This is a genomic window from Acidovorax sp. GW821-FHT09B03 (genome assembly GCF_059418305.1).
Map to the genome: position 1 here is coordinate 1 of NZ_JBWKPP010000012.1, position 56,318 is coordinate 56,318.

54 protein-coding genes (1 of these 54 running past the window's edge) are annotated in these 56,318 nt (G+C 68.9%); 22 read left to right on the forward strand and 32 right to left on the reverse strand.

From position 1 onward, the window contains the following. The first annotated feature begins 293 nt into the window (after positions 1–293). Positions 294–953, forward strand: a complete 660-nt coding sequence (pth, locus tag AC07PA_RS20155; RefSeq protein ID WP_007855882.1) for an aminoacyl-tRNA hydrolase — start codon at positions 294–296, stop codon at positions 951–953. Positions 954–1,019: 66 nt separating this feature from the next. On the opposite strand, the gene AC07PA_RS20160 is transcribed toward pth, so the two are convergent. Beyond that, on the reverse strand, positions 1,020–1,280 hold the full coding sequence (locus tag AC07PA_RS20160; RefSeq protein WP_007855881.1) for a YfhL family 4Fe-4S dicluster ferredoxin: 261 nt from the start codon (positions 1,278–1,280) through the stop codon (positions 1,020–1,022). A 231-nt stretch (positions 1,281–1,511) separates the two neighbouring features. On the opposite strand from AC07PA_RS20160, the gene AC07PA_RS20165 reads away from it, so the two are divergent. From AC07PA_RS20165 to AC07PA_RS20220, 12 genes are all read left to right on the forward strand, one after another. Then, complete coding sequence (locus AC07PA_RS20165; RefSeq protein ID WP_494608665.1) at positions 1,512–2,474, forward strand: ABC transporter permease; 963 nt, start codon at positions 1,512–1,514, stop codon at positions 2,472–2,474. A 30-nt stretch (positions 2,475–2,504) separates the two neighbouring features. Then, positions 2,505–3,389, forward strand: a complete 885-nt coding sequence (locus AC07PA_RS20170) for an ABC transporter permease (RefSeq protein WP_007855879.1) — start codon at positions 2,505–2,507, stop codon at positions 3,387–3,389. A 57-nt stretch (positions 3,390–3,446) separates the two neighbouring features. Next, positions 3,447–4,487 (forward strand): ABC transporter ATP-binding protein, encoded by a 1,041-nt coding sequence (locus AC07PA_RS20175; protein ID WP_494608666.1) that lies wholly within the window; start codon positions 3,447–3,449, stop codon positions 4,485–4,487. Beyond that, entirely contained in the window at positions 4,484–5,356 is an 873-nt protein-coding gene (locus tag AC07PA_RS20180) for an ATP-binding cassette domain-containing protein (RefSeq protein WP_007855877.1), read from the forward strand. The genes AC07PA_RS20175 and AC07PA_RS20180 overlap by 4 nt, the downstream gene beginning before the upstream one ends. 96 nt (positions 5,357–5,452) lie before the next feature. Continuing rightward, on the forward strand, positions 5,453–6,943 hold the full coding sequence (locus AC07PA_RS20185; RefSeq protein ID WP_007855876.1) for an ABC transporter substrate-binding protein: 1,491 nt from the start codon (positions 5,453–5,455) through the stop codon (positions 6,941–6,943). A gap of 108 nt (positions 6,944–7,051) precedes the next feature. Continuing rightward, entirely contained in the window at positions 7,052–8,455 is a 1,404-nt protein-coding gene (locus tag AC07PA_RS20190; protein ID WP_494608667.1) for an amidase, read from the forward strand. Positions 8,456–8,460: 5 nt separating this feature from the next. Next, positions 8,461–9,069 carry a hypothetical protein gene (locus tag AC07PA_RS20195; RefSeq protein WP_494608668.1) on the forward strand — a complete coding sequence of 203 codons (609 nt, stop codon included), beginning with the start codon at positions 8,461–8,463 and terminating at the stop codon, positions 9,067–9,069. A gap of 44 nt (positions 9,070–9,113) precedes the next feature. Then, positions 9,114–10,460, forward strand: a complete 1,347-nt coding sequence (locus AC07PA_RS20200) for a tetratricopeptide repeat protein (protein ID WP_494608669.1) — start codon at positions 9,114–9,116, stop codon at positions 10,458–10,460. Positions 10,461–10,633: 173 nt separating this feature from the next. Next, complete coding sequence (locus AC07PA_RS20205; protein ID WP_494608670.1) at positions 10,634–11,269, forward strand: biliverdin-producing heme oxygenase; 636 nt, start codon at positions 10,634–10,636, stop codon at positions 11,267–11,269. Continuing rightward, positions 11,266–13,494: an ATP-binding protein gene (locus tag AC07PA_RS20210; protein WP_007855868.1), complete on the forward strand. Its 2,229-nt coding sequence runs from the start codon at positions 11,266–11,268 to the stop codon at positions 13,492–13,494. The genes AC07PA_RS20205 and AC07PA_RS20210 overlap by 4 nt, the downstream gene beginning before the upstream one ends. A 5-nt stretch (positions 13,495–13,499) precedes the next feature. Continuing rightward, positions 13,500–13,901 carry a response regulator gene (locus AC07PA_RS20215; protein ID WP_007855867.1) on the forward strand — a complete coding sequence of 134 codons (402 nt, stop codon included), beginning with the start codon at positions 13,500–13,502 and terminating at the stop codon, positions 13,899–13,901. Between the two features lie 25 nt (positions 13,902–13,926). Beyond that, positions 13,927–14,622 carry a sensor histidine kinase gene (locus AC07PA_RS20220; RefSeq protein ID WP_007855865.1) on the forward strand — a complete coding sequence of 232 codons (696 nt, stop codon included), beginning with the start codon at positions 13,927–13,929 and terminating at the stop codon, positions 14,620–14,622. 6 nt (positions 14,623–14,628) lie between these two features. Here the strand turns inward: AC07PA_RS20220 and AC07PA_RS20225 are convergent, their stop codons facing one another. The 3 genes from AC07PA_RS20225 to AC07PA_RS20235 all read right to left on the reverse strand — a co-directional run bounded on the left by AC07PA_RS20225 (position 14,629) and on the right by AC07PA_RS20235 (position 16,825). Continuing rightward, on the reverse strand, positions 14,629–15,312 hold the full coding sequence (locus AC07PA_RS20225) for a histidine phosphatase family protein (RefSeq protein WP_494608671.1): 684 nt from the start codon (positions 15,310–15,312) through the stop codon (positions 14,629–14,631). 113 nt (positions 15,313–15,425) lie between these two features. Next, the gene (locus tag AC07PA_RS20230) at positions 15,426–16,223 is read right to left on the reverse strand and encodes a VOC family protein (protein WP_035204012.1); all 798 of its coding nucleotides are present in this window, start codon (positions 16,221–16,223) and stop codon (positions 15,426–15,428) included. Between the two features lie 23 nt (positions 16,224–16,246). Next, positions 16,247–16,825, reverse strand: a complete 579-nt coding sequence (locus AC07PA_RS20235; RefSeq protein WP_007855859.1) for an OsmC family protein — start codon at positions 16,823–16,825, stop codon at positions 16,247–16,249. A gap of 298 nt (positions 16,826–17,123) precedes the next feature. On the opposite strand from AC07PA_RS20235, the gene AC07PA_RS20240 reads away from it, so the two are divergent. The 7 genes from AC07PA_RS20240 to AC07PA_RS20270 are packed head-to-tail and all read left to right on the forward strand — an operon-like array spanning position 17,124 to position 24,758. Beyond that, entirely contained in the window at positions 17,124–18,800 is a 1,677-nt protein-coding gene (locus AC07PA_RS20240; protein WP_494608672.1) for a TIGR04028 family ABC transporter substrate-binding protein, read from the forward strand. 29 nt (positions 18,801–18,829) lie between these two features. Beyond that, positions 18,830–19,771, forward strand: a complete 942-nt coding sequence (locus tag AC07PA_RS20245; RefSeq protein WP_145699532.1) for an ABC transporter permease — start codon at positions 18,830–18,832, stop codon at positions 19,769–19,771. 3 nt (positions 19,772–19,774) lie between these two features. Next, on the forward strand, positions 19,775–20,728 hold the full coding sequence (locus tag AC07PA_RS20250) for an ABC transporter permease (protein ID WP_494608673.1): 954 nt from the start codon (positions 19,775–19,777) through the stop codon (positions 20,726–20,728). Further along, entirely contained in the window at positions 20,725–22,446 is a 1,722-nt protein-coding gene (locus AC07PA_RS20255) for a dipeptide ABC transporter ATP-binding protein (protein WP_494608674.1), read from the forward strand. Before AC07PA_RS20250 ends, AC07PA_RS20255 begins: the two co-directional genes overlap by 4 nt. Further along, on the forward strand, positions 22,370–23,482 hold the full coding sequence (locus AC07PA_RS20260; protein ID WP_494608675.1) for a putative FMN-dependent luciferase-like monooxygenase: 1,113 nt from the start codon (positions 22,370–22,372) through the stop codon (positions 23,480–23,482). Before AC07PA_RS20255 ends, AC07PA_RS20260 begins: the two co-directional genes overlap by 77 nt. Next, complete coding sequence (locus tag AC07PA_RS20265; protein WP_494608676.1) at positions 23,479–24,150, forward strand: CMD domain protein; 672 nt, start codon at positions 23,479–23,481, stop codon at positions 24,148–24,150. The genes AC07PA_RS20260 and AC07PA_RS20265 overlap by 4 nt, the downstream gene beginning before the upstream one ends. Further along, complete coding sequence (locus AC07PA_RS20270; RefSeq protein WP_007855850.1) at positions 24,147–24,758, forward strand: alkylhydroperoxidase domain protein; 612 nt, start codon at positions 24,147–24,149, stop codon at positions 24,756–24,758. Before AC07PA_RS20265 ends, AC07PA_RS20270 begins: the two co-directional genes overlap by 4 nt. Here the strand turns inward: AC07PA_RS20270 and AC07PA_RS20275 are convergent, their stop codons facing one another. The 7 genes from AC07PA_RS20275 to AC07PA_RS20305 all read right to left on the reverse strand — a co-directional run bounded on the left by AC07PA_RS20275 (position 24,759) and on the right by AC07PA_RS20305 (position 30,043). Beyond that, a complete protein-coding gene (locus AC07PA_RS20275; protein ID WP_145699528.1) occupies positions 24,759–25,001 on the reverse strand; it encodes a hypothetical protein in 243 nt (80 codons plus the stop codon). Beyond that, positions 24,998–25,843, reverse strand: coding sequence for a DUF429 domain-containing protein (locus AC07PA_RS20280; protein ID WP_494608677.1), 846 nt, complete (start codon positions 25,841–25,843; stop codon positions 24,998–25,000). The genes AC07PA_RS20275 and AC07PA_RS20280 overlap by 4 nt, the downstream gene beginning before the upstream one ends. A 3-nt stretch (positions 25,844–25,846) precedes the next feature. After that, on the reverse strand, positions 25,847–26,728 hold the full coding sequence (locus tag AC07PA_RS20285; protein ID WP_494608678.1) for a DMT family transporter: 882 nt from the start codon (positions 26,726–26,728) through the stop codon (positions 25,847–25,849). 104 nt (positions 26,729–26,832) lie between these two features. Then, on the reverse strand, positions 26,833–27,255 hold the full coding sequence (locus tag AC07PA_RS20290; protein WP_494608679.1) for a BLUF domain-containing protein: 423 nt from the start codon (positions 27,253–27,255) through the stop codon (positions 26,833–26,835). A gap of 2 nt (positions 27,256–27,257) precedes the next feature. Further along, positions 27,258–27,986: a GTP cyclohydrolase I gene (folE, locus tag AC07PA_RS20295; RefSeq protein WP_035204001.1), complete on the reverse strand. Its 729-nt coding sequence runs from the start codon at positions 27,984–27,986 to the stop codon at positions 27,258–27,260. A gap of 117 nt (positions 27,987–28,103) precedes the next feature. Further along, positions 28,104–29,309: a cardiolipin synthase ClsB gene (clsB, locus tag AC07PA_RS20300; RefSeq protein ID WP_007855840.1), complete on the reverse strand. Its 1,206-nt coding sequence runs from the start codon at positions 29,307–29,309 to the stop codon at positions 28,104–28,106. Then, positions 29,306–30,043 (reverse strand): endonuclease/exonuclease/phosphatase family protein, encoded by a 738-nt coding sequence (locus AC07PA_RS20305; protein WP_494608680.1) that lies wholly within the window; start codon positions 30,041–30,043, stop codon positions 29,306–29,308. Before AC07PA_RS20305 ends, clsB begins: the two co-directional genes overlap by 4 nt. A gap of 134 nt (positions 30,044–30,177) precedes the next feature. On the opposite strand from AC07PA_RS20305, the gene AC07PA_RS20310 reads away from it, so the two are divergent. Beyond that, entirely contained in the window at positions 30,178–31,989 is a 1,812-nt protein-coding gene (locus tag AC07PA_RS20310) for a response regulator (protein ID WP_145699523.1), read from the forward strand. Positions 31,990–31,998: 9 nt separating this feature from the next. Here the strand turns inward: AC07PA_RS20310 and AC07PA_RS20315 are convergent, their stop codons facing one another. From AC07PA_RS20315 to AC07PA_RS20345, 7 genes are read right to left on the reverse strand one after another with little or no spacing between them, the layout of a single operon-like run. Then, a complete protein-coding gene (locus tag AC07PA_RS20315; RefSeq protein WP_494608681.1) occupies positions 31,999–32,850 on the reverse strand; it encodes an aldolase/citrate lyase family protein in 852 nt (283 codons plus the stop codon). A gap of 10 nt (positions 32,851–32,860) precedes the next feature. Beyond that, positions 32,861–33,676 carry a 2-oxo-hept-4-ene-1,7-dioate hydratase gene (gene hpaH, locus AC07PA_RS20320; protein WP_494608682.1) on the reverse strand — a complete coding sequence of 272 codons (816 nt, stop codon included), beginning with the start codon at positions 33,674–33,676 and terminating at the stop codon, positions 32,861–32,863. Between the two features lie 10 nt (positions 33,677–33,686). Continuing rightward, on the reverse strand, positions 33,687–34,685 hold the full coding sequence (locus AC07PA_RS20325; RefSeq protein ID WP_494608683.1) for a Bug family tripartite tricarboxylate transporter substrate binding protein: 999 nt from the start codon (positions 34,683–34,685) through the stop codon (positions 33,687–33,689). A gap of 25 nt (positions 34,686–34,710) precedes the next feature. Continuing rightward, positions 34,711–35,655: a fumarylacetoacetate hydrolase family protein gene (locus tag AC07PA_RS20330; protein ID WP_494608684.1), complete on the reverse strand. Its 945-nt coding sequence runs from the start codon at positions 35,653–35,655 to the stop codon at positions 34,711–34,713. Beyond that, entirely contained in the window at positions 35,652–36,551 is a 900-nt protein-coding gene (locus AC07PA_RS20335) for a DODA-type extradiol aromatic ring-opening family dioxygenase (RefSeq protein ID WP_145694479.1), read from the reverse strand. The genes AC07PA_RS20330 and AC07PA_RS20335 overlap by 4 nt, the downstream gene beginning before the upstream one ends. Before the next feature lie 25 nt (positions 36,552–36,576). Then, positions 36,577–38,052 (reverse strand): aldehyde dehydrogenase family protein, encoded by a 1,476-nt coding sequence (locus tag AC07PA_RS20340; RefSeq protein ID WP_494608685.1) that lies wholly within the window; start codon positions 38,050–38,052, stop codon positions 36,577–36,579. Positions 38,053–38,079: 27 nt separating this feature from the next. Continuing rightward, entirely contained in the window at positions 38,080–39,555 is a 1,476-nt protein-coding gene (locus AC07PA_RS20345) for an FAD-binding oxidoreductase (RefSeq protein ID WP_494608686.1), read from the reverse strand. A 133-nt stretch (positions 39,556–39,688) separates the two neighbouring features. On the opposite strand from AC07PA_RS20345, the gene AC07PA_RS20350 reads away from it, so the two are divergent. Continuing rightward, positions 39,689–40,594 (forward strand): LysR family transcriptional regulator, encoded by a 906-nt coding sequence (locus tag AC07PA_RS20350; protein WP_494608687.1) that lies wholly within the window; start codon positions 39,689–39,691, stop codon positions 40,592–40,594. Here AC07PA_RS20350 and nudB read toward each other — a convergent pair. The 14 genes from nudB to AC07PA_RS20420 form a co-directional block, all read right to left on the reverse strand. Continuing rightward, complete coding sequence (gene nudB / locus AC07PA_RS20355) at positions 40,569–41,066, reverse strand: dihydroneopterin triphosphate diphosphatase (RefSeq protein WP_007857779.1); 498 nt, start codon at positions 41,064–41,066, stop codon at positions 40,569–40,571. The two genes, AC07PA_RS20350 and nudB, sit on opposite strands and share 26 nt — an antisense overlap. After that, positions 41,063–43,738 carry a chemotaxis protein CheW gene (locus AC07PA_RS20360; RefSeq protein ID WP_494608688.1) on the reverse strand — a complete coding sequence of 892 codons (2,676 nt, stop codon included), beginning with the start codon at positions 43,736–43,738 and terminating at the stop codon, positions 41,063–41,065. The genes nudB and AC07PA_RS20360 overlap by 4 nt, the downstream gene beginning before the upstream one ends. 162 nt (positions 43,739–43,900) lie before the next feature. Then, complete coding sequence (locus AC07PA_RS20365) at positions 43,901–44,710, reverse strand: curli production assembly/transport component CsgG (RefSeq protein WP_494608689.1); 810 nt, start codon at positions 44,708–44,710, stop codon at positions 43,901–43,903. Positions 44,711–44,852: 142 nt separating this feature from the next. After that, entirely contained in the window at positions 44,853–46,673 is a 1,821-nt protein-coding gene (gene aspS, locus AC07PA_RS20370) for an aspartate--tRNA ligase (RefSeq protein WP_007857776.1), read from the reverse strand. 45 nt (positions 46,674–46,718) lie between these two features. Then, positions 46,719–47,339 carry a DUF502 domain-containing protein gene (locus tag AC07PA_RS20375; RefSeq protein ID WP_007857775.1) on the reverse strand — a complete coding sequence of 207 codons (621 nt, stop codon included), beginning with the start codon at positions 47,337–47,339 and terminating at the stop codon, positions 46,719–46,721. Positions 47,340–47,349: 10 nt separating this feature from the next. Next, positions 47,350–47,697 (reverse strand): FmdB family zinc ribbon protein, encoded by a 348-nt coding sequence (locus tag AC07PA_RS20380; protein WP_007857774.1) that lies wholly within the window; start codon positions 47,695–47,697, stop codon positions 47,350–47,352. 96 nt (positions 47,698–47,793) lie between these two features. Continuing rightward, positions 47,794–49,242, reverse strand: coding sequence for a high affinity choline transporter 1 (locus tag AC07PA_RS20385; protein ID WP_007857773.1), 1,449 nt, complete (start codon positions 49,240–49,242; stop codon positions 47,794–47,796). Between the two features lie 42 nt (positions 49,243–49,284). After that, positions 49,285–50,868: a ubiquinone biosynthesis regulatory protein kinase UbiB gene (ubiB, locus tag AC07PA_RS20390; RefSeq protein ID WP_145694488.1), complete on the reverse strand. Its 1,584-nt coding sequence runs from the start codon at positions 50,866–50,868 to the stop codon at positions 49,285–49,287. Continuing rightward, the gene (locus AC07PA_RS20395) at positions 50,865–51,509 is read right to left on the reverse strand and encodes a hypothetical protein (RefSeq protein ID WP_145694489.1); all 645 of its coding nucleotides are present in this window, start codon (positions 51,507–51,509) and stop codon (positions 50,865–50,867) included. Before AC07PA_RS20395 ends, ubiB begins: the two co-directional genes overlap by 4 nt. A gap of 76 nt (positions 51,510–51,585) precedes the next feature. Further along, a complete protein-coding gene (locus tag AC07PA_RS20400; RefSeq protein ID WP_145694490.1) occupies positions 51,586–52,632 on the reverse strand; it encodes a Tim44 domain-containing protein in 1,047 nt (348 codons plus the stop codon). A gap of 36 nt (positions 52,633–52,668) precedes the next feature. Continuing rightward, positions 52,669–53,400: a bifunctional demethylmenaquinone methyltransferase/2-methoxy-6-polyprenyl-1,4-benzoquinol methylase UbiE gene (gene ubiE / locus AC07PA_RS20405; protein WP_494608690.1), complete on the reverse strand. Its 732-nt coding sequence runs from the start codon at positions 53,398–53,400 to the stop codon at positions 52,669–52,671. A gap of 215 nt (positions 53,401–53,615) precedes the next feature. Beyond that, entirely contained in the window at positions 53,616–54,047 is a 432-nt protein-coding gene (locus tag AC07PA_RS20410) for a gamma-butyrobetaine hydroxylase family protein (RefSeq protein ID WP_007854600.1), read from the reverse strand. Between the two features lie 72 nt (positions 54,048–54,119). Continuing rightward, positions 54,120–54,560, reverse strand: coding sequence for an HIT family protein (locus AC07PA_RS20415; protein ID WP_494608691.1), 441 nt, complete (start codon positions 54,558–54,560; stop codon positions 54,120–54,122). Further along, a protein-coding gene (locus AC07PA_RS20420) for a DUF3683 domain-containing protein (protein WP_494608692.1) crosses the window boundary here: on the reverse strand, positions 54,557–56,318 show its end. 2,153 nt of this gene lie beyond the right edge of the window; 1,762 of the gene's 3,915 nt are visible here — the last part of the coding sequence; its start codon lies beyond the right edge, outside the window; it ends in the stop codon at positions 54,557–54,559. Before AC07PA_RS20420 ends, AC07PA_RS20415 begins: the two co-directional genes overlap by 4 nt.

Sequence of the window (56,318 nt, forward strand, 5' to 3'; positions counted from 1 at the left end):
GGTCAATGGTCGTTGCCGATGCATCGCAGAGTCCCTCCACCCCGACGCCTCAACCATACAAGCATCGCAGGCTGCCCGTAGCAAAGCGAAGGGACACGGGCAGCGGGGTCGCCTTTTCTTGGCCTACCTTCTTTTGGCGACGCAAAAGAAGGTAGGTGCGCCGCCGGGCGCACATCCCGGCCTCCGCCCTCAACACAGGCATGCGACAACCACAACCAACCGCACGACGACGGCTACCGCCTACAACGCCTGCAAACCCATTCCACCAGCAACCCCACCGATAATCCCCACCCATGATCAAGCTGTTTGTCGGCCTGGGCAACCCAGGCCCCGATTACGAAGCCACCCGCCACAACGCCGGCTTCTGGTGGATCGACGCCCTCGCGCGCGAACTGAAGGTGCACCTCGTCCCCGAACGCAGCTACCACGGCCTGGCAGCCCGCGCCACCGTGCATGGCCAGAGCGTGTGGCTGCTGCAGCCGCAGACCTTCATGAACCTCTCGGGCAAGTCCGTGGCGTCGCTCGCGCGTTTCTTCAAGATCACGCCCGAGGAAGTCCTCGTGGTGCACGACGAACTCGACATTCCCCCGGGCCAGGTCAAGCTCAAGCGCGGCGGCAGCCATGCGGGGCACAACGGACTGCGCGACATCCATGCGCAACTGGGTTCGCCCGACTACTGGCGCCTGCGCATCGGCATCGGCCACCCGGGCGTGAAGTCGGAAGTCGCCAACTGGGTGCTCAAGAAGCCCGCCCCCGACCAGCGCACGCTGATCGAGGACAGCATCATCCACTCGGTCAAGGCCTACCCGGCGATGCTGGCCGGCGAGATGGACAAGGCCACGCTGTTGATCCATACCGTCAAGCCGCCCCGCCCCAAGCCACCGCGGCCGCCCGAGCTGGCAGGCGCCAAGGCACAACCGCCAGGGCCCTCCCAGCCGCCGATCCCGGAGTGAATGCGCCGGCCCACAACAGAACAGCCCGCCAATTGGCGGGCTGTTCTGTTCCTGGAACCCTACCTGTCAGGCTGGTGCCGAGGGCGCCTGCAAGCGCTGGAACTTCTGCCACAGCGTCTCGCGGCTTTCCACGTGCTGGGGATTCACGGGAATGCAGGCCACCGGGCAGAGCTGCACGCACTGGGGCTCGTCGAAATGGCCCACGCACTCGGTGCATTTGTGCGGGTCGATCTCGTAGATTTCTTCGCCCAGGAAGATCGCGTCGTTCGGGCACTCCGGCTCGCAGACATCGCAATTGATGCACTCGTCGGTGATCATCAACGCCATGGCGTACCCCCCTGCACACGGGGCGCGATGGACAACGGGGGAGACAGTGCACACTTCATGGTGCACATTATCGCGTGGTAACCGGATGTACCTTGTGAACCACACCGGAACACAACACCGCCGATGGGGTGTTTTTACCGTTATGCTGTGTATACACATTAATTGTGACGCCGGGAATTTCCACGCTTCTGGCGCCACGTACAACCCACACCACCCACACGACACCCCACCATGGGACTGTTCTTCCTCAAGCGGTTCATCACCCTCCTGGCAACGCTGATCGGCGCCTCCATCGTCGTCTTCCTGGTGCTGGAGATCCTGCCGGGCAATGCGGCGCAGATGCTCATGGGCCCCGACGCCTCGCCCGATGCCGTGGCCGCCCTGGCCACCAAGCTGGGCCTGGACCAGCCGGCCATGCAGCGCTACTGGGAGTGGATCAGCGGCCTGGTCGTGGGCGACATGGGCAACAGCTATGCCTACAGCACCCCCGTGCTGGAACTGGTGCTCGAACGCCTGGCGCTCACGGTGCCCCTGGCCCTGATGGCCATGGTGATCACCACGGTGCTGGCGCTGATCGCAGGCGTGTACGCCGCCTCGCGCCACAACAGGCTGGGCGACGTGGGCGTGATGGGCCTGGCGCAGATCGGCATCGCCATCCCCAATTTCTGGTTCGCCATCCTGTTGATACTGCTGTTCTCGGTCAAGCTGCAATGGTTCTCGGCGGGCGGTTTCCCGGGCTGGACCGAGGACGCCGGCGGCAGCCCGCTCGAAGCGCTCAAGGCGCTGCTGCTGCCCGCCATCGCACTGGCCGTGGTGCAGGCCGCCATCCTGGCGCGCATCACGCGCTCGGCCGTGCTCGAGGTGCTGCGCGAGGACTTCGTGCGCACGGCACGCGCCAAGGGCCTGTCGCAGCGCGCGGCGCTCTGGGGCCATGTGCTGCGCAACGCCATGATCCCGGTGATCACGGTGATGGGGCTGCAGTTCGCCAACCTGCTGGCGGGCACCATCGTGGTCGAGAACGTGTTCTACCTGCCGGGCCTGGGGCGGCTGATCTTCCAGTCCATCTCCAACCGCGACCTGATCGTGGTGCGCAACTGCGTGATGCTGCTCGCGGCCATGGTGGTCACCGTGAACTTCGTGGTGGACATCCTCTACGCGGTGATCGATCCCCGCGTCAAAGCCAGCGATATCTAAGCCGAGTCCTTTACCAGACAGCCCGATCCCATGAGCGCCGTTCCCTCCACCCCTTCCATCCGCCCCGCGGGCACGCCGCCGCCCGGCTGGTGGCACCGCGCACTGCGCCACCGCAGCTTCGTCATCGGTGCCGTGCTGTCGCTGCTGCTGCTCGTCGCGGCCAGCCTGTCCCTGGTCTGGACGCCCTGGTCGCCCTACGAGATGGACCTGGCCGTGAAGCTGCAGCCGCCGTCGCTGTCCCACTGGCTGGGCACCGATGCCTTCGGGCGCGACGTGTCCTCGCTGCTGCTGGTGGGCGCGCGCAACTCCATTCTGGTGGGCGTGATCGCTGTCGGCATCGGCCTGTCCATCGGCACGGCGCTGGGCCTGCTGGCGGCCGCCAGGCGCGGCTGGGTTGAAGAGCTCATCATGCGGCTGGCGGACTTCACCTTCGCCTTCCCGGCCATCCTCTCGGCGATCATGATGACGGCGGTGTTCGGCGCGGGCATCGTCAACTCCATCATCGCCATCGGCATCTTCAACATACCGACCTTCGCACGCGTCACGCGCGCCTCGGCCAACGCCGTGTGGTCACGCGAATACATCCTGGCCGCACGCGCCTGCGGCAAGGGCAGCTGGCGCATCACCATCGAGCATGTGCTGCCCAACATCCTCTCGGTGCTGATCGTGCAGGCCACCATCCAATTCGCCATCGCCATCCTGGCCGAGGCCGCGCTGTCCTACCTGGGCCTGGGCACGCAGCCGCCCCAGCCCTCGTGGGGCCGCATGCTCAGCGAGGCACAGACACTGATGTTCCAGGCACCGCTGCTGGCCGTGTGGCCCGGCGTGGCGATCGCCTTCGCCGTGCTGGGACTGAACCTGCTGGGCGACGGCCTGCGCGACCTGCTGGACCCCCGCCTGTCGCGCAAGCGCTGAGTGGCACTGCAAGCAAGAACGACAAGACGACGATGATGAAGACAAAGACCCGCTGCCATGCCTTTGCTTGAAGTCTCCAACCTGCAGATCCGCCTGCAAACCCACCGGGGCCCAGCGGACGCCGTGCGCGGCGTGAGCTTTGCCCTGGAGCGCGGCGAAACCCTGGGCCTGATCGGTGAATCGGGCTGCGGCAAGTCCATCACCGCCATGTCGCTCATGGGCCTCTTGCCCGACAGCGCCCAGGTCAGCGGCAGCATCCGCTTCGACGGCGAGGAACTCGTGGGCCGCACCGACGCGCAGATGTGCCGCATGCGCGGCAACCGCATCGGCATGGTGTTCCAGGAGCCCATGACCGCGTTGAACCCGGTGCACAGCATCGGCCGCCAGGTGGCCGAGCCGCTGCGCCTGCACCGCGGCATGGGTGCGGCGCAGGCACGCAAGGAAGCCATCTCCCTGCTCGACCGCGTGGGCATCCCCAACGCCGCGCAGCGTTTCGACGCCTATCCGCACCAGTTCTCGGGCGGGCAGCGCCAGCGCATCACCATCGCCATGGCCCTGGCCTGCGGGCCCGACCTGCTGATCGCCGATGAGCCCACCACCGCGCTCGATGTGACCATCCAGCAGCAGATCCTGGACCTCATCAGCGACCTGGTGGCCGAGCGCAACATGGCCCTGATCCTGATCTCGCACGACCTCGGCGTGATCTCGCAGAACGTGGACCGCATGATGGTCATGTACGGCGGCAGTGTGGTCGAGAGCGGCTCCACCGCCTCGGTCTTCTCGGCCATGGCGCACCCCTACACACGCGGGCTGTTCGCCGCCCGCCCGCACCTGGGCGCGGTGCATGCACCGGGCCAGCGCCCCCGCCTGTCCACCATCGCCGGCACCGTGCCCGAACTGGTGGACCTGCCCGCCGGCTGCCCCTTCGCCGGCCGCTGCAGCTACACGGTGGACGCCTGCCACCACGAACTCCCCGCCGCCACACTGGTGGCACGCGATGAAGACGGTGACCACGAGGTACGCTGCCTGCGCCGCGATGCCATCGACCAGGCCCTGAGCGCGCAGCAGGCGGTTGAAGTCGTCGAGGTGTCCGCATGAGCAGCACCCAGCCCCCAACTCCGGCCAGCGCCGGCACCGCCCTGCTCCAGGTCACCGACCTGGTGCGCGAGTACACGCTGCCGCGCGAGCACCTGTTCCGCCCCCCAGGCAAGGTGCATGCGGTCAACGGCGTGAGCTTCTCCATCGCCTCGGGCCGCAGCCTGGGCATCGTCGGCGAATCGGGTTCGGGCAAGTCCACCCTGGCGCGCACGGTGATGGCGCTCGATGCACCCACCGCCGGCACGGTGCACCTGCTCGGGCGCAACCTGCATGCGCTGCCCCCGGCCGAGCTGCGCCAAGCGCGGCGCGATTTCCAGATGGTGTTCCAGGACCCCTATGGCTCGCTCGACCCGCGCCAGACCGTGGAGCGCATCGTCACCGAGCCGCTGCAGGCCCAGGGCGAGACCAGCCGCGCAGCCCAGCGCGAGCAGGCCGGCCAGGTGCTTGCGCAGGTGGGCCTGCGCACCAACGACCTGGACAAATACCCGCACGAGTTCTCGGGCGGGCAACGCCAGCGCATCGCCATCGCGCGTGCCCTCATCACGCGCCCGCGCCTGATCGTGGCCGACGAGCCCGTGAGTGCGCTCGACGTCTCGGTGCAGGCGCAGGTGCTCAATCTGATGCAGGACCTGCAGCAGCAGTTCGGCATCACCTACATGCTCATCAGCCACGACCTGGCCGTGGTCAACCACCTGTGCGATGAAGTGGTGGTGCTCTACCAGGGACGCATCGTGGAGCGCGGCTCGCCGGCCGAGCTGTTCCGCAACGCGCAGCATCCCTACACCCGCTCGCTGGTGGGCGCCGTGCCCCAGGTGCAACCTGGCCGGGCACGGGCACGCCGCGCAGCGGCGGCAGCCAAAAACGCATAACCACAAGTGTTGCCGATGGTGTAAAAAGCTTCCGTGCTCCCCGGTAACAATTTGCACCGGGGCTTTCGTCTGGTTTTTTGTCTGGAGAGTCCGAACATGCTGAACCGCCGTACCGTTCTTGCCACTGGCGCCATTGCCACCGTCCCCCTGGCCACCCCCTTCGGCGCCCTCGCCCAGGGACGCAAGGATGCCGTGGTGCTGGCTATGACGCTGGAGCCACCAGGCCTGGACCCGACGGCCGGCGCCGCCTCGGCCATCGCCGAGATCGTGCAGTACAACATCTTCGAGACGCTCACCAAGATCAATGCCGACGGCAGCGTCTCGCCGCTGCTGGCCGAGAGCTGGGAAGTCTCGCCCGACCTCAAGACCTACACCTTCAAGCTGCGCCGCGGCGTGACCTTCCAGAACGGCGAACCCTTCAACGCCGCCGCCGTGAAGTTCTCCTACGACCGCGCCGGCGGCGAAAAGAGCACCAACAAGGACAAGCGCACCTTCGCCAACCTCACCACGCAGGTAGTGGACGACTACACCGTGGTGGTGCTCAACAAGGACATCGACCCCGACCTGCTGTTCATCCTGGGCCAGGCCACGTCCATCATCGTCGAGCCCAAGAGTGCCGAGGGCAACGCCACCAAGCCCGTGGGCACCGGCCCCTACCAGCTCAATGCGTGGAACAAGGGCTCGTCCGTGGTGCTGGCGGCCTGGAGCGGCTTCCGCGCCCCGGCCAGCATCAAGATCAAGCGCGCCACCTTCCGCTTCATCTCCGACCCGGCGGCCCAGGTCGCCGCGCTGCTGGCCGGCGACGTGGACGCCTTCCCACGCGTCACGCCGCGCAGCGTCGCGCAGTTCAAGGCCAACCCGCGCTTCCAGGTGGTGGTGAGCGGCTCGCGCGCCAAGACCATCCTGGCCATCAACAACGCCAAGAAGCCGCTCGACGACGTGCGCGTGCGCCGCGCCATCGCCGCCGCGGTGGACCGCAAGGCCGTGATCGAAGGTGCGGCCGACGGCTACGGCGCACCCATCGGCAGCCACTACGTGCCTGGCGCCTTCGGCTATGTGGACACCACCGGCGTGAACCCCTACGACGTGGAAAAGGCCAAGAAGCTCTTGGCCGAGGCCGGCGTGAAGACGCCGCTGGAGCTGACCGTGACCCTGCCGCCAACGCCCTATGCGCGCCAGGGTGGCGAGGTGATTGCGGCCCAGCTGGCCAAGATCGGCATCACCGCCAAGCTGCAGAACGTCGAATGGGCGCAGTGGCTCAGCGGCACCTACGGCAACAAGAACTACGACCTGACCATCATCTCGCACGTGGAGCCGTTCGACCTGGGCAACTTCGCCAAGCCCGACTACTACTGGGGCTACAACTCGCCCAAGTTCAACGAGATCTTCAACCAGATCAAGAACGCCGCCCGCCCGGCCGATCGCTCGCGCCTGCTCGGCGATGCCCAGCGCCTGCTGGCCGAGGACGCGGTGCACGCCTTCCTCTACCAGAACCAGTGGATCACAGTGGCCAACAAGAACCTCAAGGGCCTGTGGAAAGACATGCCCGTGTTCGTGAACGACATCTCGGCCCTGTCCTGGTCCTGATGCCAACTGGCAGGGGCTGCACAAGGCCCCTGCCAATGTGACGCCTTGCCCCCGTGCGCTGCCGGCCCCTGCCGGCAGCCGCCCCGCCTTCCCTCCCCAGCCCCTGCCATGAGTGATCTCCACGACCTGCCCGCCCACGCACTGACCGCTGCCTACCGCCAGCGCACGCTGTCCCCCGTCGAGGTCACCCAGGCCGTCCTCCAGCACATCCAGGCCTGGGAGCCCCATATCCAGGCCACCTACCTGCTGCGCCCCGAAGCGGCGCTTGCGCAGGCGCGCGCCTCCGAGGCCCGCTGGGCCCGCGGCGAACCCCTGGGCTTGCTGGACGGCGTGCCCGCCACCATCAAGGAAAACATCGCCACCGAAGGCGATCCGCTGCCCCTGGGGACCGCCGCCGTGGACCTGGTACCGGCCCCGGCCGATGCGCCGCCCGCTGCGCGCATGCGCGAGGCCGGCGCGGTGATCGTGGCCAAGACCACCATGCCCGACTACGGCATGCTGTCGTCGGGGCTGTCGAGCTTCCACCCGCTGTCGCGCAACCCCTGGGACACCAGCAAGGGCCCCGGCGGCTCCAGCGCCGGTGGCGGCGCAGCCGCGGCGGCCGGCTACGGCCCGCTGCACATCGGCACCGACATCGGTGGCTCGCTGCGCCTGCCAGCCAGCTGGTGCGGCATCTTCAGCCTGAAGCCCAGCCTGGGCCGCATCCCGATCGATCCGCCCTACACCGGCCGCGCCGCCGGCCCCATGACGCGCACCGTGGCCGATGCCGCGCTCATGATGCAGGTGCTCAGCCGCCCCGATGCACGCGACAGCATGAGCCTGCCCGCGCAGGACATCGCGTGGGACCGCTTCGACCAGGGCACCGAGCGCCTGCGTGGCCTGCGCATCGGCCTGCTGCTGGACGCCGGCTGCGGCCTGCCCGTGGACCCCGAGGTGCGCGCCGCGGTGGAGAACGCCGCACGCCTCATGGAGGCGGCCGGCGCCACCATCGTGCCCATGCGCCCCTTCATGACGCAGGCCCTGCTCGATGGCATGGACCACTTCTGGCGCATGCGCTCCTTCACCGACATGCAGGCCCTGCCTGCGGCCAAGCGCGAGAAGGTGCTGCCCTACATCCGCGCCTGGGCCGACAGTGCCGAAGGCATGTCGGGCACCGCGGTGTTCAACGCCAGCCAGCAGTTCCACCTGACGCGCGTGGCCGCGGTCAAGGCCTGCAGCGCCTTCGATTACGTGATCTCGCCCGTGGCGCCCAACGTCGCCTTCCAGGCCGAGCTGCCATCGCCCACCAACGACCCGCTGCGCCCGCTGGAGCACATCGGCTTCACGGTGCCGTTCAACATGTCCGAGCAGCCGGCCGCCTCGGTCAACTGCGGCTATACCAAGGCCGGTCTGCCCATCGGCCTGCAGATCGCGGGCGTGCGCTTCGACGACCTCGGCGTGCTGCAGGTCTCGCGCGCCTTCGAGCTGGTCCGGGGCCCGCAGCGCCCCTGGCCGCAGCCGCCCAAGGGCTGATCGCCATGGACGTCCTGATCCTGTCGATCCTGATCGCCAGCGGCATCTACATGCTCAATGCCAAGGAGCAGCGCAAGCGCATTGCGCTGCTCGGCGCCCACCTGGCCAACTACCAGATCGAAAAGCTCATGGAGGCGCTGACCGAGGGCTACCTGCGTGCCCTGGGCGAAGGCACCGACGAGCGGCGCAGCCAGATCTGGTCCCTGCTGGAGACCACCGAATCGCAGCTGGCCGAGCAGTTCACGCGCTTTGCCGCCGACTTTTCCAAGGTGGACGAGGCCCAGTCCCGCGTGAGCCGCCTGGCCCTGGCCATCCCCTTCGCGCAGGCCATCCTGCCCTCGGCCACCTTCGACATGCGCCGCGCCCTGGCCGTCCACGCACGCGGCATCGCCAGCGTGGCCGAGAACGGCGAGCACCGCGCGCCCAAGGACAAGGCCTTCGTGATGACGGCCGAGCTCTTGCTCATGCAGCACAGCTGCCACTGGTTCTGCAAGTCCAAGACCATCGCCACGGCGCGCATGCTGGCGCGCCACAAGACGCCGCACGAGCAGCTCGTGGCCTCGGCGTCGCCCGCCACCCGCACCGCATACCTCGCCCTCATCGAGGGCAAATGAGTTGCCTCAGGACGGGGGGACTGCCTGCCCCGCACAATGCACCGATGCACACCGCCACCGACAGCCTGGGCAACCCCGTCACCCTGCACGACCAGGGCAGCCTGGCGGCGCTGAACGACTTCGTCGAAGGCTTCATCGCCTGCGAGGCACGCGCAGTGAATGTGCTCGCAGCCGAGCAGGACCACAGCGCCATCGTGCAGGCCTGCTGCGCGGCGCTGCACATGTTCGCCGAATCCGCCGATGCACCGCGCAATGCGCTTCCCTACCTCGCGCGCGCACAGGCAGCCGCTGGCCAGGCCACGCAGCGCGAGCAGCGCTTCGTCGCCGCCGTGGCCGCCTGGGTCGCGGGCGACCTGCCACGCGCCATTGCGCTGCATGAAGAGCAGGCCCGCCTGCACCCGCGCGACCTGGCCTCGCTCAAGCTCGGCCAGTACCACCTGTTCAACCGCGGCGACTCGCCGGGCATGCTGCGCATCGCGCTGGCCGCGCTGCCTGCGGCAGCCGAAGTGCCCTACCTGCACGGCATGCTGGCCTTCGGCTGGGAGCAGTGCCATCTGCTCGACCGGGCCGAAGCCTCGGCCCGCCATGCGGTGGCCTTGTGCCGCAAGGAGCCCTGGGCCCACCATGCCCTGGCGCACGTGATGCTGACCCAGGGCCGCATTGCCGAGGGCACGGAGTTCATGGCCGGCGTGAGCGACACCTGGACAGGTTTGAACTCCTTCATGGTCACGCACAACTGGTGGCACCAGGCCCTGTTCCTGCTGGAGCAGGAGCGGCATGCCGAAGTGCTCGCGCTGTACGACCAGCAGGTCTGGGGCGTGGTCAAGGAATACACGCAGGACCAGATCAACGCCGTCTCGCTGCTGGCGCGGCTGGAGCTGGCCGGCGTGGACGTGGGACGCGCGCGCTGGGACGACCTGGCCGGCCACCTGGCGTTGCGCCTGTCCGACCAGGTGCTGCCCTTCCTGGACCTGCAGTACCTCTACGGCCTGGCGCGCGCCGGCCGCGTGGATGCAGCGCGCACATTGCTGCACCACATCGAGGCCCACGCCGCCAGCCGCACCGAGGCGCACGAGCGCCGGGTGTGGCAGCAGGTCTGCGTGCCCGCGGCGCATGGCCTGCTCGCGCATGCGACCGGGGACTGGGCCATGGCGGCATCGCAGCTGGGCCTGGCCCTGCCGCAGCTGGTGGCCGTGGGCGGCAGCCATGCCCAGCGCGACCTGTTCCACCAGGTCTATCTCGACGCCCTGGCCCGAAGCGGCCAGTGGGCCACGCTGCAGAACCTGCTGCAGCCCCAGGCCAACGCCCAGCCCGAGTCCCTGCGCCTGGCACGCCAGCTCCAGGCGGTGTACGCCGCCCTGGCCCTCGACGGCGCCCTGCGCCGCACGTAGGACAACGCCGCATGGTGCCGTAGCCGCGCAGCCCGCCACCACGGCGGCAGGCCGCGGACCGGTGCAAACCCCTGTCGCCACGGGGCCTGCAAAGGGCAATCCGGTTCTAGAATGGGAGCGCACAGTACCCTGGAGTGCGGTGCCCCCTCCCCCCTCCACAGGTCGCCCGTACCTTGCCGCACACCGCCCTCGCCCCCACGCCACCCCAACCCGCCGCAGCGGTCGATGTCCTGCAAGCGCTGCGGCTTGCCACGGCTGCGCGGCATGCGCAGCTCGACTCCGGCCTGCCCATCGCCCGCGCCGACGCCGGCCTGGCCGACTACCAGGAGCATGTCCAGGCACTGTCTGCCTGGCTGCAGGCGCTCTGGCCTGCGCTGCAGGACCTGCAGGCGCACACACCCGGCTTTGGCTTCGCGCCTGCAGGGCGGCTGTCTGCGCTGCGCGAGGACCTGGCCAGCCGGCCCTGGCCAAAGCCCAGTAAAACCACCGCACAGTGCCTGGAGCAGGCCCTGGCGCGCCACCCCGGCCAGGCCGATGCCCTGCGCTGGGGCCTGGCCTATGTGGTCGAAGGTTCGCAGCTCGGCGGGCAGGTGCTCTACCGCAGCCTCGCGCCCCGGCTGGCACCGCACCCGCTGCGCTATCTGCAGGGCGATGGGGCGGGCACGGGTGCGCGCTGGAAGGCATTCATGGCGCTGTTGCGCACCCACGTGGCATCGCCCGAGGCCATTGCGGCCGCATGCGATGGCGCGCTGGCCGCCTTCCAGGGCCTGCAGGCGCATTTCGACGCCACGCAAGGAACACCCGCATGACCTCCGGCACGGCCCCCGTGCAGCCCACCACGCTGGACAACTGCGACCGCGAGCCCATCCACATCCCGGGCTCCATCCAGTCCCACGGCGTGCTCGTGGCCGTGGATGCGACCGGTCAGGTGCGCCATGCGAGCAGCAATGCCCAGCCGCTGCTCGGCCATGCGGCACAGCCCGGCGAGCTGCTGCGCGACAGCCCCCTGGTGGCCAACCATCCCCTGCTGCAGGACTTGTTCGCCGAGGGCCTGGCGGCCCTGAGCGCCTCCACCGATCTGCCCATGCCCACCGAACTGGAGACGGCAGGCCGCAGCTTCGATGTGGTGCTGCACCAGTCGCACGACCTGCTGGTGATCGAGTTCGAGGCGCGCCAGGCATCGAGCGATGAGCTCGCGGGCTTTGCCGTGCAGGCGCACCGCGCGATGGAAAAGCTGCGCCGCCCGCGCGCTTCCATCGACGACCTGTTGCAACTGGCCACGCAGGAAGTGCGCGCACTCACCGGCTTTGACCGGGTGATGGCCTACCGGTTTCGGCCGGACAGCAGCGGCGACGTGGTGGCCGAATCGCGCGCGGACTTCCTCGATCCCTACCTCGGCCGGCGCTACCCGGCCAGCGACATCCCCGCGCAGGCACGGGCCCTGTATGTGGCCAACACGCTGCGCCTGATCGCCGACGTGCGCGCCGCGCCGGTGCCCCTGCAGCAGACCGACGAAAAGCCGCTGGACCTGAGCGCCGCCATCCTGCGCAGCGTCTCGCCGATCCACATCGAATACCTCAGCAACATGGGCGTGGGCGCGTCCATGAGCATCTCCATCGTCATCAACAACCGGCTCTGGGGCCTGCTGGCCTGCCACCACATGGGGCCGCGGCAGGTGCCCTACAGCGTGCGCATGGCCTGCGACGTGATGGCGCAGATGCTGGGCGCCACCATCCAGGCGGTCCTCGCGCGCAAGCAGGCCGAACGCCAGCAGCAGGTGGCCGAGCTGCGCACGCGCGTGATGGAGAGCGTGCTGCACTCCGACGACGAGTTCGCCGCGCTGTGTACCCACGCGGCAGCCTTAGCCACCTCGATGCACGCAGGGGCCATCATCGTCTCCGAACACAGCAAGCTGTGCATCGAAGGAGAGATCAGCGATACGGCCGCCCGGGCCCTGCTGCATTGGCTCGATGCCACGCACGCCGGTGGCACTCTCTACGCTACCCATGCCCTGCCGCTGGAGGCGCCCGAGGTCGGCGTGCAGCTGGCGCCCTGGTGTGGCGTGCTGGCCCTGCCGCTGGACATGCACCGCGGCAGCTGGCTGGTGTTCCTGCGCAAGGAGCAGATCGAGACCATCCACTGGGGCGGCAAGCCCGAGAAGGAAGTGCGCCCTGGCCCGCTGGGGCCGCGCCTCACGCCGCGCGGTTCGTTCGACCTGTGGAAGGAGATCGTGCGTTCCACCGCCGAACAATGGGCCGGTGACGACCTGGACATCGCCCGCCAGTTGCTCGCCGAACTGGTGCGCGCCCAGAGCGCGCGCCATGCCGAACTGAACAACGCCCGCGCCCACCTGATGGCCGTGCTCGGCCACGACCTGCGCGACCCATTGCACTCCATCAGCATGGCGGCCCGGGTGCTCGAGAAGAACAACGGCACCGACGGCAGCACCGGCAAGCTGGGCCGGCGCATCCAGTCCAGCAGCAGCCGCATGCAGCGCCTGGTGAGCCAGGTGATGGACATGTCGCGCCTGCAAAGCCGACTGGGCCTGGACCTGCAGCCCGCCACCATCGACCTGGTGCAGCTGTTGGCCGACTTGATGGACGAGGCGCGCATGGCCCACCCGGGCATGCAGCTGGTGGGGCACCTGCCGGACAGCCTGCGCGCCGAGGCCGATCCCGACCGCATCGCCCAGGTGTTTGCCAACCTCATCAGCAACGCGCGCCACCATGGCGATGCCGGCCACCCGGTCGAAGTGCATGCGCATGGCTCGCCGGCTGGCCCGGTGGTCCAGGTGCGCAACGTGGCACCGCCCATCGCGCCCGAGGTGGCGGCCGATCTCTTCACCCCGTTCAAGTCCTCCTCCGTGGGCAAGGCACGCAACCGCTCCGGCCTGGGCCTGGGCCTGTACATCGCGCACCAGATCGTGCAGGGCCACGGCGGCCGCATCGGCTACGCTCACGCAGCACCGCATGTGGTGTTCACCGTGCACCTGCCGCTGCGCCCGCCGGGCGCCGCCGACCACCCCTCTTCCTGACCACCATGCCGCTAGAGATCCTTGTCATCGACGACAACCAGGACGCCACCGAACTCCTGGAAGAACTGCTGTCCATGGAAGGCCATGCCGTGCGCACGGCCGCCACCGCGGCGCGCGCGCTGGAGCTGGCCCGCGAGAAGCCCGTGCAGATCTTCCTGGTGGACCAGAACCTGCCGGACATGAGCGGCTCGGACCTGGTGCCCCTGCTGCGCGCGAGCGTGGCCGCGCACGGCGCAGGTCCCTGCTTTGCGATTGCCATCACCGGCATGGCCTCGGGCAACGCCCGCACGGCCGCCGGGCAGATGGGCGTTTTTGACTACATCCTGGGCAAGCCGCTCGACTTCGACGCCTTCGACGCCCTGCTGGCGCGCTGCACCGCCGCGCTGCAGTCGCCCCCCACCCCCTGAGATTCCTCCAAGGACCACCCCGCCCATGCCTGCCAAGAAGCCCGCCCCCCCTGTGCCCGACACTGCCCGGGAGCTGACGGATGCCGGGCTGCAGCATGCCGTGCTGATGCGTGCCATGCCCGTGCTGCGGCACGACGTGGCCAGCCCCCTGTCGGTGATGCGCATGGGCACCATGCTGCTCAAGCGCCGCCTGGGCCAGGGCGACATGGCACCCGAGCAGGCCGTGGAACGCGTGGAGCAGATCGAGGAGCAGCTCTCCGAGATCTCGCGCCACATCCGCCGGCTGCGGCTGTGGGACCTGCAGATCAACGACCGCCACACCGTGCTGGAACTGGCGCGCGAAGCGGTGGAACTGGCGCGCCCGATGCTGATGGTGCGCGGCACCGAGATGGAGCCTCTGGCCGAGGATGCCCCCGGCTGGGAGGGCGACGCCAAGGTGCCGCACACGCTGCTGTACCTGGTGCTGGCCGCCATCTACCACCTGGCCGAACAACCCGGCCCGGCGCCTGCCCAGGTCACGGTGGAGCCGGTGGGCGCGCTCGGCGTGCGGGTGCGCGCCCATGGCACGTCGACCGCGTCGCCGGACTTCCTGCCGCCGCCCGAGGCCGGCGGCCCTGCACGGCCACCGGCACTGGACCTGGCGGCCCTGCTGCGGCTGGCCGAGCCGCTCAAGGTAGAGGTTCAGGCGCAGCAGCACCAGGTCGACATCACCCTGCCCTGAAGCCTCTTACTCGGCCGCGCTCTCCACGAGCAGTTTCTTCTGGTCGTAGACCGGCTGTGGCGGCAGGTCCGCCAGGTGGCGCACATCGGCCCAGTGCAAGAGCTCGATGGCGTCGCCGGTCAGGCGCACGCGGTTGAAGCCGGCATTCGGGATGTCGCTCTGGCGCGGGCCGTGCAGGCCCACGCCGCGGGCCGTGCGCCAGACCATGTCGAGAACGCCGCCGTGCGTCACCACCATCAGCGTCTTGCCCGCATGCTCCTGCGCCAGGCGGCGCACGGCATCCATCACGCGGGTATGGAACTGGCGCGTGGTCTCGCCACCGGGCATGCCGCCGTCGGCGTCGAAGCGCAGCCAGTTCTCCCAGGCCCCGGCGTGCTGCAGCTTGATGTCGTCCACGCGCATGCCATCGACCAGACCGAAGCTCTGCTCGCGCAGGCTGGCGTCCACCACATTGTCGATGTGCAGCTGCGGCAAGAGGGTACCCAGCACGGGCTGCGCCGTCTGGCGCGTGCGAATGAGGTCACTGCAGACCAGGTGGTCCACCACCAGCCGCTCTGCGCCCAGGCGCTCGGCCAGGCGGCGTGCCTGCTCGTGGCCGGTGGCGTTCAGGGGCACGTCCACCTGGCCCTGGAAGCGCAGTTCACGGTTCCAGTCGGTTTCGCCGTGGCGTATCAAGATCAGTTCAGTCATCCCACCCATTATCGAATGCATGCACAGTATTGCAAGCAAGTCACCTGCCAGTGCTTTCCCTGAAAACGCTGGCAACGGGTCATGGCAGCGCGCTCCGGGGCTGCCGGCTCGGCTCAGAACCGGATCGGGGCGCCGTGCGTGAGTGCCGGATCGAGCACTTGCGTGGCACCTTGGGCCCCTGCAAGCACGAGCGCATAGGGCCCCTCCCCGCGTGTGGCCAGGTGCCGGGCCAGCGGACCGGCCTCGGTGCGTGGCGCGCTCAGCACCAGGGTGGCGGCTCCGGCGCGCACCAGCGCCACCTGCACGTCGCTGTGCGGCAGGTCCACCGCCGCACTGGCATGGCTGGCCGGAGCCCCCTGCGGTGGTTCGCCCAGCAAGGCCCGGTAGCGCGCCAGGCTGGCGGGCAGGTCGTGCACGGCAATGGACAGGCTGGCCACACCGAGCGCGCCATTGGGATGCACGCGGGCATCGCCCTCGGGCACGCGCAGCGCGCGCGGCGTGAGGTCGCCGCACAAGAAGGGCAGGTCGGGCGAGGGCGGGCGTGCCGTCTGCCAGCGCAGCTGTTCGCCGTCGGGCCGCACGCGGCCGCCGTCGTGCGGGCCGCTCAGCGCCAGGCCGCGTGCCTGGGCGGCGGCCACGGTGGTGGCGGTGCCCGGTGGCAGCAAGGCAAAGTCGATGATGCCCTCGCCATGCTGCTGCAGCAGCTGCCACCAGCGGTCGGCGGGTGCCGGCTCGCGCCAGGCGATGAGCTCGAAGTAGCTGCCGTCGGCAAACACCACCAGGGCGTTGTGCGTGGGCCGGCCGGGGTGATCGCCACCGCGCAACACGTTGAAGCCCAGCGCCTGGTAGTCGGCGATAGTCTTGTCAAGGTCGTTGACCGCGATGACCACATGGTCCAGCGGCAAGCTCAGGACTTGGGCGGGAGTACCTGCGCTCATGCGGCCACCGCCTCTTCGCTTTGCAGTGCGGCGGCAGATGCCGCAGCCTTGGAGTTGGTGAGCTTCACCTCGGCGCGGATGGTCTGCGGGTTGCGCAACAGGTTCAGGATCGGGCAGTTGCGCTCCACCGCCTCGAACAGGGCATCGATGTCGGCGCGGCTCGCGGGCGAGTCGATGTGCACGGTGTAGGCGATCTCGTGCGGCCAGATCGGCGTGGACTCGTGGCCGGGCTTGCCGCCGCGCGGGTCGATGATGCCGGTGACCTCGACCTCCAGGCTTTCCAGCGGCACCTGGCGCTCGGCCGCGTGGATCAGGAAGATGTGGGTCACGCAGGTACCCAGCACGCCCAGCTGCAGCTCGGGCGAGCTCGGCCCCAGGTTGTAGCCCGCGAAGTCGGGCGGGCTGTCGCTGATGACCTGGTGGTCGCGGATGCGCAGGCGGCGCACGCCGCTGCGGCCCTCGGCGCTCACGCGCGCCTTCAATGCGGCGGGCTGGGCGGTGCCCGCGTCGATGGCGGTCTGGCGCGCCAGCACGGCGGCGCGCTTCTCGGCCAGATAGTCGTTCAGATGGGTCATGGCTCGGCGGTTCTCCAATGCGTGCGCGCCGCCGCTGACATCGGGCGGATCACGGACGGTCAGGCCATTGTTCGGGCCACCGCACGCGCTTGGGAAGCCAGAAAACCGAGCGCGCTTATGCGCATTTCAGATATGCCGCCCCGCGGCGCCAACCCTCGTTTTTCAGATAACGATCCTACTTTATATACCGATGCGTTTATGTAGCGTCGCTACCATGAAATGCGTGGACCGGGTCCGCGCCATGGGGCGGGCCGCGGTGTTTTCCAGGCCATTTTGACTGCCGTTGCGGCGACGAGGTATGAACGTGTTTCCCCTGAAAAAATCGTTGGGCTGGGCTGCCGTGGGCATCCCGGTGTTGGTGCTCGGCGCGCTGCTGGCCGGCTGCTCCAAGAAGGAAGCGGAGTCCACCGCGGCGACCGGGGGCGGCCCCGTGCAGGGCGGCACGCTCGTGTACCTGGAGCAGCAGGCGCACACCACCCTGTACCCGCCAGCCGGGGGCTTTTACCCCAACGGCGGTGTGCTCAACCAGATCACCGACAAGCTCACCTACCAGGACCCCAAGACGCTGGAGATCCAACCCTGGATCGCCGAATCCTGGGAGGTGAACGCCACGGCCACCGAGTACACCTTCAAGCTGCGCAAGGGCGTGAGCTTCTCGGACGGCACGCCGCTCGACGCCACCGCGGTGGCCAGGAATTTCGACACCTACGGCCTGGGCAACAAGGAGCTCAAGCTGCCGGTCTCGGAGGTCATCAACAACTACGACAAGAGCGAGGTGGTGGACCCGCTCACGGTGAAGTTCTACTTCAAGAAGCCCTCGCCAGGCTTCCTGCAGGGCACCTCGGTGATCGGCTCGGGCCTGGTGTCGCTGGCCACGCTGGCGCGGCCCTTCGAAGAGCTGGGCGACGCCACCAAGATCATCGGCTCCGGTCCGTTCGTGGTGACCAGCGAAACCCTGGGCAAGGAGCTCACGCTTTCGGCGCGCAAGGAATACGCCTGGGGCCCGGCCAAGCTGGCCCACCAGGGCCGCGCACGGCTCGACGAGGTCAAGTTCATCGTCACGCCCGAGGACAGCGTGCGCATCGGTGCACTGCTGGCCGGCCAGGCCGGCTTCATCCGCCAGGTGCAGGCCTATGACGAAAAGCGCGTGCAGGAGCAGAAGTTCCAGGTCTACGCACCCTCCACGCGCGGTGTGAACAACAGCGTGGTCTTCCGCCCCGACAACGCCCTGGTGGCCGACGTCAAGGTGCGCAAGGCCCTGCTGCATGCCACCAACACCCAGGAGATCGTGCAGACCCTGTTCTCGGCCAACTACCCACAGGCCAAGTCGGTCATCGCCTCCACGGCGGCCGGCTATGTGGACCTGTCGGCCAAGCTGGCGTACGACGAGGCCGCTGCGAAGAAGCTGCTGGACGAGGCCGGCTGGACCCTGGGCGCCAACGGCCTGCGCCAGAAGGACGGCAAGGAGCTGGTGCTCGCGGCCTACGAATCCCTGCCCCAGCCGCAGAACAAGGAGACCCTGCAGCTCATCGCCCAGCAATGGGCCAAGGTGGGCGTCAAGCTCAACGTGCTGGCCGGCGACAGCGGCAGCCGCACGGTGGACAACCTCGACCCCGAGAAGACCCCGGTATCGCCCGGCATGGTCGGCCGCGCCGACCCCGACGTGATCAAGAGCAACTACTACCCCACCAACCGCAACGTGCTGCTGCAGAAAGGCGGGGTGAGCAGCAAGGTCAAGGGCTTCGTCGACGACAAGCTCAACGGCCTGCTCGACGCCATCGCCGCCGAGACCGACCCGGCCAAGCGCCTGGCGCTGGCGGGCGAGGTGCAGAACTACCTGATCGACCAGGCCTATGTGATCCCGGTGTTCGAGGAACCCCAGGCCTTTGCGGGCGCGCCCTGGGTGCGTGACGTGGGCTTCGAGGCCGTGGGCCGCCCCAGCTTCTACGGCACCTGGGTCAGCAAGCAGCCCTGAACACAAGCTGCAATGCCAGGGACACGAGCATGAACCTGCCCTACCTCGCGCGCCGCATCGGCCAGGCACTGCTGGTGCTCTGGGCGGCCTTCACGGCCTCCTTCGTGCTGCTGCAGCTGCTGCCGGCTGATGCGATCCTGATCAAGTTCCTGAGTCCCGAGTTCGCCCTGGGCCCGCAGGAGATCGCGGACATCCGCGCCTCCTATGGGGCCGACACGCCCGTGTGGCGCCAGTACCTGCACAGCCTCACCGGCTTCCTCACGGGCAACTTCGGCTATTCGGTGCAAGCCGGCGTCCCGGTCAGCCAGGGCCTGGCCACCAACCTGCCACCCACCCTGCGGCTGGCCAGTTTCGGCTTTGCCACGGCCCTGCTGCTGGCCGTGGCGCTGGCCTTCGCGGCACAACTGGCGCCGCTGCGCTGGCTGCGCTCGGCCCTGCAGTCGCTGCCCTCGCTGTTCGTCTCGGTGCCGGTGTTCTGGCTGGGCATCATGCTGATCCAGGTCGTGTCCTTCCGCCTGGGCTGGGTCCCGGTGATCAACCCCGGCCGCTGGGAAGGGCTGGTGCTGCCCACGCTGACCCTTGCTGTCCCGATTTCGGCGCCGCTGGCGCAGATCCTCTTGCGCAACATCGACGAGGTGCTGACCCAGCCCTTCGTGGCGGTGGCGCGTGCCAAGGGCGCCACGCGCCACTGGGTGCTGTGGAAGCACGTGGCGCGCAATGCACTGCTGCCCACGCTGACCATCGCCGGCGTGCTCTTCGGCGAGCTGCTGGCCGGTGCCGTGGTGACCGAGGCGGTCTTCGGCCTGAACGGCCTGGGCAGCCTGACCCAGCAGGCGGTGGGCAACCAGGACACGGCCGTGCTGCAGGCCGTGGTGGTGTTCTCGGCCACCGCCTTCGTGCTCATCAACCTGGCCGTGGACCTGCTCTACCCGGTGCTCGACCCACGGTTGCGCCACGCCCCCGGAACCTGACCCATGACCACCCACGCACACACCACAGGCGATGGCCTGCTGGCAGCGCCCGCCCCCTCCTCGGCCGCACCGGCCCTCCAGCGCGTGGCTGCGGTATCGCACGCATCCTCGGCGCCCCACGCAGCACCTGCGTCGCTCCTGGCACGCAGTACCCGCGCGCGGCGCGCCGCGCCGCCCACGCTGCTGCTCGCCTGGGCGGTGATCGCCCTGGTGGCACTGTGGGCGCTGGTGCCGGGCCTGTTCACGGGCCACAACCCCATCCAGGGCACGGCCGGCCACCAGCTGCAGGGCCCGAGCGCCGCGCACTGGCTGGGCACCGACGCCCTGGGCCGCGACGTCTACGCCCGCGTGGTGCATGGAGCCGTGCACTCGCTCTCGGGTGCCTTCGTGGCGGTGGCCGTGGGCCTGGTGCTGGGCACGCTGCTGGGCCTGGTCGCGGGCTCGGTGGGCCGATGGGTGGACGACGCCCTCATGCGCACGGTGGACGTGCTGCTCTCCGTGCCCCCGCTGCTGCTGTCGCTGTCCATCATCATCATCCTGGGCTTTGGCACCATCAACGCGGCCATCGCCGTGGGCGTGGCCTCGGTCGCGACCTTCGCGCGGCTGGTGCGCTCGGAGGTGGTGCGCGTGCGCCGCACCGAGTATGTGGAGGCGGCTTTCGGCAGCGGCGGGCGCTTCAGTGCCGTGCTGTGGCGCCATGTGCTGCCCAATTCGCTGACTTCGGTGATCGCCATGGCGGCGCTGCAGTTCGGCTCGGCCATCCTGTCCATCTCCACGCTGGGTTTCCTGGGCTATGGCGCGCCGCCTCCCACGCCTGAATGGGGCCTCTTGATCGCCGAGGGGCGCAATTACATCTCCACCGCCTGGTGGCTCACCACCGTGCCCGGCGTGGTCGTGGTGGCCGTGGTGCTCTCGGCCAATCGCATCAGCGCGGCCATCGCGAAAGGCCGACCATGAGCACCAGCCCTCCCCTCCCCACGCCGGTCCTCGAGGTCGAGGACCTGGCCATTGCCTACCACGACGGGCAGCAGCACGCGCAGCGCGTGGTGCACGGCGTCTCGTTCTCCATCGCGCCCGGCGAGGTCGTGGCGCTGGTCGGCGAATCGGGCTCGGGCAAGACCACCACGGCCCAGGCCGTGATCGGCCTCCTGGCCGACAACGGCCGGCTCGAACACGGCGCCATCCGCCTGAACGGCACCGACATCGCCGGCTGGCCGCAAAAGCGCCTGGACGGCATCCGCGGCAGCGTGGTGAGCCTGATCCCGCAGGACCCGACCAGCTCGCTGAACCCCGTGCGCACCGTGGGCGAACAGGTGGGCGAGATCCTCCAAATCCACCGCCGTGGCGACCGCCGCGCCATCGCGGCACGCGTGCTGGAGCTGCTCAAGCGCGTGGGCCTGTCCCAGCCCGCGCTGCGCGCGCGCCAGTACCCGCACGAGCTCTCGGGCGGCATGAAGCAGCGTGTGCTGATCGCCATCGCCATCGCGCTGCGCCCGGCACTCATCATTGCCGACGAGCCCACCAGCGCGCTGGACGTGACCGTGCAGCGGCGCATCCTGGACCTGATCGACGGGCTGCGCCGCGAGGACGGCACAGCCGTGCTGCTGGTCACCCACGACCTGGGCGTGGCGGCCGACCGGGCGGACCGGCTGGTGGTGATGCAGGGCGGCCGCATCCAGGAGCAGGGCCCCACCCAGGCGCTGCTGCGCGCGCCGCAAAGCGCCTACACGCGCCAGCTGCTGGCCGATGCGCCCTCGCTCTCGGCAGGCAGCTTTCGCCGCGCGCCTGCAGGCTCGGCCGACGGGCCGCAGGACATCGCCATTGCCGTCGAAGGGCTGGTGCACGAGTTCCCGGTGGCGGGGCAGCGGCAGCCGTTCTGCGCGGTCAACGGCGTGTCGTTCCAGGTGCGCCGCGGCACCACGCATGCGCTGGTGGGCGAATCGGGCTCGGGCAAGACCACCACCATCCGCGACGTGGTGGGCTTTGCGCGCCCCACGGCGGGCCGCATCCTCGTCGAGGGGGTGGACCTGACCACGCTGCGCGGCGAGGCGTTGCGCCAGGTGCGTCGGCGCATCCAGCTGGTGCACCAGAACCCTTTCAGCTCGCTGGACCCGCGCCAGACGGTCTACCAGATCATCGAAGAGCCGCTGCTCAACTTCGAGCCCATCGCGCGGGCCGAGCGCGAGCGCCGCGTGCACGACATCCTGGCGCGCGTGGGCCTGCCGCCGGCCGTGCTGCAGCGCCCGCCGCGCGCCCTCTCGGGCGGGCAGCGCCAGCGCGTGGCGATTGCGCGCGCCCTGGTGCTGGGCCCGCAGGTGCTGGTGCTCGACGAAGCCGTCTCGGCCCTGGACGTGACGGTGCAGGCGCAGATCCTGGCGCTGCTCGACCAGCTGCAGCGCGACTTGGCGCTGACCTACCTCTTCATCTCGCACGACCTGGCCGTGGTGCGCCAGATCGCGGACACCGTCTCGGTGCTGCAGGCCGGCCGCCAGGTGGACGCGGGGCGCGTGCAGGACGTGTTCCTCTCGCCCGGCAGCGACTACACGCGCGAATTCATCAACGCCATCCCCGGCCATGCCGCCCCAAGGAACAACGACCGTGCCCTCCACCCCATCCACGACACCCACCACCACGCCTGGGCCGAAGCGCCTGGGCTTCTTCAGCAGGCTGCTTGACGACGCCCCGGCGGGCGAGCGCTACCGCCTGGTGGCCGAGCAGATCGCCCATGCCGAGGCCCTGGGCTTCGACGCGGCCTGGGTCGCGCAGCACCACTTCCACGAGCATGAGGGCGGCTTGCCCTCGCCCCTGGTCTTCCTGGCCCACGTGGCGGCGCGCACCCACCGCATCCGACTGGGCACGGGCATCATCACCCTGCCGCTGGAAAACGCCGTGCGCGTGGCCGAGGACGCCATCGTGCTCGACCTGCTCGCGGGCGGCCGGCTCGAAGTGGGCGTGGGCACGGGCGGCACACCCGAGTCGTTCGCGGCCTTCGGCCTCCACAGCGAGGACCGCTCGGCGATCTTTGACCGGCAGCTGGCCGTGCTGCGCACAGCCTGGGCCGGCCAGCCCCTGCCGGGCGGCGACACGCTCTACCCCGCGGGCCGGCAACTGCTGGGCCGCATCTGGCAGGCCACCTTCTCCGTGGCGGGGGGCACACGGGCCGGGCTGGCGGGCGACGGGCTCATGCTCTCGCGCACCCAGCCGCGCACCGACGAAGCGCCCCATGCCACGCTGGCCGAGATCCAGAACCCCATCGTCGACGCCTACCTGGCCGCCCTGCCCGCGGGCAGCACGCCGCGCATCGTGGGCTCGCGCAGCCTGTTCGTGGCCGACAGCCGGCAGGAGGCGCTGCGCCTGGCCGATACCGGCCTGCGCCGCGCGGCCGCGCGCTTCGCAGCGCAGGCCACCAAGTCGGGCACCGCGCCCCGGCTGGGCCCCGATGCACCGCTGGAACAGCTGATCGCCGCCTACGACGTGCACCTGGGCACGCCCGAGGACGTGATCGCCTCGCTGCGCGCCGACACCACGCTCGAGCGCGTGACCGATCTCGTGTTCCAGGTGCATTCCATCGATCCGCCGCACGCGGCCATCCTGCGCTCCATCGAGCTCACGGCCACCGCGGTGGCGCCCGCCCTGGGCTGGGTGCCGCGGCACCCGCCCGCGGCCACGCCCCGCGCCCCCCACCTCCAACCCATCACGGAGCCCGCATGACCCAAGCTGCCAACACCGCACCCGACGTGATCGACCTGCTCGCCGGCATCCAGCCGGGCGACCGGCTCGACACCATCCGCCGCCACCGCCTGCAGGCGCGCACCCACGCCCAGCAAAGCCACCTGGCCCTGTTCGAGCCGGCGCAGTTGCTCCCGGGAAGCCGTTTCACCCTGGCCGACCGCCAGGCCGTGGCGGCCTTCGTGGCCGGCCTGCACCAGCAGCCCGATGCCACGGCCTTCTACAACGCCTCGCTGGCCTCCGAAGGAGCGCGCCAGGCCCGCCCCGGCGTGCCCCAGGCCATCGCGGCCGAGGTGGTGCGCGGCGCGGCCAACGGCCCCTATGGCAGCTACCCGCCCGGCCCGCTGAGCGAAGAAGACCAGGCCGGCCCGGCCTACACCGTGGGCGAGGTACAGCGCGCCGTGCTGGGCAAGCCGCTGTCGGCTGCGCTCGAACACGCGCACCTGCTCACCTTCCACCCACGCGACGCCAGCCCGGCCGCGCTGCAGGCGCTGCTCGACGCGGGCTGGGGCACGACCGACATCGTGACCCTGTCGCAGCTGGTCGCCTTCCTGGCGTTCCAGATCCGCGTGGTGGCCGGGCTGCGCGCCCTGGCCGCCGCGCCGGTCCCACGCACCACCACCCCATCCAGTGAGGAGACCCAGGCATGAGCGATACCACCCTTTCGCACCCAGGCAGCCAGGAACCGGTGGCCTTCACGCAGGCCCAGCTCAACTGGCTGCCCTGGCTTGCACCCCTGCCCGAGGCCGAGCTGACCGACCGCCACCTGGCCGGCCTGGTGGACGCAGCGCGCGCCAAGTCGCCCTACTTCATGCTGCTGGCGCGCGACCCCGACATCCTGGGCGCCCGCACCCGCACCGACAAGGACATCTTCTACAACCCCGACGCCGGCCTGCCGCGCGCCGAGCGCGAGCTGTCGGCCACTGCCACCTCGCGCCACAACGGCTGCATCTACTGCGCCTCGGTGCATGCGCGCTTCGCCGCGCATTTCTCGGGCCGCGCGGACGATGTGCAGCGCCTGCTCGACGAAGGCACGGACACCGACCTGGGCCCGCGCTGGAACGCCATCACCCAGGCATCGGTGGCGCTCACGGACACCCCCCTGGACTTCGGCACCGAACACATCACGGCGCTGCGCGACCAGGGGCTGGACGATTTCGCGATCTCGGACGCGCTGCACGGCGCGGCCTTCTTCAACTGGGCCAACCGGCTGATGCTGTCCCTCGGAGAACCCCAAGAGGCCGCCGTGAAGGTTTGATCACCGCATCGGCACGATGAGCACCTTGCGGCGCGGGGTGCAGCCCGGCCCGTCGTAGGGCGGGCTGTCCTTGACCCAGCCGGCGCCCGGCGAGGTCTGGGTGCAGACGCGCTGGCCGTCGACCTTGCTGCGCCAGTAGAACCAGGGGGCCGGTGCTGCGAGCGCAGCCGTGGCGGCGACGGTGCAGGCCAGTACCCCAGCCCACAGCCGGCACGCCTGGATCGAAGCGGCAGCACCTGTCATGGCGCCATTGTGGCCGCCAGGGGCATGGGCGCGGTGACGATCCAGCCCTCCAGCGGGTCCAGGCCGGGCGGCAGGCCGTAGAGCGCATCGCCCTCGGCATGGCGCTGCTCGGCCCAGCCGGCCTGCAGCATGCACAGCACAGCGTCCAGGCTGTCGCCGCTGGCATCGGCCACCAGGGCATCGCGCTGCGCGTGGCTGAGCTTCAGGCGCAGGGCCAGGCGCGTCTGCCCCAGCTCCAGCGCGGTCACCAGGTCCTTGCGCGCAATGAGGCGCTCGGGGGTCTGCTTCGCCACATCGTCGCTCTTGTAGCTGCGCCGCTGCAGCACCTCGCGCGCGAGCAGGCCGGGGTAGGCTTCCAGCGCCACGCGCGTGGGGTCGCCCGCATGCAGGCCCGGCAGGTGCACGCCGGCTTCGAGCAGCAGGGGCACGCCCGCGTGCAGCATGTAGGCCACGGGCGGGTTCACCCATTTCATCGACGGGCTGGAGCCCGCGGGCCCATCGGTGGCGCGGTGCGCGAACTTGCCGCCCACGGGACGCGCGTCGCAGAAGGCGGCAAAGGCATCGCGGATCTGCGCACGCGTGAGCGCCTGGTAGTGCTGCATGCTGGCATGCCACTGCAGCGGCCAGCCCAGGGTCTGCAGCAGTTCGCGCGGCAGGCCGAAGGGCATGTCGAACCCGCCCACCCAGGGCCTCGGCTCGGCCAGCCAGCGGCCCACGGCCGCCAGCGTTTCCAGGCGCACCAGCCCGGTGAGCTGCACGCGCGCACCCTCGCGCCGGCCCAGGGCCAGCACCACGGGTTTGCGCCGCGTGGGGCTGCTCGAAAAATCGCACCCGAGCAGCATGGACTATCCCAGTGCCAGCGCGGTGACGCCGGCCGCGATGAAGACCGCCCCGCAGATGCGCGCCACGCGGTCGCCTTCGCCCAGCAGGTGCCCGCCGATCAGCGCGGCAAAGAGCATGGACACCTCGCGCGCCGGGGCCACATGGGACATGGGCGCCTCCTTCATCGCATACAGCACCAGCACATAGGCCACGGGGCTCACGGCCGCCACCAGCAGCGCAAAGCGCCACTGCGCGCGCCACAGCTGGCCGGCCGTGGGCAGGTCGCGCAGCACCACCGGCGCGAGCAGCGCCACGCGCACGAAATTGCCCATGTAGTCCACGAGGATGGGCGACATCATCAGGATCTTGACGGCGTAGCCGTCGACCACCGTGTAGCTGGCGATGAAGGCGCCGGTGACCAGGCCATACCAGATGCCTTTGTACACGCGCTCGCGCGCGGCACGGTCGTGCGCTGCGCGCAGCAGGCCGGGCCCGCCCGCGATCAGGAACACCCCGCCCACCACGCCCGCGATGCCGGCCACGCCCAGCGCCGAGATGCGCTCGCCCAGCAGCGTCACCGCCACCAGCGACGACATCAGCGGCCCCGAGCCCCGTGCCAGCGGGTAGACCACGGTGAGGTCGGCCTTGCGGTAGCCGCGCAGCAGGATGACGAAGTAGCCCACGTGCAGCAGCCCGCTGGCCACCACGAAGCCCCACTCCATGGGCCCCCACAGCGGCACCGCATCGCGTCCCAGGTACCAGCCCAGCGGCGCCCAAACCAGCATCATCAGCACCGAGGTGAAGAATGCGAAGCGCGAGTCGCCGCCCGCCTTCTTGGCCACGATGTTCCAGCAGGCATGGATCAGGCCCGCCAGGATGATGAGGCCGAAGGCATTGAGGGTCACGGTGGGACGGCGGAAAAAGGAATGCAAAAAGCCGCAGCGCGTCGGCGGCTGCGGCCCGGGTTCGGAGGTCTGAAAAAAAGAGCGGGCCTGGTGGCCAGTCCTCTTTAGGCCCGCCCGATGATGGACGCAGTGGCCATGAGTTCTTCCAGCAGCGCGAAGGACACGCGCCCCGACACCGCATACGGGTCGAGCTCGGGCTTCTCGGAGTACTTGAGCAGGATCGAATGGTTGATCTTGGAGAGGTTCACCTGGCCCATGGTCCAGCCGCCGAAGCGGCGCTCGGTGATTTCCTCGTAGTGCAGCAGCTCCACGTTCTGGTGCCGCGCATCGCGCTGGATGTGGCCGTACAGGTCGCTCACGGCCGAGCGGCCGCCCTCGATGGCCTGCAGGAAGATGCCGCCGCCATAGCACAGCACGCCGGTGATGCCGCTGCCCGGGTTGTGCTGGCGCGACTGCGTGAGGATGGCTTCGATGGCGACGGGCGAGGTGTCCACCGCGCGGCTGGCATAGAGCAGGCGTACGAGCATGGTCAGTTCTTTCCGGGAATGAGGGACAGGAATTCGCGGCGCAGCGAGGGGTCCTTGAGGAACACGCCACGCATCACGGAGTTGATCATCTTGCTGTCCATTTCGCGCACGCCGCGCCAGGACATGCAGAAGTGGCTGGCCTCCATCACGATGGCCAGGCCGTCGGGCTGGGTCTTTTCCATGATCAGGTCGGCCAGCTGCACCACGGCCTCTTCCTGGATCTGCGGGCGGCCCATGACCCAGTCGACCAGGCGCGCGTACTTGGACAGGCCGATCACGTTGGTGTGCTCGTTGGGCATCACACCGATCCAGATCTTGCCGATCACCGGGCAGAAATGGTGGCTGCAGGCGCTGCGCACGGTGATGGGCCCAACGATCATGAGCTCGTTGAGGTGCTCGGCATTCGGGAACTCGGTGATCGGCGGCTGCGCCACGTAGCGGCCCTTGAACACCTCGTTGAGGTACATCTTGGCCACGCGGCGCGCGGTGTTGTGGGTGTTGTGGTCGCCCGCGGTGTTGATGACCATGCTGTCGAGCACGCCCTGCATCTTGGCCTCGACCTCGTCCAGCAGCTTCTCCAGCTCGCCCGGCTCGATGAACTCCGCGATGTTGTCGTTGGCATTGAAGCGCTTGCGCGCGGCGGCAAGGCGCTCTCGGATCTTGACGGAGACGGGCGTGCCTTCTTCGTCCGGCGGGGTGGTCGTCATATCGGCGGCAGTGGGACTGGACATGTCCGGCATCGTAACAGTGAACGAGGCGCTACGCCTGGCAAAGGTTTTACCTAGCTACCCCCGGCCCGCATCGCGATACAGCTACCATTTATATAGCAGCAAAGCCTGCCATCGGTATCAGTACCGGCGGCCCGTGATCCACAGGGCCAGGCGCATCAGCGCATGGGCCACCTGGTCGAGCACGCGCTGGCGCAACGGGCGCCCCGCGTAGCGCGCCGGTTCCATGCGCCGGCCGGCCTGTTCCATGGCCTGCACCAGGCGCGCGCGCAGCTCGGCGGCGAAGGCGGCATCCTCCACCACCACATTGGCCTCGCGCGCCAGCAGCAGGCTCAGCGGGTCGAGGTTGGACGAGCCCACCGTGGCCCAGGGCCGCTCGCCCAGCGCATCGACCACGGCCACCTTGGCGTGCAGGAAGCTCGGCGCGTACTCGTGGATCTCCACCCCGGCAGCGAGCAGCGCGCCATACACCGGCCGCGCCGCGTGGTATTGCATGAAGTACTCGTAGCGGCCCTGCAGCAGCAGGCGCACGCGCACGCCGCGGCGCGCCGCCATCAGCAGCGCGCGGCGCAGCTTGCCGCCGGGCAGGAAGTAGGCGTTGGCGATGATCACCTCGTGCCGCGCCGCGCCGATGGCGCGGCGGTAGGCACGCTCGATGCGGCTGCGGTTGCGCACGTTGTCGCGCAGCAGCAGCGCGGCGCGCATGGTCGGCCCTTCCTGCGCCGCCTGGGCGGCGTGCTGGGCGGCGCTGGCCGCCCGCAGTGCCTGCAGGGCTTCGGGCAGGCGGCGCTCGCGCATGTCGCGCATGGCCTGCATGCGCCACCACAGCTGGTCCATGGTGTCGCTGGCCACCGCCACCAGGCTGCCCGTGGCCTGCACGGCAAAGTCGAAGCGCGGCGCGGCCAGCGCGCCGAAATGGGGGTCGTGCAGGTCATCGAGCACGTTGATGCCGCCGCAGAACAGCATGCAGCCGTCCACCACGCACAGCTTGCGGTGCAGGCGGCGCCAGCGGTGCGGCAGCAGCAGGCCCAGTGGCCCGAGCGGCGAGTAGACGCGAAAGAGCACCCCGGCGGCCGAGAAGCGCTGCGTCCACGCCAGCGGAAAAGCGCCCGTGCCCACGCCATCCACCACCAGTTGGGTGCGCACGCCGCGCCGGGCTGCCCGCTCCAGGGCCTCGGCCACACTGGCGCCGCTGCCGGTGAAGTCGAAGATGTAGGTCTCGAACTGGATGTCGGACAGCGCCGCATCCATGGCCTCGACCAGCGCGGGAAACAGCTCCTGCGCGCCCTGCAGCAGGCGCACCCGGTGGTCGGCGGCGAAGCTCACAGGCCAAATTCTGCAATGAGGGGCAGGTGGTCGGACATGCGCCACCAGATACGGCCGCGCGGTACGTGCAGCGACAGGGGCGTGAGGCCGCGCACGTAGACATGGTCCAGCTGCACCAGGGGCAGGCGCGCGGGGTAGGTGAAGGCCCGGGGCTCCTCGAACTCGTACAGGCCAAAACCCGCGAGCATGCGCTTGACCTGCAGGCCCCAGTCGTTGAAGTCGCCAGCCACCACCAGCGGCGTGCCGCCGGGCACCTCGCGCTCGATGAAGCGCTGCAGCCGCTCGATCTGGCGGATGCGGCTGCCCGGGATCAGCCCCAGGTGGACGACGATCACATGGATCTTGCGGCCATGGGCGTCCACCTCCACATGCAGCAGGCCGCGCTGCTCGAAGCGGTGGTCGGAGATGTCCTCGTGCTGGTGGCCGATCACCGGCCAGCGCGACAGCAGCGCATTGCCGTGTTCGCCGTGGCGCGTGAAGGCGTTGGTACGGTAGACCGCTTCGTAGCCTTCAGGCGCCAGGTATTCGGCCTGGGGAAGCTCAGGCCAGCGCTGGAAGTACCGGGCCTCCTGCCGGTTCAGCCGGCGCACTTCCTGCAGGCAGACGATGTCGGCATCGAGTTGCTCGACCGCATGGCCCAGGTTGTGGATCTCCAGGCGGCGTGCCGGGCCGATGCCCTGCACCCCCTTGTGGATGTTGTAGGTCGCCACCCGCAGGATGTCTGTGTTGTCCATGGCAGCCATTGTGTCGCAAGCAACCGACACATGGCGGGCCGGGACGGGCTAACCCGCATCGCGGTCCGCGCAGGCCGGGCATACACTGTGCTTGCAGCGTAAGTTACTTTTAATTACACCACCCCGAGCCGCAGATGGCCACAGGCAAAGACCCGGATCCGCCAGAGAGCCTGGCGCTGATCATCGACAGCAATGCCACCTCGCGCAGCATTCTGGTGGGGCAGCTGCGCGAGTACGGGGTCACCAAGATCGTGCAGTGCAGCCGCCTGCGCGACGCCCGCAGCCGGCTGGAGCACACCGTGTTCGACTATGTGCTGTGCGAGCAGGCCTTTGCCGAAACCGGGCAGTCCGGCCAGACCCTGCTGGACGACCTGCGCCGCGCGCAGATGCTGCCTTTTTCCACCGTGTTCTTCATGGTCACGGCCGAGGCCTCGTATGCTGCCGTGGCCGAGGCGGCCGAATCGGCGCTCGATGGCTACCTGCTCAAACCCTTCACGCCGAGTGCCCTGTTCGAGCGGCTGAGCTTGGCGCGCCTGCGCAAGATCCATCTCAAGCCCATTTTCGACGCCATCGAGCAGGAGGACTTCGAGCTTGCCTCGCGCCTGTGCGTGGAACGCTTCGAGGCACGCAAGCCCTACTGGCTGTATGCCGCGCGCATCGGTACCGAGCTGCTGCTGCGCCTGAACCGCCATGACGAGGCACGCACGCTGTTCGAGGCCGTGATCGCCGCACGCGCCCTGCCCTGGGCCAAGCTCGGCGTGGCGCGTGCGCAGATCGAGTCGGGCCAGGCCACCCGGGCCATCACCACCTTGCAGGGCCTGATCGGCGAGGATGCCTCGTTCGCCGACGCCTACGACGTGCTGGGCCGTGCCCAGGTGGAGCTCGGCAACTTCACGGACGCCATCGAAACCTACCGCACGGCCAGCGCGCTCACCCCCGATTCGGTGGTGCGGATGCAGAAGCTGGGAATGATGTCGTTCTACATGGGTGACCGCAAGACTGCGGCCAGCGTGCTCGCGCGCGCGGCCATGCTGGGCATCGACTCCAAGCTGTTCGATTTCCAGGCCCTGGTGCTGCTGGCCTTTTCCTATTTTTCCGACAAGGACCGCAAGGGCATGGAGCGCTGCGTGGCGGACTTTGCCCGCATCCTGGAGCGCCACCAGGACAGCCAGCGCATCCAGCGCTTTGCCAGCATTGCCCAGACCCTGTTGCTCATCCAGCAGCGGCAGTTCTCTGCCGCCGTGGCGGCGGTGCGCGACATGGCGCGCGAGATCGGCGAGGCCAGCTTCGACTTCGAGGCCGCCTGCAACCTGGCCAGCCTGCTGGCCGTGCTGGCGGCCACCTCCATCGACCTCTCGGACGGAGAAAAATGGGTGCATGCGCTGGGCATGCGCTACGCCAATACGCGCGGCCTGACCGAGCTGATGGCCAATGCCTGCAATGTCTACCCAGCCTACGCCGACCTCGTGCGCGACTGCCTGCCCCAGATCAACCAGGCCGCCGAGAAAGCCATGGCCCAGAGCCTGGCCGGCGATGCCGAGGGCGCCGTGCGCAACCTGCTGCAGCTGGCCGAAAGCTCCCTGAACTCCAAGCTGGCCGACATGGCCCAGCAGGTGCTGCTGCGCCAGCGCGAGCGCATTGTCGATGCAGAGGTACTGCAGGACAGCGTGCAGGCCGTGCGCGCCCGCTGCGGCAACGCGCCGACCCGCGCGGTACTGGGGCAGGACGGCGAGCGCCGGCCCGGCGGCGTGGTGATACGCACGCGCACGCCACCGCCGCCCGAGGCGGTGGCATCGGCCGCCCTGGCTACCATCGCCGCCCGGGTCGAGCTGTCGGCCGACCAGATCCTGGACATGCCCGACGAGCCTTCCATCGACGACATCCTGGGCGTGCCGACGCCCGAGCCCCCCGATCCGGCGGAAAAGCTCCGGCTGCGGCCGCTGTAGACACAGCGCTCAGCCGTAGACCGATGCGCCTGCCACAGGCAGCTGCGGCTGCGCAGGGTGCAGCGCGCGCCCGTAGCGCGCGGCCAGGTCGCGCGTGGCGGCCACCAGCACGCTGGTGTCCACCCCCACGGCCACGAACACGGCGCCCAGCTCCAGGTAGCGGCGCGCCAGCGTCTCGTCGGCCATGAGGATGCCCGGCGCCTTGCCGGCCGCCAGCACGCGGCGGATGCCGTCCTCGATGGCGGCCTGCACCGCGGGATGGCCCGGGTTGCCCACATGGCCCATGCTGGCCGACAGGTCGGCCGGGCCGAAGAAAACGCCGTCCACGCCCGGCGTGCGGGCGATCACATCCAGGTTCTCGATGGCCAGGGTGCTTTCGGCCTGCACCAGCAGGCACACCTGGGCATTGGCCTCTTTGAGGTAGCCGGGGTAGCGCATCCACTGCGAAGCGCGCGCCAGGCCCGCGCCCATGCCGCGGATGCCTCCCTGCCCGTCGTCCTGCGGGTAGCGCATGGCGCGCACCAGCTGGGCGGCCTGTTCGGGCGTGTCCACCATGGGCACCAGCAGCGTCTGCGCGCCGATGTCCAGGTACTGCTTGATCAGCACCGTGTCGCCCACGGGCACGCGGGCCACAGGGTGTGGCCCCGGGCCCAGCAGGGCGCGTGCGCTGGCAATGCCCTGCAATTGCTCCAGCATGCGCGGCACGTCGTTGGGCGCATGCTCGCCATCGAGCAGCAGCCAGTCGAAGCCGGCGCCCGCCACGAGTTCGGCCGCATAGCCGCTGGCCAGGCCGAACCACATGCCGATCTGCGGTGTGCGCTCCGCCAGGGCCTGCTTGAAGGTGTTCACGGGTGTCTGCACAGCCAGCCTTTCAGACGAAACGGAATGCGATGTTGCCCAGCGGCCCGTAGTCGGCATGGAAGGTATCGCCCGCGGAAGCCGCCACCGGGCGCGTGAACGAGCCCCCCAGCACTACCTCGCCAGCTGCCAGCCCCTCGCCATAGGGTGCCAGCTTGTTGGCCAGCCAGGCCACGCCCGTGGCCGGGTGGTTGAGCACAGCAGCGGCCAGGCCCGACTCCTCGATCACCCCGTTCTTGTAGAGCAGCGCACCGCACCAGCGCAGGTCCACCGCATCGGGCCGCACGGGGCGCCCGCCGGTGACGATGCCGGCGTTGGCCGCATTGTCCGAGATGGTGTCGAAGACCTTGCGCATCACGCCGGTGTGGCGGTCGTGCTGCTCGATGCGCGCATCGATGATCTCGATGGCCGGCACCACGTACTCGGTGGCGGCCAGCACGTCGAAGATGCTCACCGGGGGGCGCCCCGGCTCGCCGCGCAGCGGCTTGTTGAGCACGAAGGCCAGCTCCACCTCCACCCGCGGCAGGATGAAGCGCTGCACGGGGATGTCGCCGCCCTCGGCAAAGAACATGTCGTCCAGCAGCGTGCCGAAGTCGGGCTCGGTGATCTGGCTGGCGACCTGCATGGCGCGCGAGGTCAGGCCGATCTTGTGGCCGCGCACGCTGCGCCCTTCGGCGATCTTCATCGCCACCCAGGCGCGCGAGATGGCATAGCCGTCCTGCACCGTCATGCCGGGGTGGCGCTTGGAGAAATGCTCCACCTGCACACGGGTCTTCTCGGCCTGGTGCAGCTCCAGCGCGAGCTGCTGTATCAGCGCATCGTCAAGCATCGTGCAGCCCTCAGGATTCCGCCGTGAAGCCGATGGCCTTCACGATGGGGCCCCATTTGTCGCCATCGGCCTTGAGCAGCGCCGCCAGCTCGGCCGGGCTCGACGAGCGCGCCTCCAGCCCCATCGCGGCCAGCCCGGCGATCACATCCTTGTCGGCCAGCGCGGTGCGGATGGCGGCATTGGCCTTGGCCACCAGCTCGGCCGGCGCCTTGCCCGGCAGGAAGAAGCCGAACCATTCGTTGTAGGCCATGTCCTTGTAGCCCTGCTCGATCAGCGTGCTGACACCCGGCATGAACTTGTTGCGCGTGGCGCCCGAGGTGGCCAGCACGCGGATCTTGCCGCCCTGGAGGTGCGGCAGGAACTCACCCACCGGCGCCGAGACGGCCGCGATCTGCCCGCCCAGCAGGTCCAGGATGGCCGGCTGCGAGCCGCGAAAGCCCACGTGGCGCATGTCCACCTTGCCGGCGCGGCTGATGAGTTCGCCCACGAAGTGCGGCACCGAGCCCGGTGCGGGCGAGCCGAAGTTGGCGCCCGTGGGGTTGGCCTTGCACCATTCGAGGAACTCGGGCACGGTCTTCACCGAGGCCGGCACCTGCGGGCCCACGGCAAAGCCCATGTCGAACACCACGCCCAGCGAGACCGGGGTCACGTCGGCCACGGGGTCGTAGGGCAGCTTCTTGTAGGTGTGGGGGTAGATGCCCAGCATGGACATGGGCGTGGCCAGCAGCGTGGCGCCGTCCGCCGGAGCGGCCTTGAGTGTGGTGATGGCGATCTGCCCGCCCGCACCCGTCTTGTTCTCCACCACGGCCGACTTGGCGTAGCCACCCGTGATCTGGGTCGCCACGCGGCGCGCCAGGGTGTCCACGGTGCCGCCGGCGGCAAAGCCGGCCAGGATCTTCACGGTGTCGATGGCCTGGGCCTGGGCCATGAAGGGCAGCGTGCCTGCGGCGCCGGCCAGGCCCAGTTGCAGGATGTTGCGGCGGGAAGGGGTGGGCGAGGATTTCGTCATGCGTTGTCTCCGGGTCTCGTTGTGGTTATTTCTTCGCCGCCTGCCGGTAATTGGCCTTGAGGTGCTCGGGCACGCGCTCGTCAAAGCCGCAGGCCACACGCCGCACCTCGGGGCTGTCGGTGGGCTGGTGGCCCACGCCCAGGGCCGAGGCGCGCGGTGCGTCGATGGCGACCACCGTGCCGGCCAGGCGGCCCAGGCCGGTGATCTCGCACTCCACCAGGTCACCCGGGTCCACCGAGCGCGAGTGGCAGGGCGTGCCCATCAGGATCACGTCGCCCGGCACCAGGGTGATGTGGCGCGCAATGTCGGCCACCACGTAGTGCGGGCCCCAGATGGTCTCGTCGCCGATGTGCGCCTCCTGCACCACCAGGCCGTTGCGGTAGGTGCGCAAGGTCTGCTCGAAAAGGTTCACCCCGCGCACGATGCCCGGGCCGATGGGCAGTAGCGTGTCCGCGCCCTTCACGCGCAGCATGCTGCCCTGGTCGGTGTCGCGGTAGTTCTGCAGGCCCATGTCGAGCGCGGGGCAAAAGCCCTCGATGTAGTCCCAGGCCTCCTCGGGCAGCACGTTGCGGCAGGTCTTGCCGATGACCACGGCGTACTCGCCCTCATAGTTCAGGTACAGGCTGTCGGCGGGCTTGTGGATCTCGCAGCCATGGCCGTTGACCGAGGTCGGTGGCTTGGTGAAATAGGTCGGTGTCTCGGTGGGCTTGGGCTGGTTGCGTGTCTCGAAGCTGCGCGAGCTGTACGAGATGTGCACCGCGATGACCTTGCTGGGCGAGACCGGCGGCAGGTGCTGCACCGTGGCCGGGTCGAGCACGCGGCCATCGTCCAGGCGCAACTGCCCCTGCTGCGCGCCTTCTTCCACCATGGTGCCCCAGCAGGCGCTGCCGCCCACCAGCACGCGGCGGCGCTCCACGCGCGGGCCGCGCATCACGGCGGGCAGTTCGGTGATCGGGAATTCGAAGTTCATGCCGCCACCTTTGCCGTTGCTTCGCTCGCTTCACTATCGAACCACATGTGCACGTTGCCCGTGCCGCGGGCGTTCTCGTAGGCCGACAGGGCCACGCCGCGCGCACGGCAGTCGGCCCCGCCCATGGCACCCAGCATCTGCAGGTAGTGGGCGCCGAAGGCCTCCCAAGGCATCTTGCGGTACTCGTCCTGCCAGCGGTCGAGCACCATATCGTGCCGGCCCTGCTCCATGAGGGCGATGGCGCCCTTGTCGCTCACGATGTTCTCGGGGCGCGAGACATTGCTCTCATGGAAGATGCGCGGGTGGTTGGGCTTCCAGTCGATGGGGTTGAACTTGTGGCTCAACGCACCCGAGGCCAGCAGCAGCACGCGCAGGTCGCTGCGGCGCACGGCCTCGGCAATCGCTTCGCCCGATTTCAGGAAGTGGCGCCAGTCGCAGTTCTGGCACGAGCTCACGGTGACCACCGGCGTATCGCTGCGCTCCAGGCGCAGGTGCTTGACCAGGTTGATGGTGGCGTACTGCTTGCCCAGGTCGGGGTGGTTGATGACGCGGTTGTAGCCCTTCTGTTCGCGCGAGACAGCCTCGATATCGAGCGCCAGGTCCGGGTGGCCGCGGTAGTCGTAGGGCACGCCGTGCAGGTACCAGGGCATCTCGTCGGAGATGAACATGCCCTGGTAGCGCGGCGCCCCGTCCACCAGGTGGTAGCCCGTGGTGAACCAGTGCGAGTCGAAGATGATGACCACGTCGGGCCGGGCCGCGGCAATGCGCTCGCGCAGGCGCGCATAGCCAGGAATCAGGTCCGAGTCGGCCCCCGCGCCCTGCAGCACGCGGAACTCTTCGCACTGCATCAGGCCGGGGTGGTGCGAGACGATGGCGGCGCCAACGATGCTTCCCATGGTGTGTGTCTCCTTTGGATGTGTCTTAGCGGTGGCTAAAGCTGGCGCGGAAGGGCTTTTTCGGGACAACAACGTCCTTCACGTCGCAGAAGAACTCAAAGCTCCAGTCACCGCCTTCGCGGCCTACACCGCTGCGCTTGATGCCGCCGAAGGGCGCGGCCAGGTCGCGAATGCCGAAGCTGTTGACCCAGATGAAGCCGGTGCGCACCCGCTGCGCCACGGCGCTGGCGTGCTCCGCTTCGCCGTAGCACACGCCGCCCAGGCCGTAGTCCGTGCCATTGGCCAGGGCGATGGCCTCCTCGTCGCTGTCGAAGGTTTGCAGCGTGAGCACGGGGCCGAAGACTTCGTTCTGCACGATCTCGCTGTCCTGGCGCACGTGCGTGAGCAGCGTGGGCTGGTAGTACTGCGCGCCAAAGGGGTGGTGCGCCCCGCCCCAGAGCAGCGTGGCGCCATCGGCCACGGCGCGCTGCACGAAGCCGTGCACGCGCTCGACCTGGCGCGGGTGGATGATGGGCCCGACCTCGGTGGCCTCCTCGCGCGGATCGCCCACGGTGAGCTTTTCCACGTAGCCGCGCAGGGCCGCCACGAAGGCGTCGTGCACCTTGCGGTGCACCAGGAAGCGCGTGCCCGCCAGACACACCTGGCCGGCGTTGCGGTACATCAGCGCGCCGGTGGCGGCAGCGTTGTCGATGTCGGCGTCCTCCAGCACGATGAAGGCCGACTTGCCGCCGAGCTCCAGGCTGCAGGGCACAAGGTTGGCGCCGGCCGACTGCGCGATCCACTTGGCCGTGGGCACCGAGCCGGTGAACGAGACGCGCGCCAGGCGCGGGTCGCTGACCAGGCGCGCACCGGTGCTGGCACCCGCCCCCTGCACGATATTGAACACACCGGGCGGCAGGCCGGCGGCATGCGCGCAATCGGCCAGCAGGCTGCTGGTCAGCGGCGCCCATTCCGGCGGCTTGACGATGACGCAGTTGCCCGCGGCCAGGGCCGGGCCGAGCTTCCAGGTGGCGAGCATCAGCGGCGCGTTCCAGGGCGTGATGATGGCCACCACGCCGGCCGGGTCGTGGCGCACGAGGTGGATGGCCTGCTCGGTCTCGATCGGGCGGTCCTGCAGCGAGAGCGCATGCTCGGCGAACCAGGTGATGTTGAGCATGGCGCGCGGCACCACACCGTGCTTCATGCGCGAGAGCAGCACGCCCGCATCGTTGGATTCGAGCGTGCAGAAGGCCTCGGCGCGCTGGCCGATCTCGGCCGCGAAACGGTCGAGGTAGGGCTTGCGCTCGGCCGCTGTGAGCGCACTCCATGCAGGGAAGGCACGCGCCGCAGCGGTCACGGCTGCGTCCACATGGGCCGGCGATCCTTCGCTGATGCGGCCCAGCAGCGCCTGGTCGATGGGCGAGTGCAGGTCGAAGCGCAGGTCCGAGGCCACGCGCTGGCCATCGATGTAGTGGTGGGGCGATACGGCGATGCCGGCGACGTTCAGGGTGTCGGTGCTCACGGGGCGTTTCTCCAGGGGAATGGCAGGTCAGGTGCGATGGGCCACAGGGGTCCCGGGCAGCAGCTTGGCCGGGTTCATCAGGCCGGCAGGGTCCAGCGCGGCCTTGATGCGCTGCATCAGGCGCAACTCCAGCGGCGCCTTGTAGCGGGCCGATTCGTCGCGGCGCAGCACGCCCAGGCCGTGCTCGGCGCTGATGGAGCCGCCTGCGGCGTGCACGGCGTCATGCACCAGCCGGTTCAGCGGTGCCTCCAGCGCGAGGAAGGCAGCGCGGCCTGCGGCGTCGGGCGAGGGCGTGGCCGGCGAGGCGTTGTAGTGCAGGTTGCCGTCGCCCAAGTGGCCAAAGACCACCAGGCGCACACCGGGGAAAGCGGTGGCCACGGCTGCATCGGTGCGTGCGATGAAATCGGGGATGCGCGAGATCGGCAGCGCGATGTCGTGCTTGATGGTCGGGCCTTCGGCGCCCTGGGCTTCGGAGATGTTCTCGCGCAGCGCCCACAGGGCCTCGAACTGCGCGAGCGTGGCGGACAACGCGGCATCGGCCACCCAGCTCGCCTCCATCGCGGCTTCGAGCACGCCTTCGAGGGCTTGCTGCGCCTGGTCGCTTGCACCCTCCTCGGCACCGGTGACCGACACCTCCAGCAGCACGTACCAGGGCGAGGCCTCGGCCAGCGGGCGCCGGGCGCCCGGCACGTGGTGCAGCACCAGCGACAGGCAGGTGTCCGACAACAATTCGAAGGCGGTGAGCGATGCGCCCAGGCGCTGCTGGGCCAGCGCCAGCAACTGCAGGGCATCGCCCGGCGAGGGCACCGCCACCAGCGCGGCCACCTGGGCCGCAGGCAACGGAAACAGCTTGAGCACGGCAGCGGTGATGACGCCCAGCGTGCCTTCGGAGCCGATGTACAGGTCGCGCAGGTCGTAGCCGGTGTTGTCCTTGCGCAGGGTGCGCAGGCCGTTCCAGACCTCGCCCTCGGGCGTCACGACTTCCAGGCCCAGGCACAGCTCGCGCGCATTGCCGTAGCGCAGCACCTGCACGCCGCCGGCATTGGTGGCCAGGTTGCCGCCGATGGTGCACGAGCCCTCGGCCGCCAGGCTCAGCGGGAACAGGCGCCCGGCCTCGCGGGCCACGTCCTGCACCTGCTGCAGCGTGGCGCCGGCTTCCACCACCAGGGTATTGTTCAAGGGATCGACCTGGCGCACGCGGTTCAACCGGGTCAAGGACAGCAGCAGCGGCAGCTGCCGGCCTGCCGCCTCGGGCACAGATCCGCCCGAAAGGCCGGTGTTGCCGCCCTGCGGCACCACGGGCACGCCGTGCGCATGGCACCAGGCGAGCAATTGCGCCACCTCGGCCGTGTCGGCCGGCTGGGCGACTGCCAGCGCCGGACCGGTCCATTGGCCACGCCAGTCGGTCAGGAAAGGGGCGGTGTCCGCAGGCTCGGTCCACAGGCGGCCTGCGTAGGCTGCGCGCAGGGAGTCCAGGGTGCTTGCGGTGGGGACGGCGGTCATCGGGCTTGCTGCTTGTCTCGTTGTTGGCGCGTTGGTGGCGCTTTGTGCGCCTTGCCGCGAAGTATCGGCAGCGCCCCCTTCCACCACAATCAATGCTTTCTTATGGATTGTGAAGATGGTCTAATGAATGGCCATGTCCCTGCCCCACTTCACCCCGCGCCAGCTCGAAGCCTTCGTCACCGTGGCCGAGATGCGCAGCTTCACGGCCACGGCAGACCGGCTGGCGCTCACGCCCTCGGCCGTGAGCCAGCTGGTGGGCGAGCTGGAGGATGCGCTCGACTTCAAGCTCTTCGAGCGCAGCACGCGCCGCGTGGCCATCACCAGCGCGGGGCGCGAGTTCCTGGCCTCGGCGGAGTCGGTGCTCAAGCACCTGCGCATGGCGCAGTCGGCCGCCAGCGACGTGCGCAACCGCGCGGCCGGCATCGTGCGCATCGCCGCGCCCCTGGTCGTGGCCAGCGTGATCCTGCCGCAGGCCATCAAGGCCTACCTGCAGGAGCGCCCCAAGGTGCGCATCCACATTCGTGACGTGCCGGTGGAGAAGCTGGTAGACGCGGTGACCAGCGGCGACGCCGACCTGGCCCTCGGCCCGGACCGCGCCTGCGGCGAGGACGTGGCGCGCACCCAGCTGTTCGAAAGCCCCTGGGTGCTGTGGTGCGCACCCACCCACCCGCTGGCGCGCCAGCGCAGCGTGACCTGGCAGCAGCTGCATGCCCACCCGCTGGTGGCCGCAGGCCGCGACCACGAGCGCAGCGTGGCGCAGATGCACACCGGTCTTCCCAGCGGGCAGCGCGTGACGCCGGTGGAGATCGTGGACAACATCTCCACCGCATTGGGCCTGGCCGCCGCCGACGTGGCCGCCACATTGGCGCCCGACTACGTGGGCGCGCTGGCCAAGCCCCTCGGGCTGGTGCGCCGGCGCATCCTGGCACCCGAGGCCATGCGCTACGTGTGCCTGTACCGCCCCACGCAGCGCGCCACCTCACCGGCGGCCGAAGGGTTTGCGGAGCACCTGGTCAAGGTGCTGCCCCAACGCCGCTGAAGCGGGGGAGCAGGAGACAGGCCTCGGCATTGCTGGCGGAAAAGCACCGGTCCGCCGCATCGCGCCAGGGCAACCATTCATAGGCGACATGCTCGCGCGGGCTCAGCACCACCGGTGTGCCGGCGGGCACGCGCAGGCCGAAGACACGCTCGCGGTTGAGCACCACGCCCGGCGCATAGCGGTGCCGCCACTGGGGCCAGATGTCGTAGACGTTCTCCAGGTACCAGTCGGCGAGCACGCAGCCATGGGCCTGCACGTCGATGCCGGTCTCCTCGCGCACCTCGCGCCCGGCCGTGGTTTCCCAGGCTTCGTCCTCGCGGTCCTTGCTGCCGGTGACGGACTGCCAGTGCTCGCCGCCATCGGCGCGGCGAATGAGCAGCACCTCGAGCGCGGGCGTGTGGATCACGACCAGCACCGACTGCGGGATCTTGAAAGGCCGCACAAGAGCCGCCACCGCCCCCGGGCTGCTCATGCCGCAGCCACGAGCGCATCGACGTCGAGCGCGGGGCCCTCGGGCAACGCCCCCACGGCGCACTGCAGCAGCCACTGCGGGGAGATGCGGCACAGCAGGCCACGCCCGGGCTTGCTGCCGTCCGACGTGGGCACGGGAACCACGGCGTCGATCAACGGGGTGCCCGCCGTGCCACCGGCCATGCCCACGGGGCGCAGGTCCCGCCGGTCGAGGTCGAGCATGGCGCCCAACGCATCGACGCGCAGCAGGAATTCCCGGGATCCTCCCGCTTCGAGCGGCACACGCACCAGCACCATCTGGCGGTTCGGGTCGGCCGCCCGCGGCACGGCGGCATCGCCCTGCCCCTGCGCCACCACGCTGCGCAGGTCCACCACGGAGTACACACGCCCGCCGACATGTGCAAGCCCGAGGAAGGGAGCGCGTGCACCCCCGCCGTGCAGCACCGTCACGTCGGGGGCGGCCGTGATGACCTGGGCCGCATCCACCCCCAGCCAGTGCGAGCCGATCAGGAACGTCGCCATCTGCATGCGGTGCTCGGACGCGACGCGTGCAGCGCCCGGGTGCGCATCGAGCGGGGGCGCAGGGGGCGGCGCCAGGCGGCGCTCACACAGGTGGCGCAGCACCAGGCAGCTGAGGCCGTGGTCGTAGCCATCGCTGGTGCGGAACTCGCGGTAACCCTGGCCGCGCGCCTGACCCACACCGTACAGGTGGCCGGCCAGCGCAGCCGTGCGCCCGCCCTGGCGGGCCGTGGCAATGGCCTGCGGCGCCTGCAGGGAGGCAGCACTGCCGCTGGCGCGCACCAGGTGGTCGCGGCTGTCCACGAAGGCCAGCACATCCTGCGCGCCGGCTCCCACGGCACAGTCGTCCAGGATGGACTGGAGCTGGTTGGCCGCATCCCAGACCACGGCGATACCGCCCAGGACCGGTCCGGCACCACCAGGGCCCTCACGGCCCTCCCAGCCATCTCCCGCCCCCGCCCGCACGGCAGCGGCGTACACGAAGGTCGGCCCCTGGCCATAGAAGCGGCTGGTCTCGTAACGGCTCACGGTGTAGGCCTGGTTGCCCTGCAAGCGCAGGCAGCGCAGCGCCCAGCCTTCGTCCAGCGTGGTGCCCACAAGGTGGGCCTGCTCTGGCTGCGAGACGGCCACCACCCGGCCATCGGCGCCGAACAGCACCAGGCTGGCGTACACCGTGTACAGGTCATTGATCTCCGCCAGCACGGCCGTGGCCTGGCTGCAGCCCAGGGTTCCGGCCGCGAGGGTGCGCGCGAACTGCGGTGTGAGCGCCCACCAGCGGCAATCGTTGGCCCGCTCATAGAGGTTGCGGTCCAGGATCTGCATGGCCAATGCGGCCCGGCCCTGGGCGTCGCGCAGCAGCGAGCGCAGCACTACGCTGTAGAGGTCCTGCAGGGCGCTGTCGAAGGCCCGGGCGGTCTTGCGCGCGGTGGCGCCGATCTCGGCCAGCAGGGTCTTGGCAAACAGCAACTCGCGCGGTGCAGCGGCATCCCGGCCTTCATCGCCTGCCTCCCCGATCTGGTGGAGTTCGAGCAGGCCGTTCCAGACCGAGCGCTCCAGCGCCGACTGGATGGCGGCCGAGCGCCGGGGAATGTCGCGCAGCTCCTGCGACAGCAGTTCCGCCTGGCCCGACAGCTCGCTGGCCAAGGCACTGCGCTCGTCATGCGAGACCTCGTCAAAGGCCAGGTCCAGCGGCAGCAGCGCCACGCCGCGCCAACCCGGGCCCTGGTAGCCCTGGAAGCCCTGGGTGTCGCGCACGGCCATCAGGTAGCGCCGGCTGGCATGGCGCACCACATGCACGCCGGCGCTGCTCGCCGGGGGCATTTGCCAACCTGCCGGCAACTGCAGCGGATCGCCCGATGCGAGCACGCGCCCCGCTGCATCGACCAGGGCCAGCACCGCATCGCTGCCGTGCACCATGCCCTGTGCGTCCTCTTGCTGCACCGACTCGAAGATGGCCGGCATTTCGTCGGCCAGCTTGAACTCCAGGCACAGCACGCCCACGGCACGCCCGCCCGAATGCACACGCCGGGCGTAGACCAGTGTTTGCGCAAAGCTGCCGCAGAAGCCGTGCACGGCATGGTGCTCGACATAGCTGCTATCGCTTTGCAGCACCGAGCGCAGGAAGGCGCCGTCGGCATCCCGCTGGTCGAGCCCACCCACCGGGGACACGGTGCGCAGGCTGGCGCAGGGTTCCAGGTCGGCGTCGAAAAGGAAGATGTTGCCGTAGACCGTGTACTTGCTGGCGTATTCGGCCAGGCGCGCCTCGATCAGCGGGCGCCGGGCAGGGTTGGGATCGGCCAGGAACTCGGCCACACCCACGTCGGTGGCGAAGAAGCCGATGTCGGCCGTGCGTTCGAACAGGTTGCGCACCAGCACGTCGATGCACACCTGGGCGCGGGCGACGAGATCCTCGGTGCGGTTCTTCAGGGCCTCGTTCACCAGGCCCTGCATCAGGTCGCCCGAGAGGGCCGCGAAATCCCGGCGCGCCTGGGCCAGGTCACCGCCCGACGAGGCCTTGGAGGACAGCAGGGACAGCGACGACAGCAGCGAGAGCTGGTCCCATGCGCTTTCGACCAGGCGCAGCTCCTGGCGCTGGTGCTGCGCTGCGGGCATGTAGCGCAGCCACTGCTCCGGAGAATTCAGGGGGAGAGACACGGGTGATCGTCCTTTGCGCTGAAGGCCCTGCAAGGACCGACGACGCATTGTGCGGTGTGGCACGGGATCTGCAAACAGGCATATTGCATGCGTTTGCCAATGCCCCCCGGGCCGCCCTGCGGACCGGTACCCTTCTCCTGGCTCAGGCCGTGGCCGTGGCGCTCAGGGCTTGCTGCGCGTCGCCACCGGCGGTGGCAGCTCCTTGGCCTGCAGCATCTGCACCTGGGTCACGAGCTTGTTGTGCGAGTCGAGGAAGGCGGCGGCGATGACCTTGCCCTCGTTGGTATTGCTCCAGCCCGCGCCGCCGGCACCGCCCATGCGGCCCCAGAGCAGGCCGGCCGCTCCTAGGTCGGTGCTGCGCGCGGCGCCGGTGGCCGCAGCCACCTGCTCGGTGGTCTCGTTGTCGGTGAGCAGCAAGGCCGTCTGCGCCTCCTTGAACTTGACCTGCTCGGCCAGGCCCACAAGGCCTGCGATGTCGCGCAGCACCGGGATCATGGCGATGATGCCGGCGATGCTGCGGCCCGCGTCCTGCTCGCTGAAGGTCAGGCTCGGGGTCAGCGTGTACTGCGCCTCGTAGCCCTTGCCCTTGGCCACGGTGGAGTTCTTGCGCAGGATGCCGGCGTCCTTGAGTTCTTGCTCCTGCACCGTGCCGCGCAGGCCGGCCGCGCGGTCGACGATGCGAAAGCAGCCGCTCTGCTGGGCGATGAGGCGGATCAGCGGCACGGGCGATGCCGGCAACTGGTAGCTGCTGGAGACGGTGTAGCCGTTGGGGTTCTCGGCCAGGGCCAGCGTCGCCACGGGCTGGCTGCACTGGGTGAGTTCCTTGGCGGCATCCTTGGCGCCCGCGGGCCCGGCGGAGCCGGTGACCACCGAGCCGCCCTGGCCCAGCTCGGTCTTCTTCTCGCCACAGCCAGCCAGCAGCAGGGTGGCGGCCACGGCCAGCGCGAGGGGGGCTTTCACGGAAGAACGCATGGCAAACCTCGGATCGATTGGAAAGGGGAACACAAGGGCACGGCCCATGAAAAAAGCGGCACCGGCCAGGGGCCGCTACCGCTTTCTTCTCAGGAATGCCCGGTCATGGGGATGACGGGGTGGTTCGTGCCTGCGGGCCCGCTCAGGCCGCGGCCGTCTTCACAGCGTCGGGGTTGCGCAGGCGGATGTGCAGCTCGCGCAGCTGCTTTTCGTCCACGGGCGACGGGGCCTGCGTGAGCAGGCACTGGGCGCGCTGGGTCTTGGGGAAGGCGATCACGTCGCGGATCGACTCGGCACCGGTCATCAGCGTCACGATGCGGTCCAGGCCGAAGGCCAGGCCGCCGTGCGGGGGCGCACCGTACTGCAGCGCGTCCAGCAGGAAGCCGAACTTCTCCTGGGCTTCCTCGGGCGAGATCTTCAGTGCGTCGAACACCTTCTGCTGCACGTCGGCGCGGTGGATACGGACCGATCCGCCGCCCATTTCCCAGCCGTTGAGCACCATGTCGTAGCCCTTGGAGATGCACTTCTCGGGTGCCGTCACCATCCAGTCCTCGTGACCATCCTTGGGGCTGGTGAAGGGGTGGTGCACCGAGTTCCAGCGCTGGTTGTCCTCGTCGAACTCGAACATCGGGAAGTCCACCACCCACAGTGGGGCCCAGCGGCTCTCGAACAGGCCGTTCTTCTTGCCGAACTCGCTGTGGCCGATCTTGATGCGCAGCGCGCCGATGGCGTCGTTGACGATCTTTTCCTTGTCGGCACCGAAGAAGATCAGGTCGCCGTCCTGGGCACCCGTGCGCGTGAGGATCTCGGTGATCGCCGCGTCATGGATGTTCTTGATGATCGGGCTTTGCAGACCCTCGCGGCCCTTGGACAGGTCGTTGACCTTGACCCAGGCCAGGCCCTTGGCACCGTAGATCTTGACGAACTCGGTGTAGGCGTCGATCTCGCCACGCGACAGGCCGGCACCTTCCTTGGCACCGCCGGGCACGCGCAGGGCCACCACGCGGCCGCCCTTCATGTTGGCGGCACCCGAGAAGACCTTGAACTCCACGTCCTTCATCACCTCGGTCAGCTCGGTGAATTCGAGCTTCACGCGCAGGTCGGGCTTGTCCGAGCCGAAGCGGAAGGCCGCATCCTGGTAGGTCATGACCGGGAACTCGCCCAGGTCCACGCCCAGCGTGTTCTGGAACACCGTCTTGATCATGCCCTGGAACATGTCTCGGATGTCCTGCTCTTCCATGAACGATGTTTCGATATCGATCTGGGTGAACTCGGGCTGGCGGTCGGCACGCAGGTCTTCGTCGCGGAAGCACTTGGTGATCTGGTAGTAGCGGTCGAAGCCGGCCACCATCAAGAGCTGCTTGAACAGCTGGGGCGACTGGGGCAGCGCGAAGAACTGGCCGTCATGCACGCGGCTGGGCACCAGGTAGTCGCGCGCGCCTTCGGGCGTGCTCTTGGTGAGCATGGGGGTCTCGATGTCCACGAAGCCGTTGGCATCGAGGAACTTGCGCACCTCCATGGCCACCTTGTAGCGCAGCATCAGGTTGTTCTGCATGTAGGGGCGGCGCAGGTCCAGCACGCGGTGCGTGAGGCGCGTGGTCTCGCTGAGGTTTTCCTCGTCGATCTGGAACGGAGGCGTGACCGAGGGGTTGAGCACGTTGAGCTCGTGGCACAGCACTTCGATCTGGCCGCTCTTGAGCTTGTCGTTGGTGGTGCCGGCGGGGCGTGCACGCACCACGCCCTTGACCTGCACGCAGTACTCGTTGCGCACTTCTTCGGCGGTCTTGAACATCTCGGCGCGGTCCGGGTCGCACACCACCTGCACATAGCCTTCACGGTCGCGCAGGTCGATGAAGATCACGCCACCGTGGTCGCGGCGGCGGTTCACCCAACCCGAGAGGGTGACGGTTTGGCCCAGGAGGGCTTCGGTCACAAGACCGCAGTAGTGGGAACGCATGGCCATGGCAGAACTTCCAGCGCCCCTCGGGCGCATTGACAAAAGGGTTACTTACTTGGGAGGCAGCTGGGTGGGGTCGTTCGGGGCGACCACGCCCATGGAAACAATGTACTTGAGCGCGGAATCCACGCTCATGTCCAGCTCGACGCAGTCGCTCTTGCGCAGCATCACGAAATAGCCGCCCGTGGGGTTGGGGGTGGTGGGCACGTACACGCTCACGAACTCATCGCGCAGGTAGGCCGCCACTTCGCCATTGGGCGCACCGGTGACGAAGGCCACTGTCCAGACGCCTTCGCGCGGCCACTGCACCAGCACGGCCTTGCGAAACGCATTGCCGTTCTCGGAAAACAGGGTGTCGGAGACCTGCTTGACGCTGGAGTAGATCGAGCGCACCACCGGGATGCGGTGCACCAGGGCATCGCCCCATTGCACCAGCTTGCGGCCGGCGAAATTGCTGGCAATGGCGCCCACCACGAGCAGGATCGCCAGCGTGAGCACCACGCCGAAGCCGGGCACGTGCACGCCCAGCACCCGGTCGGGCTGCCAGGCTTCCGGCAGGATCTGCAGGGTCTGGTCCAGCGTGCTGACGATCCAGTGCAGCACCCAGGCGGTGATGACACCGGGCACGATGACCAGCAGACCGGTAAACAACCATTTGCGCAAGGAAGGCATCCGCAGATACTCAGGTTTTGGGAGTGGAGCCCGTGCCGACGCTCGGGGCGCTGGCGGCAGGGGCTGGGGATTCTTTCTTGGCGCCGCCGTCCGTGCTGGGCGCCGGGGCTGCCGCAGGGGCATCTGCGCCCTTGGCATCGGCGGCGGGCGCAGACGTGCCGCCCGCACCGCTGTTGCCGCCCCGGAAATCCGTCACGTACCAGCCCGAACCCTTGAGCTGGAAGCCCGCTGCCGTGACCTGCTTGGAGAACGCCTCGGCGCCGCACGCCGGGCACACTGTGAGCGGTGCGTCGGAGATTTTTTGCAGCACGTCCTTGGCATGGCCGCAGGAACTGCATTTGTAGGCGTAGATAGGCATGTCGGGCGCGTCGTTGAAGGCAAAGTGCAAAACCTTCAATTATAGGCGCGCAGGCCGGCAAACCCCACGGTACCCCTGGTACAGGGGCCCCGCGGCCTACTCCACGCCCACCACGCGGTGGTGACCGGCGTGGCGGTTGGCCAGCAGTTGCGGCAGCAGCGAGCCCAGCAGCATGCCCACCACGGCGGCCAGCAGGCCTGCCAGCTGGGCCGGGAACACGGCCCCCCAGGAGGATATGTTGAGCAGCAGCAGCCAGGTGCCCAGGCCAAGCACGATGGCCAGGATGGCGCCCTGCGTGGTGGCGCGCTTCCAGTACAGGCCCGCCACCAGCGGCACGAAGGCCCCCACCAGCGGCACCTGGTAGGCGCCCGAGACCAGTTCGTAGATGGACGTGCCCTGCATGCGGATCGCATAGGCCAGCACGCAGCCACTGAACACCAGGGTGGTGATGCGCATGGTGCGCAGGTGCTCCTTGTCGGTCATGGTGGGCCGGAACTGGCGCCAGATGTTCTCGGTGAAGGTGACGCTGGGCGCCAGCAGGGTCGCCGAGGCCGTGGATTTCAGGGCCGAGAGCAGCGCGCCGAAGAACAGCACCTGCATGATGAAGGGCATCTTGGCCATCACCAGCGTGGGCAGCACCTTCTGCGGATCTTCCTTGAGCAGTGCCGCGGTCTCGCCGGGCATGATGATCAGCGCACTGGCCACGAGGAACATGGGCACGAAGGCGAACAGGATGTAGCAGATGCCGCCGATGATCGGGCCGCGCGTGGCGGCCTTGATGTTGTTGGCCGACATCACGCGCTGGAACACGTCCTGCTGCGGGATGGAGCCGAACATCATGGTGATGCCCGCGGCGATGAAGAACACCACGTCGTGGAACTTGGGCTCGGGCAGGAAGCGGAACAGCTCGCGGTTGGACGCGAACTCGATCACCTTGTCGGCCCCGCCGGCCATGTTGCCCGCAAACACCGCGATGATGGCCAGGCCCACCACCAGGATGATCATCTGGATGAAGTCGGTGACCGCCACGGACCACATGCCGCCGAACAGCGTGTAGGCCAGGATGGACACCACGCCGATGGCCATGCCCATGGGGATGCTGATGGCATCGCCCGACAGCAGGTTGAACACCAGCCCCAGCGCCGTGACCTGCGCCGAGACCCAGCCCAGGTAGCTGAGCATGATGATCAGCGAGCAGACGACTTCGACCGTGCGGCCATAGCGCTCACGGTAGTAGTCGCTGATGGTCAGCAGTGTCATGCGGTAGAGCTTGCCCGCGAAGAACAGGCCCACCAGGATCAGGCAGAAACCCGCGCCGAACGGGTCTTCGACCACGTTGCCGAGCCCCCCCTCGATGAACTTGGCCGGGATGCCCAGCACCGTCTCCGAGCCGAACCACGTGGCGAAGGTGGTGGTGATGATCATGTACAGCGGCAGGTGCCGCCCGGCGATGGCGAAGTCGGCCGCGTTCTTCACGCGCCGGGCCGCCAGGAGGCCGATGGCAATGGTGATCAACAGATAGACAATGACCAGGGTCAACAGCACGGCATGCTCCTCGATGTCGCGAAGGGGTGGAAAAGGGAACGGCTAGAAAATCCGGAAACGGTGCAGCACTTGCAACTGCTGTACCAGCATGAAGAACAGCCAACCCAGGAAGAAGCCGATCCCGGAATAGATGATGCCGTTCAACAGGCGGTTGGTGCGCTTTTGCTCGGCCAGCAGCTCCAGCAGCTCGCGCCGGTGGTCCTGGGGCCGGTTGCGCAGGTAGTCGTGCAGCAGGCGCGGCAGCTCGGGCAGCATCTTGGCGAAGTGCGGGCCCTCGGCCTGGATTTCGCGCCACAGGCGCTGCGGCCCCATCTGCTCGAGCATCCATTTTTCGAGAAAGGGCTTGGCAGTGCTCCACAGGTCCAGTTCGGGGTCGAGCTGGCGGCCCAGGCCCTCGATGTTGAGCAGCGTCTTTTGCAGCAGCACCAGTTGCGGCTGGATCTCCACGTGGAAGCGGCGCGAGGTCTGGAACAGGCGCATCAGCACCATGCCCAGCGAGATCTCCTTGAGCGGCCGGTCGAAGTACGGCTCGCAGACGGTGCGGATCGCCGATTCGAGGTCGTTCACCCGCGTGTCCGGCGGCACCCAGCCGCTTTCGATGTGCAGTTCGGCCACGCGCTTGTAGTCGCGCCGGAAGAAGGCCGTGAAGTTCTGCGCCAGGTACTCCTTGTCGAACTCGGTGAGCGTGCCGACGATGCCGAAGTCCAGCGAGATGTAGCGCCCGAAGGTCGCCGCGTCCAGGCTCACCTGGATATTGCCGGGGTGCATGTCGGCATGGAAGAAGCCGTCGCGGAACACCTGGGTGAAGAAGATGGTGACACCGTCGCGCGCCAGCTTGGGGATGTCCACCCCCGCGTCGCGCAGCCGCTCGATCTGGTTGATGGGCACACCGTTCATGCGCTGCATCACCATCACCTCGGCATGGCAGAAGTCCCAGAAGATCTCGGGGATCAGCACCAGGTCCAGGCCCGACATGTTGCGGCGCAACTGCGCGGCATTGGCGGCCTCGCGCACCAGGTCCAGCTCGTCGTGCAGGTAGTTGTCGAACTCGGCGACCACCTCGCGGGGCTTGAGGCGCTTGCCGTCGGCCGACAGGCTTTCCACCCAGCCGGCCATCATGCGCATCAGCGCCAGGTCTTTCTCGATCACCGGCAGCATGCCCGGGCGCAGCACCTTCACGGCCACTTCGCGCGCGATGCCGTGGCGGTCACGCAGGGTGGCGAAGTGCACCTGGGCAATCGAGGCACTGGCCACCGGCACGCGGTCGAAATGCGTGAACACCTCGTCCACCGGGCGGCGGAAGGCACGCTCGATGGTGGCGATGGCGATGTCGTGGTGGAACGGCGGCACCCGGTCCTGCAGCAGGGCCAGCTCGTCGGCGATGTCCGCCGGCAGCAGGTCGCGCCGGGTGGAGAGCACTTGGCCGAACTTGACGAAGATGGGCCCCAGGCGCTCCAGCGCCTCGCGCAGGCGCTGGCCGCGCGGGGCGTCCAGGTTGCGCCCGATGGAAACGATGCGCGAGACCAGGCGCAGCCACGGCTTCTGGAAGCTGTCGAGCACCAGCCCGTCCAGCCCATAGCGGAACACCACCCAGAGGATGGCCACACCCCGGAGAAAACGCTTCATGGACCGGTCCGGTCGGCGCCAGGGCTGTTGTTGGTGCTGCTGCCCGCCGGTGGCACGGGGGCCGGTGCAGGCGGGTACGCGGCAGCTGCAGCAGGCGCAGGGCTGCCGCCATCTGCCGGCGGCACGCGCGAGCCGACGAACTGGCGCAGCGCCTGCGCGGCCTTGCGCGCCACTTCGCTGATGGTGTGCGCGGGCGCGTCACCCACCACGCGGGAGAGGTCTTCCTCCAGGTCCCAGCGCACGTTGTCCACCAGCCAGTTGATCTCGGCCGCCAGCTGCACGTCGCCTTCGATGCGGATCGCGGGCTTGTCGCCGCGCAGCGCCACCTGGGCCAGCGCCAGGGGCGAGGTCTCGGTGATTTCGAGCTGCAGGTCGGGCACGGCGCCTTCGGCGGCCAGGTTCAGCAGACCTGCCGGCGTGATCACCAGCGCCATGGAAAACGCACGCCACTGCACGCGCGCCACGCGCCCGCGCTGGCGCACCAGGCGGTCCATGGCCTCGCGCTCCTGCATGAGCACATGGTTCAGGAACAGCACCAACCGCTGCTGCACCTCGTGCACCAGCCATTGCGGCGGCTGCGGGCCTGCGGCCAGGCGCTCGAAGAGGCCGTCCAGGAACGAAAAAGGGGACTGTGTTGCCATAGTCCCCCGATTATTCCCTGAACTCGGCCCAAAACATGGGTTTTGGACCGATCCGAGGTGATTTACAAAGCCGTGCTCACTGCAGGGCCTGCACGCCGGCCACGAGCCAGCCGCTGGCACCGCTCTTGGCCTTGGTCATGTTCCACACTTCGCGGAAGGGGCTCGGGCCTGCCGAGAGCTCTTCGCGGATCATGCCCGAGAACTCCACGCTGGCCATGTAGCCATCGTCCAGCTCCTCGATGCCGAGCAGCTGCGCGTCGATCATCACCACGTCGGTGTGGTTGGGTTCGGCGCCGCGGTGCGTCTCGCGCTCGGCCAGCTGCGAGCGGATCTCTTCGAGCATGCTGTCGGTCATCATGGAGCGCAGGGTGTTGATGTCCGAGCGGTCCCACGCGGCCTGCAGGGTCACGAAGTTGCGCTTGGCAGCGGCCAGGAAACCGGGCGTGTCGAAGCCCTCGGGCACGCCCCAGTTCTGCGACCCGGACAGGGCCGCACCGGCGGCAGCACCGGTCAGGCCGGAGCCGATCACCACGCCCGAGCCGGCAGCGCCAGCCGCAGCGGTTTGCTGTGCGCGCGCCGCATCGAAGGCCATGCTGTTGCGCTCCCAGGGACGGGCCGATGCATCGTTGCCGACGTTGTTCGGGCTGTACTGCGGGGGTACCTGGGCCGCGGCCGGCGTGGCCGCACCTGCGCCCTGGAAGGCGAAGGGCGAGCCACCCGCAGCGCCCTGGTTGTTGCCGCCGCCGCTGCGCATGCGCATGACCATCTTGAAGATGGCGAAAGCGGCCACGGCCAGCAGCAGGATCATCAGGATGTTGCCGAAGCCTGCACCCAGGCCCAGCGAGCTGGCCAACCAGGCCAGGCCCAGGCCCGCGGCCAGACCGCCGAGCATGGCGCCCCAGGGCTTCTTGGGGGCTGCAGCGGCAGGGGCCGCAGCCGGCGCGGCCGGCTTGGCCGCGTTGTTGGCATTCTGGGCAGGACCGCCGGGCGCCGCGGACTCGCGCTGCGTCACGTTGCTGGACTGCTTGCCCACGGAGTTGCCGCCACCCAGGCGGCGGGCATCGGCATCCGCATGCGCGAATGCCAGCATTGCCACCAGAACCACAGACCACAGTTTCATCATGTCATCTCCATCTTGTATGGGGCAGAACGGCCCCTGTCAGCACTTGATTCCAACATGCAAGGCCACTATGCCGCCAGTCATGTTGTGATAGTCCACATGCCCAAAGCCACTTTGTTGCATGAGGCTTTTGAGTTCTTCCTGGCCCGGGTGCATGCGGATGGACTCGGCCAGGTAGCGGTAGCTCGCGTCATCGCCGGCCACCAGCTTGCCCAGCTGCGGCAGCACCTTGAAGGAGTACCAGTCGTAGGCCTTGGTGAGCGGCTTGGCGACCTTGGAGAATTCGAGCACCAGCAGCTTGCCGCCGGGTTTGAGCACGCGGCACATTTCCTTGAGCGCAACATCCTTGTGCGTCATGTTGCGCAAACCAAACGCCACGCTCACCACATCGAAGTGCGCGTCGGGAAAAGGCAGCTTCTCCGCATCGCAGACCAGGGTGGGCAGTACCACCCCGGCATCGATCAGGCGGTCGCGCCCGGTGCGCAGCATGGCTTGGTTGATGTCGGTGTGCACCACGCGGCCGGTGGTGCCCACCTTCTTGGAGAAGGCCAGCGCCAGGTCGCCCGTGCCGCCCGCGATGTCCAGCACCTGACTGCCCTCGCGCAGGTTGGCCACCATCACGGTGTAGGCCTTCCAGGCGCGGTGCAGGCCGGCCGACATGAGGTCGTTCATGACGTCGTATCTGGACGCCACCGAATCGAACACGCCGCGCACGTGGCGCGCCTTGTCCTGCTCGTCGACCGACTGGAAACCGAAGTGGGTGCTGCTCATGGGATTCATGCTAGGCGCGTGCGCGCCCAAGGTACAGCGACAACCCCGCACTGAAACGGGGCATCTGCCGCAGGGGTTATCAACATCAGGGCATCAAAAGACAGACAACGCCTGTCCATGCATGCCGGGTTCGCTATTGTAAAAAGAGCACCAAAGGCCAGTGCACCGGGCGCCACAGTGGTGCGCGCGGGCCACAGTGGTCGCGTGGGACCGGCTCAATGGCCGCCGCAGGCGCTGCCGCCGTGGTCGTGGCCCTTGGCCTGGGGGGCCATGGGCGCATCGCGGTCCACCCCGGCTTCGACCAGCCGGCCTTCGTACTGCGCCCACAGCGCGGCCTCCTGCTGGCCCAGTTCGTACAGGTAGGCCCAGGTGAAGATGCCCGTGTCATGCCCGTCCGAGAAGGTGGGCTTGACGGCGTAGTTGCCGATGGGCTCCAGCCCTTCGAGGGTCACGTCGCGCTTGCCGGTCTGCAGCACTTCCTGGCCCGGGCCGTGGCCCTGCACCTCGGCCGAGGGCGAGTACACGCGCATCAGCTCAAACGGGATGCGGAACGCGGCACCGTCCGAGAACACCACTTCAAGCACCCGCGACTTGCCATGCACCGTGAGCGCCTGGGGCGTGGGCGAACCCGCTTTCAAACCTGCCATGGATATCCACCTGTGAAAAGCGCCCTGGCAACGACTGCCAGGCCGGCCTGCATTGTCCCACCCGTGGGGCTTTCAGCCCCCAAGCCCCTGCAACGCGACCACCATGGCCGCCTCGGCCGCAGGCAGGCGCGCGCGCAGCGCATCTTCTTCGCCGGCCGGGCCGGGCCGCTGGGCCGCCGCCCACACGGGCGCAGGGAAATGGCTGTCCCAGGTGAAGCGCGCGATCACGTGCCAGTGCAGGTGCGGCACCATGTTGCCCAGCGCCGCCAGGTTGACCTTGGTGGGCGCGAGGTGCTCGCGCAGCGCCCGCTCCACGGCCGTGACGGCCTCCATGCAGTGCACGCGCTCGGCGGCCGACAGATCGGAAAACTCGGCCGCGTGGGCATTCCACACCACGCGGTAGAAGGCCGGAAAGCCGGCTTCATCAGCACGGATCAGGCGCAGACGACCGCCCCGCCAGACCAGCGTGCCACCATCGGCGGCACACAGGGGGCAGGCAATGCGTTCACTCATACCAGCACCCGCTCGATGCCGCCCGCATTGGCACGCTCCACGTACTCGGGCATCCAGTTCTCACCCAGGATCTCGCGCGCCATCTCAACCACGATGTAGTCGGCTTCGAGCAGGCCGTTGTTCAGGTCGTCCTGGTAGCGGTTCAGGCCCTGCAGGCAGCTCGGGCAGCTGGTGAGGATCTTCACGTTGTCCTGCGCACCCACGGCGCCGCTGGCACGCAGGGCGGCTTCGCCCTTCTTGATCTCCTCCTCCTTGCGAAAGCGCACCTGGGTGGAGATGTCGGGGCGCGTCACGCCCAGCGTGCCCGATTCACCGCAGCAGCGCTCGCTCTTGAGCACCTGCTCGCCCACCAGCGCCTTGACGGTCTTCAAGGCGTCCTGCTGCTTCATGGGGTTGTGGCAGGGCTCGTGGTACAGGTAGGCGCCCTTGCCCTGCAGCGCGATGCCCTTTTCCAGCAGGTACTCGTGGATGTCGATGATGCGGCTGCCCGGGAAGATCTTGTCGAACTCGTAGCCCTGCAGCTGGTCGTAGCAGGTGCCGCAGCTGACCACCACGGTCTTGATGTCGAGGTAGTTCAGCGTATTGGCCACGCGGTGGAAGAGCACCCGGTTGTCGGTGATCATCTTCTCGGCCTTGTCGAACTGGCCGCTGCCGCGCTGCGGGTAGCCGCAGCACAGGTAGCCCGGGGGCAGCACGGTCTGCACGCCCGCGTGCCAGAGCATGGCCTGCGTGGCCAGGCCCACCTGGCTGAACAGGCGCTCCGAGCCACAGCCGGGGAAGTAGAACACCGCCTCGGCCTCGGCTGTGGTGGCCTTGGGGTTGCGGATGATGGGGACGTAGTCCTTGTCCTCGATGTCCAAAAGGGCGCGCGCGGTGCGCTTGGGCAGGCCGCCGGGCAGCTTCTTGTTGATGAAGTGGATCACCTGCTCCTTGACCGGGGCGGTGCCCACGGTGGCCGGCGGCTTGGCGGTCTGCTTGCGGCCGACCTTGCGCAGCAGGTCCACGGCCATGCGCTGGGCCTTGAAGCCCACGTCCACCATGGCGCTGCGCATGAACTTGATGGTCTCGGGGTTGGTGGCGTTGAGCATGGTCATCGCCAGCGCGTTGCCGGGGCGGAAGGTCTTCCTGCCCATCTTGCGCAGCAGGTTGCGCATGTTCATGGTGACGTCGCCGAAGTCGATCTTCACCGGGCAGGGGCTCTCGCACTTGTGGCACACCGTGCAGTGGTCGGCCACGTCCTCGAACTCCTGCCAGTGCTTGATGCTCACGCCGCGGCGGGTCTGCTCCTCGTAGAGGAAGGCCTCGACCAGCAGCGAGGTGGCCAGGATCTTGTTGCGCGGGCTGTACAGCAGGTTGGCGCGCGGCACATGCGTGGCACACACCGGCTTGCACTTGCCGCAGCGCAGGCAGTCCTTGACGGAATCGGCGATGGCGCCGATGTCGCTCTGCTGCATGATCAGCGATTCGTGCCCCATGAGGCCGAAGCTCGGCGTGTAGGCGTTGGTCAGGTCGGCGTGCAGCAAGGCCGGGTCGCGCGCCTGGCCGCCGGGGGTGGCGTCCATGGCCAGCACCGGCGCGGCATCGCGCAGCAGCTTGCCCTTGTTGAAGCGGCCCTCGGGGTCGACGCGCTGCTTGTACTCGGCGAACGGGCGCAGTTCCTCGTCGGTCAGGAATTCGAGCTTGGTGATGCCGATGCCGTGCTCGCCCGAGATCACGCCATCGAGGCTGCGCGCCAGCACCATGATACGTTCCACCGCC

Excerpts from the sequence above, each read along its gene's own strand:
- pth (WP_007855882.1), top strand. The coding sequence starts at position 294 with ATGATCAAGCTGTTTGTCGGCCTGGGCAACCCAGGCCCCGATTACGAA.
- AC07PA_RS20160 (WP_007855881.1), bottom strand. The coding sequence starts at position 1,280 with ATGGCGTTGATGATCACCGACGAGTGCATCAATTGCGATGTCTGCGAG.
- AC07PA_RS20165 (WP_494608665.1), top strand. The coding sequence starts at position 1,512 with ATGGGACTGTTCTTCCTCAAGCGGTTCATCACCCTCCTGGCAACGCTG.
- AC07PA_RS20170 (WP_007855879.1), top strand. The coding sequence starts at position 2,505 with ATGAGCGCCGTTCCCTCCACCCCTTCCATCCGCCCCGCGGGCACGCCG.
- AC07PA_RS20175 (WP_494608666.1), top strand. The coding sequence starts at position 3,447 with ATGCCTTTGCTTGAAGTCTCCAACCTGCAGATCCGCCTGCAAACCCAC.
- AC07PA_RS20180 (WP_007855877.1), top strand. The coding sequence starts at position 4,484 with ATGAGCAGCACCCAGCCCCCAACTCCGGCCAGCGCCGGCACCGCCCTG.
- AC07PA_RS20185 (WP_007855876.1), top strand. The coding sequence starts at position 5,453 with ATGCTGAACCGCCGTACCGTTCTTGCCACTGGCGCCATTGCCACCGTC.
- AC07PA_RS20190 (WP_494608667.1), top strand. The coding sequence starts at position 7,052 with ATGAGTGATCTCCACGACCTGCCCGCCCACGCACTGACCGCTGCCTAC.
- AC07PA_RS20195 (WP_494608668.1), top strand. The coding sequence starts at position 8,461 with ATGGACGTCCTGATCCTGTCGATCCTGATCGCCAGCGGCATCTACATG.
- AC07PA_RS20200 (WP_494608669.1), top strand. The coding sequence starts at position 9,114 with ATGCACACCGCCACCGACAGCCTGGGCAACCCCGTCACCCTGCACGAC.
- AC07PA_RS20210 (WP_007855868.1), top strand. The coding sequence starts at position 11,266 with ATGACCTCCGGCACGGCCCCCGTGCAGCCCACCACGCTGGACAACTGC.
- AC07PA_RS20215 (WP_007855867.1), top strand. The coding sequence starts at position 13,500 with ATGCCGCTAGAGATCCTTGTCATCGACGACAACCAGGACGCCACCGAA.
- AC07PA_RS20220 (WP_007855865.1), top strand. The coding sequence starts at position 13,927 with ATGCCTGCCAAGAAGCCCGCCCCCCCTGTGCCCGACACTGCCCGGGAG.
- AC07PA_RS20225 (WP_494608671.1), bottom strand. The coding sequence starts at position 15,312 with ATGACTGAACTGATCTTGATACGCCACGGCGAAACCGACTGGAACCGT.
- AC07PA_RS20235 (WP_007855859.1), bottom strand. The coding sequence starts at position 16,825 with ATGACCCATCTGAACGACTATCTGGCCGAGAAGCGCGCCGCCGTGCTG.
- AC07PA_RS20240 (WP_494608672.1), top strand. The coding sequence starts at position 17,124 with ATGAACGTGTTTCCCCTGAAAAAATCGTTGGGCTGGGCTGCCGTGGGC.
- AC07PA_RS20245 (WP_145699532.1), top strand. The coding sequence starts at position 18,830 with ATGAACCTGCCCTACCTCGCGCGCCGCATCGGCCAGGCACTGCTGGTG.
- AC07PA_RS20250 (WP_494608673.1), top strand. The coding sequence starts at position 19,775 with ATGACCACCCACGCACACACCACAGGCGATGGCCTGCTGGCAGCGCCC.
- AC07PA_RS20255 (WP_494608674.1), top strand. The coding sequence starts at position 20,725 with ATGAGCACCAGCCCTCCCCTCCCCACGCCGGTCCTCGAGGTCGAGGAC.
- AC07PA_RS20265 (WP_494608676.1), top strand. The coding sequence starts at position 23,479 with ATGACCCAAGCTGCCAACACCGCACCCGACGTGATCGACCTGCTCGCC.
- AC07PA_RS20270 (WP_007855850.1), top strand. The coding sequence starts at position 24,147 with ATGAGCGATACCACCCTTTCGCACCCAGGCAGCCAGGAACCGGTGGCC.
- AC07PA_RS20275 (WP_145699528.1), bottom strand. The coding sequence starts at position 25,001 with ATGACAGGTGCTGCCGCTTCGATCCAGGCGTGCCGGCTGTGGGCTGGG.
- AC07PA_RS20280 (WP_494608677.1), bottom strand. The coding sequence starts at position 25,843 with ATGCTGCTCGGGTGCGATTTTTCGAGCAGCCCCACGCGGCGCAAACCC.
- AC07PA_RS20290 (WP_494608679.1), bottom strand. The coding sequence starts at position 27,255 with ATGCTCGTACGCCTGCTCTATGCCAGCCGCGCGGTGGACACCTCGCCC.
- folE (WP_035204001.1), bottom strand. The coding sequence starts at position 27,986 with ATGTCCAGTCCCACTGCCGCCGATATGACGACCACCCCGCCGGACGAA.
- AC07PA_RS20305 (WP_494608680.1), bottom strand. The coding sequence starts at position 30,043 with ATGGACAACACAGACATCCTGCGGGTGGCGACCTACAACATCCACAAG.
- AC07PA_RS20310 (WP_145699523.1), top strand. The coding sequence starts at position 30,178 with ATGGCCACAGGCAAAGACCCGGATCCGCCAGAGAGCCTGGCGCTGATC.
- hpaH (WP_494608682.1), bottom strand. The coding sequence starts at position 33,676 with ATGCTTGACGATGCGCTGATACAGCAGCTCGCGCTGGAGCTGCACCAG.
- AC07PA_RS20325 (WP_494608683.1), bottom strand. The coding sequence starts at position 34,685 with ATGACGAAATCCTCGCCCACCCCTTCCCGCCGCAACATCCTGCAACTG.
- AC07PA_RS20330 (WP_494608684.1), bottom strand. The coding sequence starts at position 35,655 with ATGAACTTCGAATTCCCGATCACCGAACTGCCCGCCGTGATGCGCGGC.
- AC07PA_RS20335 (WP_145694479.1), bottom strand. The coding sequence starts at position 36,551 with ATGGGAAGCATCGTTGGCGCCGCCATCGTCTCGCACCACCCCGGCCTG.
- AC07PA_RS20345 (WP_494608686.1), bottom strand. The coding sequence starts at position 39,555 with ATGACCGCCGTCCCCACCGCAAGCACCCTGGACTCCCTGCGCGCAGCC.
- AC07PA_RS20350 (WP_494608687.1), top strand. The coding sequence starts at position 39,689 with ATGTCCCTGCCCCACTTCACCCCGCGCCAGCTCGAAGCCTTCGTCACC.
- nudB (WP_007857779.1), bottom strand. The coding sequence starts at position 41,066 with ATGAGCAGCCCGGGGGCGGTGGCGGCTCTTGTGCGGCCTTTCAAGATC.
- AC07PA_RS20365 (WP_494608689.1), bottom strand. The coding sequence starts at position 44,710 with ATGCGTTCTTCCGTGAAAGCCCCCCTCGCGCTGGCCGTGGCCGCCACC.
- aspS (WP_007857776.1), bottom strand. The coding sequence starts at position 46,673 with ATGGCCATGCGTTCCCACTACTGCGGTCTTGTGACCGAAGCCCTCCTG.
- AC07PA_RS20375 (WP_007857775.1), bottom strand. The coding sequence starts at position 47,339 with ATGCCTTCCTTGCGCAAATGGTTGTTTACCGGTCTGCTGGTCATCGTG.
- AC07PA_RS20380 (WP_007857774.1), bottom strand. The coding sequence starts at position 47,697 with ATGCCTATCTACGCCTACAAATGCAGTTCCTGCGGCCATGCCAAGGAC.
- ubiB (WP_145694488.1), bottom strand. The coding sequence starts at position 50,868 with ATGAAGCGTTTTCTCCGGGGTGTGGCCATCCTCTGGGTGGTGTTCCGC.
- AC07PA_RS20395 (WP_145694489.1), bottom strand. The coding sequence starts at position 51,509 with ATGGCAACACAGTCCCCTTTTTCGTTCCTGGACGGCCTCTTCGAGCGC.
- AC07PA_RS20400 (WP_145694490.1), bottom strand. The coding sequence starts at position 52,632 with ATGATGAAACTGTGGTCTGTGGTTCTGGTGGCAATGCTGGCATTCGCG.
- ubiE (WP_494608690.1), bottom strand. The coding sequence starts at position 53,400 with ATGAGCAGCACCCACTTCGGTTTCCAGTCGGTCGACGAGCAGGACAAG.
- AC07PA_RS20410 (WP_007854600.1), bottom strand. The coding sequence starts at position 54,047 with ATGGCAGGTTTGAAAGCGGGTTCGCCCACGCCCCAGGCGCTCACGGTG.
- AC07PA_RS20415 (WP_494608691.1), bottom strand. The coding sequence starts at position 54,560 with ATGAGTGAACGCATTGCCTGCCCCCTGTGTGCCGCCGATGGTGGCACG.